General features: G+C 61.7%; 43 protein-coding genes. 25 read left to right on the top strand and 18 right to left on the bottom strand.

Annotated features, from left to right (window positions below; translation table 11 throughout):
- A partial coding sequence (locus ABW043_RS04425; protein ID WP_353920021.1) for a biliverdin-producing heme oxygenase occupies positions 1-482 on the top strand: 482 nt, incomplete at its 5' end.
- 38 nt (positions 483-520) lie between these two features.
- Here the strand turns inward: ABW043_RS04425 and ABW043_RS04420 are convergent.
- The 5 genes from ABW043_RS04420 to ABW043_RS04400 all read right to left on the bottom strand — a co-directional run bounded on the left by ABW043_RS04420 (position 521) and on the right by ABW043_RS04400 (position 6,491).
- Positions 521-1,021 (bottom strand): DUF2306 domain-containing protein, encoded by a 501-nt coding sequence (locus ABW043_RS04420; RefSeq protein WP_353920020.1) that lies wholly within the window; start codon positions 1,019-1,021, stop codon positions 521-523.
- Positions 1,022-1,069: 48 nt separating this feature from the next.
- Positions 1,070-1,732 carry a TMEM175 family protein gene (locus ABW043_RS04415; RefSeq protein WP_353920019.1) on the bottom strand — a complete coding sequence of 221 codons (663 nt, stop codon included), beginning with the start codon at positions 1,730-1,732 and terminating at the stop codon, positions 1,070-1,072.
- Between the two features lie 132 nt (positions 1,733-1,864).
- The gene (locus ABW043_RS04410) at positions 1,865-3,880 is read right to left on the bottom strand and encodes a hybrid sensor histidine kinase/response regulator (RefSeq protein ID WP_502908592.1); all 2,016 of its coding nucleotides are present in this window, start codon (positions 3,878-3,880) and stop codon (positions 1,865-1,867) included.
- A gap of 325 nt (positions 3,881-4,205) precedes the next feature.
- Positions 4,206-4,568, bottom strand: coding sequence for a response regulator (locus ABW043_RS04405; RefSeq protein ID WP_353920018.1), 363 nt, complete (start codon positions 4,566-4,568; stop codon positions 4,206-4,208).
- Between the two features lie 111 nt (positions 4,569-4,679).
- On the bottom strand, positions 4,680-6,491 hold the full coding sequence (locus ABW043_RS04400; RefSeq protein ID WP_353920017.1) for a sensor histidine kinase: 1,812 nt from the start codon (positions 6,489-6,491) through the stop codon (positions 4,680-4,682).
- Positions 6,492-6,539: 48 nt separating this feature from the next.
- On the opposite strand from ABW043_RS04400, the gene ABW043_RS04395 reads away from it, so the two are divergent.
- Positions 6,540-7,547, top strand: a complete 1,008-nt coding sequence (locus tag ABW043_RS04395; protein WP_353920016.1) for an aldo/keto reductase — start codon at positions 6,540-6,542, stop codon at positions 7,545-7,547.
- A gap of 38 nt (positions 7,548-7,585) precedes the next feature.
- On the opposite strand, the gene ABW043_RS04390 is transcribed toward ABW043_RS04395, so the two are convergent.
- Positions 7,586-8,491 carry a LysR substrate-binding domain-containing protein gene (locus ABW043_RS04390; RefSeq protein ID WP_353920015.1) on the bottom strand — a complete coding sequence of 302 codons (906 nt, stop codon included), beginning with the start codon at positions 8,489-8,491 and terminating at the stop codon, positions 7,586-7,588.
- 197 nt (positions 8,492-8,688) lie between these two features.
- Between ABW043_RS04390 and ABW043_RS04385 the strand changes: the two genes are divergently transcribed.
- A complete protein-coding gene (locus ABW043_RS04385) occupies positions 8,689-9,861 on the top strand; it encodes an MFS transporter (protein ID WP_353920024.1) in 1,173 nt (390 codons plus the stop codon).
- Positions 9,862-9,999: 138 nt separating this feature from the next.
- Here the strand turns inward: ABW043_RS04385 and ABW043_RS04380 are convergent, their stop codons facing one another.
- Positions 10,000-11,229, bottom strand: a complete 1,230-nt coding sequence (locus ABW043_RS04380) for a PQQ-dependent sugar dehydrogenase (protein WP_353920014.1) — start codon at positions 11,227-11,229, stop codon at positions 10,000-10,002.
- A gap of 185 nt (positions 11,230-11,414) precedes the next feature.
- Positions 11,415-11,582: a hypothetical protein gene (locus ABW043_RS04375; protein WP_353920013.1), complete on the bottom strand. Its 168-nt coding sequence runs from the start codon at positions 11,580-11,582 to the stop codon at positions 11,415-11,417.
- A gap of 116 nt (positions 11,583-11,698) precedes the next feature.
- Here ABW043_RS04375 and ABW043_RS04370 point away from each other — a divergent pair, with 116 nt between their 5' ends.
- Both ABW043_RS04370 and ABW043_RS04365 read left to right on the top strand, forming a co-directional pair.
- On the top strand, positions 11,699-12,616 hold the full coding sequence (locus tag ABW043_RS04370; RefSeq protein WP_353920012.1) for a phosphotriesterase family protein: 918 nt from the start codon (positions 11,699-11,701) through the stop codon (positions 12,614-12,616).
- A 430-nt stretch (positions 12,617-13,046) separates the two neighbouring features.
- Entirely contained in the window at positions 13,047-14,525 is a 1,479-nt protein-coding gene (locus tag ABW043_RS04365) for an HWE histidine kinase domain-containing protein (RefSeq protein ID WP_353920011.1), read from the top strand.
- A gap of 380 nt (positions 14,526-14,905) precedes the next feature.
- Here the strand turns inward: ABW043_RS04365 and ABW043_RS04360 are convergent, their stop codons facing one another.
- The 5 genes from ABW043_RS04360 to ABW043_RS04340 form a co-directional block, all read right to left on the bottom strand.
- Positions 14,906-15,376 (bottom strand): MarR family winged helix-turn-helix transcriptional regulator, encoded by a 471-nt coding sequence (locus ABW043_RS04360; protein WP_353920010.1) that lies wholly within the window; start codon positions 15,374-15,376, stop codon positions 14,906-14,908.
- Positions 15,377-15,506: 130 nt separating this feature from the next.
- On the bottom strand, positions 15,507-15,818 hold the full coding sequence (locus ABW043_RS04355) for a hypothetical protein (RefSeq protein WP_353920009.1): 312 nt from the start codon (positions 15,816-15,818) through the stop codon (positions 15,507-15,509).
- Positions 15,819-15,927: 109 nt separating this feature from the next.
- Complete coding sequence (locus ABW043_RS04350; RefSeq protein WP_353920008.1) at positions 15,928-16,719, bottom strand: alpha/beta fold hydrolase; 792 nt, start codon at positions 16,717-16,719, stop codon at positions 15,928-15,930.
- Between the two features lie 167 nt (positions 16,720-16,886).
- Positions 16,887-17,666, bottom strand: a complete 780-nt coding sequence (locus ABW043_RS04345; protein ID WP_353920007.1) for an SDR family oxidoreductase — start codon at positions 17,664-17,666, stop codon at positions 16,887-16,889.
- Entirely contained in the window at positions 17,663-17,995 is a 333-nt protein-coding gene (locus tag ABW043_RS04340; RefSeq protein WP_353920006.1) for a nuclear transport factor 2 family protein, read from the bottom strand. Before ABW043_RS04340 ends, ABW043_RS04345 begins: the two co-directional genes overlap by 4 nt.
- A gap of 141 nt (positions 17,996-18,136) precedes the next feature.
- Here ABW043_RS04340 and ABW043_RS04335 point away from each other — a divergent pair, with 141 nt between their 5' ends.
- Both ABW043_RS04335 and rsgA read left to right on the top strand, forming a co-directional pair.
- Positions 18,137-19,036: a LysR substrate-binding domain-containing protein gene (locus ABW043_RS04335; RefSeq protein ID WP_353920005.1), complete on the top strand. Its 900-nt coding sequence runs from the start codon at positions 18,137-18,139 to the stop codon at positions 19,034-19,036.
- A 361-nt stretch (positions 19,037-19,397) separates the two neighbouring features.
- Positions 19,398-20,375, top strand: a complete 978-nt coding sequence (gene rsgA / locus ABW043_RS04330) for a ribosome small subunit-dependent GTPase A (RefSeq protein ID WP_353920004.1) — start codon at positions 19,398-19,400, stop codon at positions 20,373-20,375.
- Positions 20,376-20,859: 484 nt separating this feature from the next.
- Here rsgA and ABW043_RS04325 read toward each other — a convergent pair whose 3' ends face one another.
- The gene (locus ABW043_RS04325) at positions 20,860-22,356 is read right to left on the bottom strand and encodes a CoA-acylating methylmalonate-semialdehyde dehydrogenase (protein ID WP_353920003.1); all 1,497 of its coding nucleotides are present in this window, start codon (positions 22,354-22,356) and stop codon (positions 20,860-20,862) included.
- A 92-nt stretch (positions 22,357-22,448) separates the two neighbouring features.
- Here ABW043_RS04325 and ABW043_RS04320 point away from each other — a divergent pair, with 92 nt between their 5' ends.
- The 10 genes from ABW043_RS04320 to ABW043_RS04275 all read left to right on the top strand — a co-directional run bounded on the left by ABW043_RS04320 (position 22,449) and on the right by ABW043_RS04275 (position 34,921).
- A complete protein-coding gene (locus tag ABW043_RS04320; RefSeq protein WP_353920002.1) occupies positions 22,449-23,330 on the top strand; it encodes a LysR family transcriptional regulator in 882 nt (293 codons plus the stop codon).
- A 257-nt stretch (positions 23,331-23,587) separates the two neighbouring features.
- Positions 23,588-24,604 carry a substrate-binding domain-containing protein gene (locus ABW043_RS04315; RefSeq protein WP_502908591.1) on the top strand — a complete coding sequence of 339 codons (1,017 nt, stop codon included), beginning with the start codon at positions 23,588-23,590 and terminating at the stop codon, positions 24,602-24,604.
- Between the two features lie 77 nt (positions 24,605-24,681).
- Entirely contained in the window at positions 24,682-26,208 is a 1,527-nt protein-coding gene (locus ABW043_RS04310; RefSeq protein ID WP_353920001.1) for a sugar ABC transporter ATP-binding protein, read from the top strand.
- Positions 26,209-26,282: 74 nt separating this feature from the next.
- Positions 26,283-27,206, top strand: coding sequence for an ABC transporter permease (locus ABW043_RS04305; protein ID WP_353920022.1), 924 nt, complete (start codon positions 26,283-26,285; stop codon positions 27,204-27,206).
- Positions 27,207-27,233: 27 nt separating this feature from the next.
- On the top strand, positions 27,234-28,211 hold the full coding sequence (locus ABW043_RS04300; protein WP_035081407.1) for a sugar-binding transcriptional regulator: 978 nt from the start codon (positions 27,234-27,236) through the stop codon (positions 28,209-28,211).
- The gene (locus ABW043_RS04295; protein ID WP_353920000.1) at positions 28,201-29,196 is read left to right on the top strand and encodes an aldo/keto reductase; all 996 of its coding nucleotides are present in this window, start codon (positions 28,201-28,203) and stop codon (positions 29,194-29,196) included. Before ABW043_RS04300 ends, ABW043_RS04295 begins: the two co-directional genes overlap by 11 nt.
- A gap of 57 nt (positions 29,197-29,253) precedes the next feature.
- Positions 29,254-30,984, top strand: coding sequence for a glycerol-3-phosphate dehydrogenase/oxidase (locus ABW043_RS04290; RefSeq protein WP_353919999.1), 1,731 nt, complete (start codon positions 29,254-29,256; stop codon positions 30,982-30,984).
- Complete coding sequence (locus tag ABW043_RS04285; RefSeq protein WP_353919998.1) at positions 30,975-31,814, top strand: class I fructose-bisphosphate aldolase; 840 nt, start codon at positions 30,975-30,977, stop codon at positions 31,812-31,814. Before ABW043_RS04290 ends, ABW043_RS04285 begins: the two co-directional genes overlap by 10 nt.
- A complete protein-coding gene (locus ABW043_RS04280) occupies positions 31,807-33,330 on the top strand; it encodes an FGGY-family carbohydrate kinase (protein ID WP_353919997.1) in 1,524 nt (507 codons plus the stop codon). Before ABW043_RS04285 ends, ABW043_RS04280 begins: the two co-directional genes overlap by 8 nt.
- A complete protein-coding gene (locus ABW043_RS04275) occupies positions 33,320-34,921 on the top strand; it encodes a GMC family oxidoreductase (protein ID WP_353919996.1) in 1,602 nt (533 codons plus the stop codon). Before ABW043_RS04280 ends, ABW043_RS04275 begins: the two co-directional genes overlap by 11 nt.
- Before the next feature lie 430 nt (positions 34,922-35,351).
- Here ABW043_RS04275 and ABW043_RS04270 read toward each other — a convergent pair whose 3' ends face one another.
- Genes ABW043_RS04270 through ABW043_RS04260 form a run of 3 tightly spaced genes read right to left on the bottom strand, consistent with a single transcriptional unit; the run spans position 35,352 to position 38,108 of the window.
- On the bottom strand, positions 35,352-35,945 hold the full coding sequence (locus ABW043_RS04270) for a GNAT family N-acetyltransferase (RefSeq protein WP_353919995.1): 594 nt from the start codon (positions 35,943-35,945) through the stop codon (positions 35,352-35,354).
- Entirely contained in the window at positions 35,945-36,904 is a 960-nt protein-coding gene (locus tag ABW043_RS04265) for a sugar phosphate isomerase/epimerase family protein (protein WP_353919994.1), read from the bottom strand. The genes ABW043_RS04270 and ABW043_RS04265 overlap by 1 nt, the downstream gene beginning before the upstream one ends.
- 10 nt (positions 36,905-36,914) lie before the next feature.
- Positions 36,915-38,108 (bottom strand): M24 family metallopeptidase, encoded by a 1,194-nt coding sequence (locus ABW043_RS04260; RefSeq protein ID WP_353919993.1) that lies wholly within the window; start codon positions 38,106-38,108, stop codon positions 36,915-36,917.
- Between the two features lie 92 nt (positions 38,109-38,200).
- On the opposite strand from ABW043_RS04260, the gene ABW043_RS04255 reads away from it, so the two are divergent.
- Genes ABW043_RS04255 through ABW043_RS04225 form a run of 7 tightly spaced genes read left to right on the top strand, consistent with a single transcriptional unit; the run spans position 38,201 to position 46,600 of the window.
- The gene (locus tag ABW043_RS04255; RefSeq protein WP_353919992.1) at positions 38,201-39,391 is read left to right on the top strand and encodes an ROK family transcriptional regulator; all 1,191 of its coding nucleotides are present in this window, start codon (positions 38,201-38,203) and stop codon (positions 39,389-39,391) included.
- 47 nt (positions 39,392-39,438) lie between these two features.
- Positions 39,439-41,142 carry an ABC transporter substrate-binding protein gene (locus tag ABW043_RS04250; RefSeq protein WP_353919991.1) on the top strand — a complete coding sequence of 568 codons (1,704 nt, stop codon included), beginning with the start codon at positions 39,439-39,441 and terminating at the stop codon, positions 41,140-41,142.
- A 56-nt stretch (positions 41,143-41,198) separates the two neighbouring features.
- A complete protein-coding gene (locus ABW043_RS04245) occupies positions 41,199-42,185 on the top strand; it encodes an ABC transporter permease (protein WP_353919990.1) in 987 nt (328 codons plus the stop codon).
- Positions 42,186-42,188: 3 nt separating this feature from the next.
- A complete protein-coding gene (locus ABW043_RS04240) occupies positions 42,189-43,112 on the top strand; it encodes an ABC transporter permease (RefSeq protein ID WP_353919989.1) in 924 nt (307 codons plus the stop codon).
- Positions 43,105-44,730, top strand: coding sequence for a dipeptide ABC transporter ATP-binding protein (locus tag ABW043_RS04235; protein WP_353919988.1), 1,626 nt, complete (start codon positions 43,105-43,107; stop codon positions 44,728-44,730). Before ABW043_RS04240 ends, ABW043_RS04235 begins: the two co-directional genes overlap by 8 nt.
- The gene (locus ABW043_RS04230) at positions 44,727-45,806 is read left to right on the top strand and encodes a sugar phosphate isomerase/epimerase family protein (RefSeq protein WP_353919987.1); all 1,080 of its coding nucleotides are present in this window, start codon (positions 44,727-44,729) and stop codon (positions 45,804-45,806) included. Before ABW043_RS04235 ends, ABW043_RS04230 begins: the two co-directional genes overlap by 4 nt.
- Before the next feature lie 8 nt (positions 45,807-45,814).
- The gene (locus ABW043_RS04225; protein ID WP_353919986.1) at positions 45,815-46,600 is read left to right on the top strand and encodes a PIG-L deacetylase family protein; all 786 of its coding nucleotides are present in this window, start codon (positions 45,815-45,817) and stop codon (positions 46,598-46,600) included.
- 145 nt (positions 46,601-46,745) lie between these two features.
- Here ABW043_RS04225 and ABW043_RS04220 read toward each other — a convergent pair whose 3' ends face one another.
- The gene (locus ABW043_RS04220) at positions 46,746-47,636 is read right to left on the bottom strand and encodes a LysR family transcriptional regulator (RefSeq protein ID WP_353919985.1); all 891 of its coding nucleotides are present in this window, start codon (positions 47,634-47,636) and stop codon (positions 46,746-46,748) included.
- Between the two features lie 103 nt (positions 47,637-47,739).
- On the opposite strand from ABW043_RS04220, the gene ABW043_RS04215 reads away from it, so the two are divergent.
- The coding region (locus tag ABW043_RS04215) for an aldo/keto reductase (RefSeq protein WP_353919984.1) at positions 47,740-48,347 on the top strand (608 nt) is incomplete at its 3' end.

Below are 48,347 nucleotides of genomic sequence, written 5' to 3'. Positions count from 1 at the left end.
CCAATCGGCAAAGCTATGGGCGTTTCGCCCTTGTTCAGTACCAGTTCCATACCGATGTTAGCCCGTGCTTCCAGCGTGCAGACTTGGGAAGGATGCTGCCCGACCTCGCCGCCCGCGACCGCCTCTCGCTGGTTGCGCAGGACCTCGCCGATCTTGGTATTGCCATTCCTGAGACAGTAGCGTCCCCGGCTATCACCGATTTGCCGACAGCATTGGGCTGGCTCTACACCGCAGAGGGCTCGAACTTGGGCGCCGCGATCCTTCTCAAGGAAGCAAAGAAGCTTGGCCTGGGTGAGACTTTTGGCGCCCGTCACCTTGCAGGGCATCCCGATGGGCGTGGTCTGCACTGGCGTGAGTTCACAGCGGCAATGAATGCGGCCCCCCTGAGCACCGACGAAAACGACCGGGTCGCGGAAGGTGCGGTCGCTGCTTTCGCCCACGTTCGAAGCCTGGTGGACCTTTATCTCTTCAGTGAACGTTGACCGGGCCGGCGTCGCTCTTTCGGTTCTGATGCGCACACCTAGCCAAATAGCCAGCCGCCGAGGATGCGTGACGGCAGCAGGGTGAAAAAGCCTGCCGTCAGCAAGGCGCCCGCCGTGAGGCCGCGGGCAAAGCCGCGATGCGTCCTGATGTCGCCGCGCCTGGCCGCCCATACCATCGTGGGGACACAGATGATGGTGAAAGCCGAAAGGCCGTGGATCAGACTGAAATTGCCATGATTAAGCTCGCGGATATCGAAGGATATCAAAGCGGTTCCAAACAAGAGCAGAGCCCAGATCCTGCCGATGACCCTGTGCACGAGATCGCCTTTTCGCCGCAGCAACTGAACCGGAGCCATGGCCAAGGCGAGCACAACGGTCGCCAGATGTGCCCAGACAACGGGGCTGAGCTGACCCCAGTGCTCAAAGCCGCGAAGCAGGGCAACGAGAACTGCAAGGATGAGAAGGGCTCCGGCCAGAGCGAGGACCTTGTCGGCTATGTCTGCGCTTGCGCCTTGGCCGAGGTGAGAGGTATTCGTCATTGGCTGCTTCCGGCGTAAGTGGAGCGTCAAAATAGAATTGATGGACTGCTAGCTTTGCGGCTGGCGGCCAAAGCGCCCGGCCAGGATGTTCGCGGGAATGAGAAGCAACCACGACAACTGCGCCAGCCGGGGATCAAACAGCGCAATGGGGATGGACAGGCAAAAGACCAGCGCCGGGGTGAGGATGGACAGCATCGCCTTTATCATGGCGTCGTGCTGCGTCTCTGCCAATCCCGCCCTCATGGCGTAGAAGGTCATTGCTCCAGATGTCAGCGAGATTGTCGCCACCGTTCCTGCATAAAGGATCGTGGCGAGCCGCTCTCCGCTCTGAGCAAGGACATCCGTTGCGAACGGCATGAACCCTATCTCGCAGAGGAACAACATGTTGAGCCAGACCAGGGCCTGCGAGTGGCGCGTGATATGCGTGAACTTTGACCTATGGCCCAGCCAGAAGACGCCGATAACCAGGAAGCTCAGCAGATAGGCCCGATATTGCGGGGAGAGGTCGAGCAGTGCTTGCCACAGCGTCGCGTCGGTCCATGGTACAGCGCTGTCCGGTAGCCGGATTTCAAAGGCCATCAGCGTGATAGTGATGGCGATAACGCCGTCGCTGAATGTTATCAGGCGATCGTTTTCGTTGCTCTTCACGCGGGGCTCCTTCTGGACAATGCGGCCATTGTCGAAGAAGTCATTAGGGCCCAACTCGCTCATGGGCATCCTCATTTATGGTGATCGCGAGGGGTTCCGCCCAAGATCAGTGTTAAGGCGATCAGAAACCCTCGCGCGGCTCATTCTGCCAAAGCACCCGTCGGCTCCTCCGTTTTGATAGGCGTGACCTTCCTGTCACTCCGGCTCAGCGATGAGCGCTTTCACCCGTCGTGCAAAGGCGTCCATCTGGAAAGGTTTGGTCATGACGTGCATGCCGGCATCTAGGTGCCCGTGGTTTAGCACCGCATTTTCCGCATATCCGGTGATGAACAGGACTTCGAGGTTCGGCCGCGCCTGCCGAGCGGCGTCTGCCAATTGACGCCCATTCATTCCGCCGGGTAGGCCGACGTCGGTGATCAGCAGGCTTATTTTTCTCTGCATGGAAAGCAGCTTCAGAGCCGAGGCGGCGTCGCCGGCTTCGACAACCTCATAACCCAATTCCTCGAGCTGCTCCGCGGCGAGCATGCGGATCAGCGGCTCGTCGTCCACGAGCAGGATGGTCTCGTTGCCATCGGCGCGCGGTGTCTCCTCGACAACTTCCGGGTGCTCGGCGTCGGCTTCTGCCTCGTCCATATGACGGGGCAGGTAGATGCAGATCATCGTCCCCTTGTTGAGCTCGGAGTAGATCCGGGCCGCGCCACCAGACTGGCCGGCAAAGCCATAGACCATGGATAGGCCCAGGCCCGTTCCCTGGCCGATCGGCTTGGTGGTGAAGAACGGATCGAACGCGCGGGCGATGATATCCGGAGCCATTCCCGTGCCGGTGTCGGAGACACAGAGGGACACATACTGTCCTGGCTCCAGCCCACGCATCCGCGCGGCCTTCTCGTCCATCCAGCGGTTCGATGTTTCAATGGTCAGGCGTCCGCCATCTGGCATGGCGTCGCGGGCATTAATGCAAAGGTTCAGTAGCGCGTTCTCGAGTTGTCCCACATCGACAAAGCTCGTCCAGAGCCCCGCAGCACCCACCGTCTCGACCTTTATCCCGGGGCCAACACTCCTCCCGATCAGATCGAGCATACCGTCCACGAGGCGGTTGATGTTGACCGGTTTGGGATCGAGAGTCTGACGGCGGGAAAAAGCGAGGAGACGCTGGGTGAGCCCCGCAGCTCGCCGCGTGGCTCCAACGGCACCAGCGATATAGCGATCGAGGTCTGCGAGGCGTCCTTGTGTCAGACGCGTCGACATGGCCTCAAGACTGCCGCTGATCCCGGCCAGAATATTGTTGAAGTCATGGGCCAACCCGCCGGTGAGCTGGCCTACCGCCTCCATCTTCTGGCTGTGGCGAAGCGCTTCCTCCGCCGCCATCAGCTCCGCGGTGCGATCCTGAACCTGGCTTTCCAGCGTGGCGTTAAGTTGCGCCAAGGCGATCTCCGCTTCGCGCCGGGCGGTGATATCCTGGAACAGCACCGCCACCAGCTTGCGCTCGGGAGGCTCGATGCGAATGGCAGCCAATTCCAGAAAGCGGCCCGTGGCCACGAGCTCCTGCTGGAACCGGATGGGTATGCCGGTGCGCAGCACGCCCCCATAACGTTCCACCCAGGCGTCAGCTTCCTCGCCAACCATCTCACGCAGCTTCTGCCCCACCACATTGGGAATGCCGGCGTGCCGTTCATAGGCGGCATTGGCTTGAATATGGATGTAGTCGCTGTCGGGGCCATGCGGCCCGTCGAAGAAGCGAATTATACAGAAGCCTTCATCGATGGCATCGAACAGCCCTTTGTAGAGATCCTCGCTTTCGCGCTGCGCCCGCTCGGCGAGCGTGCGCGCCGTAACGTCGGCACCTTCAACGAAGATGCCGGTGACGGCGCCATCCGGTCCGCGCAATGGCTGATAGACGAAGTCGAGATAATGCTCCCGAGGCGGCGATGACGGCGTCTGTTGCGCAAAAAATGGTGCGCCTTGGGCGGTATAGGGCTCGCCGGTGCGGTAGACCTGATCGAGAATCCTCACAAACCCTTGCGAGGCCGCGTCAGGCAATGCTTCGGCCACAGTGCGACCCACCACGTCACGGCCACCGATCAACCTGAGATAGCTGGGGTTGGCCGCCTCATATCGATGCTCGGGGCCGCGCAGAAGCGCCATGAAGGTCGGCGCTTGCTCAAACATCATGGTCAGGATTGGGGCTATTTCCCCGCCACTATTGTCCAAGTCTGCCCCCAGAGTTGCTCGGCCCGCGGCTGCTCGCGCGGGGTATCAGCAGCCAAAAACGCCCGACCTCGACCAGAGTTCCGAAAATATGCCGTCGGTGAAAGGAATTTGGCTGTCAGGGTTTATGCATGCCGGTGGGCGTCATTGCATGCGGGCATGGCTGGGCGATTGCCTCGCGATGAGAACACCCAAACAGAGCGCCTTCTTTCGGAAAAGAACCTAGAAACGCCCAACGCACCCAAAACGACTCGTCCAATTGCGGACGTTGTTGGCAGAAGGTGACGTGTCTTAACTGGCTGACGCCTGTACTTCGAGGCGGCGTTCCCTAGGACATCATCTCGGTTGCGGCCTGCGCCACTTCCGAAGCCCTGTAGGGTTTTGGAAAGAACCGACTTTCGCTCGGCAGGTCTTCCTCGCTGACGGTTCTATGGCCGGAGGTGACGATGATTTTTATCGGCGGCCACCGTTCCCGGACGGCCCGCGCCAGTTTCAAACCATCCATGCTTCCGGGCATGTCGATATCAGTGAAGATCACTCGGAGTTCCGGATTCTCTGAGAGGATGACAACGGCTTCGTCGGCATTGCTCGCCTCAAGAACCACGAAGCCAAGTTCTGCCAGCCTGTCGACGATATCCATCCTGACCAGAAATTCGTCTTCGACGACGAGGATTGAAATTGGCGGAGACATCGGACGTCCATGGTTTGGCCAGCGGTACTCCGCCGTCACTCTCAATGCACCAAATCAAATTTGGATGCGTGCCCGCCAAAACATATCTGACAATGTCAACCGAGGCGAAAGCTAGCTCAATCTCAACTTGGCTTCGAAAACGGCGCCGCCGTCGTTGCGGAAAACATGTTCTCCTTCCAGCTGAGACACGACACCCTTGATCAGTCGCATACCCATGCTGCCTGTCCGCCCGCCTTCCGGTAGGCCGACGCCATTGTCTCGAACGATGAGCGTCGCCATTCCATCTGCTGCTGGAGAGAGGGAGATGGAAATATGTCCCTTCACGCCCGCGCCAAACGCATACTTCAAGCAATTGGTGACAAGTTCACTCAAGAGCAGGGCGAGCGGCGTAGCCTCGTCCCGGCCGATCTGAACCGAGGCCAACTCGTAGCTGACCTCCGCGTCGGAGCCATAGGCGACCACCACCTCATCGACGATCGCAGGGATCAGATCCTTGGCATCAACGCTGACGTAGCGGTCGTGCTTGTAAATATGCTCGTGCATCGCAGCCATTGCCGAAAAGCGGGATCGAAGGTCGCGTTTCGCGGCATCCGGAATGTCTTGCATCCCCACCAGGGCCTGAATGGACTGCATGTTGTTTTTGATACGATGGTGGATTTCCTGAAAGAGCATGGTCATGTCTGCAGCCTGACGAGAGTCCCGCCGTAGCAGGACAACGATCCACCAGCATCCTAGGGCCAGACCGACGACGATCGGCGATACGATGATAAGAACGGTCAGAACGGCCGCTCGAAATGAATTCCAAACCGCTGTTGATGCGACGGAGGCCAGCGCGACAATCGACGTTCCCTCGACCTGGCTGTAACTCACGACCCGCGCGATACCATCGACGGGCGAACTGGCCGAAGTGTATGTTCCTTGCGCACTTGCCGGCAGGTACTCTGTAAAGAGGGGCATGGCGGACAGGTCGACAGCACCATCAGGGGCCGGAAAGCGCGCCATCAGCTGCCCATCGTCGCGAACCAGACCAATTGTGGAGCCGGCATCGAGATCGAGCGTGCCCGCGAGGTCAGCGAGTAGCTGATCAGAATACGAAACCATGATTGCACCGGCGAAGGCGCCATTCCGCTCGACGCGTTTGCTGAAGACGAAGATGTGGTCACCGGTCAGGCGGCTGACAATCATCGGAGAAGTATAGAAATCGGCACCATCACGCAGTGACGTAAAGTACTCCCGGTCTGCCACGGAGATCGCGCTTGCGCCGGGCACAGTCGCATAGATCGTGTTGGCCTCGGGATCGATGACATAGACCTCAACCACCGAAGGCAACCCGTCCAGCACCGCTTGAATGGACTCGCTGTTGCCCAGCATCTGCGGCCCCAGGGCCGTATCCACGCGTCGCAATGTCTGGTTGGCGACTTCGCTTATCCAATAGGCGTTGGTTGCGACGACCTGGGCGGCCGCTCGCGAGCGATCCTCCAGACTTTGCTGTGTCTGACGAACGCCAGCGGCGATGAAATAGGCAAAGATCGAAACGAAGAGGGCGAGAAAAACCAGCATCAAGCCGATCGCGGCATGAATTGCCGACACTGATGCCCAGCGCTCACCTAGAAACCGGCGCAGTTCTGCCTCCCAAGAGCGTCGCTTTGGCCCGCAACAACCGAGCTCAACCCCAGCACAACAAATCACGTACCGGTCTTCGGTGCCAGACTTTCCCAAAGTTCGTATCACCCGCGCTGCTCGGTCGACGAGAAGCATCCGGTAACGACGCACTTGGATGCCATGCGGCGAGAACGGCAGTGCATCGCGACCAACCGCTGTCGGCGGAGAAGGTGGTTGGGTGAAATGAATTCTCAGGTCTTCAGAACAGCAGCTATCTACCGGACCGGCATCCAGGAGGACATCTTCTGCCCCACGGAACACGGCGTGCATCCATCGCAGCGCCGGCGAACATAGTGTTGGAGAATGACTATGGCACTGAAGGATATCATCAAGGGTTCGGTGGGCTTCGGCTCGGCGCCGCTGGGAAATATGTTTCGGGAAATTCCCGAGGCCGAAGCCCGCGAAACCGTGGAAGCGGCATGGGATAGCGGCATTCGGTACTTCGACACCGCCCCATTCTACGGCGCAGGACTTGCCGAGTTGCGGTTGGGACAGGTGCTCAGCGACAAGCCGCGGTCGGACTATGTGATCAGCACCAAGGTCGGACGGCTCATTCTAGACGAGGTCGAAGACGTCAGCACGCGCGATCTCGGCGAGAAGGGCGAGGTCTTCAAGTTTGGCAGACCCAACAAAATCGTCAATGATTACTCGGCTGACGCAACGCTGCGCTCCATCGAGGACAGCCTCAAAAGGCTTGGGATCGACAGGATCGACATCGCCTTTGTGCATGACGTGGCTCAGGATTTCTACGGCGACGAGTGGCTTTCCGTCTTCGAAACCGCGCGCAAGGGAGCGTTTCGGGCCCTTGATCGCCTGCGCGATGAAGGTGTCATTGGTGCCTGGGGACTAGGCGTGAACCGTGTCGAGCCGATCGAACTGATACTTGGCCTTGATGAACCTCGGCCTGACGGATTCTTGCTTGCCGGTCGGTATTCGCTGCTCGATCATGATAAAGCGCTGGAGCGCGTCATGCCGGCCGTCGCGGCCGAGGGATTGGGTATCATCGTAGGCGGACCATACAGCTCGGGCGCCTTGGTTGGTGGACCGAACTTTGAATATGCGCCCATAACGCCGGCGATCCGGGACAAGGTGGCGTGGATCAAGGCCAGTGCCGAACAGCATGGAGTATCCATGAAAGCCGCCGGGTTGCAGTTTGCCTTGGCGCATCCGGCGGTGGTCGCGGTCATTCCCGGCGCCAGCAAGCCGGCGCGAATTGCCGAGGATCACGCGGCGTTGGGGGAAGCCATCCCATCCGCCTTCTGGCGCGATCTGCGCGAAGCTGGTCTCGTCAACGCCGAAGCGCCGCTGCCGTTCTAAGCATGAGTTAGGGTCTGGCGTCCGATCGATGCCGGACCCTATTTGCCCTGTAGAAAGGCCTGCAGTCTTGGAACAAAAAAGTCGAGGAAGACGCGGGTGCGGGCCGGCATATGCGTCGCGCCCTTGAAGACGGCATGGATTTCATCGTCTTCGGAGAGCGCTGAATCGGCCAGCACCTCGATGAGCTCGCCGCGTGCAATGTGGTCGCGGAGGTGATAATCGGCGACGCGGATGAGGCCGACGTCGAAGAGGGCCATGCGGCGCAAGGTATCGGCATTGTTGGCGATCAGCGTGCCGCTGACCATGCGCTCCACGATGCGACCGCTCTCGCGCATGGGCCATACCGGGTTGGAGCGCCGGAAATTGAAGCCGAGGCAATTGTGGTCGAGCAGTTCGGCTGGTGTCGTCGGTGTGCCGCCCTGTGCCAGATAGACGGGCGATCCAACGATGCGGCGCCGGGTGGTGCCGATTTTCCGGGCCATGAGATTGGAATCGGGAAGCGCGCCGACGCGAAAGGCGAGATCGGCTCGTTCGAGATAGAGATCGACCACGTCGTCGGAAAGGGTGAGGTCCACGATCACCTTGGGATAGGCCTGCCAGAAAGCTGGCAGAAGCGGTTCGATGCCGGCGCTGCCGAAGGACACCGAGGAGTTGACCCGCACGACGCCTTCAGGTTCGGCGCCGCCCTGGGCCAATTGCTGCTCGGCATCCTCGATCTGCCCCAGCAATTCGACGCTGCGGTCGTAATAGAACTGGCCTTCATTGGTGAGGGTGAGCTGGCGGGTGGAGCGCTCTACAAGACGAACGCCCAGCCGCGCCTCGATGCGCGCCACCAGTTTCGAAACGGTGGATGGCGTCATGTGCAGCAGGCGCGCCGCTTCGCTGAAACTGCCGGATTCGACCACGCGCACGAAGACCGACATTTCGCCCGCCCGATTGTCCATGCGTCACCCAGCTTTGCTGTTTCACCAAACTATAGCGCCGGGCTGGCCGTGAATTCAATTCCAAGATGATGAGAACCTCGTCTGGCTAATCAACTGGGCGCGTGCGGGGCAAGGTTGGGTCAACGAAAGACTGAACCCAACGAACGGAGACCATCATGCTTCACGTCGCTCCCCACCAGATCGAAATTGCCTCCGCAATGCCGGTGGAATCCCAGAATGTCAGCTCTGCCAGGAAAACCCTGAGCCTCCTGGCCCTGGCGCTTGGCACCTTTGCCATTGGCACTTCGGAATTTGCCAGCATGGGCATCATCCAGCTGTTCTCGGCTTCGCTGGGTGTTTCGGTTACAGAGGCGACTGGCGCCGTGACGGCGTATGCCTTCGGCGTCATCGTCGGGGCACCAGTGATCACGCTTGCTGCCGCCCGGGTAAACCGCCGGACATTGCTTCTGGCGCTGATGGCACTGTTCGTCGTCGGCAATATCCTGTCCGCACTGGCGAGCGGCCTGGGCTACTTCTCCATCGCCCGTTTCATCAGCGGTTTGCCGCAGGGCGCCTATTTTGGTGCCGGTGCGATGATTGCTTCGCACATTCTGGGGGCCAGCAATGCCGGCAAGGCCTTCGCCGTGGTCATGGCAGGGCTCACCGTCTCGACAATCTTCGGCTCCCCGATCGCCACTTTCCTAGGCCAGACCTTTGGCTGGCGCGAAACCTATCTTGCAATCTCCGCCATCGGTCTCGCGGCCCTTGCCGCCATCTTTGCCATGGTGCCACGCAGCAAGGCGTTGGATGGTGTTTCTGTTCTGCAGGAATTGAGTGCGCTGCGTAGAGGGGCTGTCTGGGCTGTGCTCGCCTCTGCGGCGATCGGCGTCGGTAGCATCTTTGCAGTCTACGCTTTCATTGGCCCCTTCGTGACCGATCTGGCCCAGCTCGACCCCTCGCTGATTGCCGTCGCCCTGGCACTCTTCGGCATCGGCATGACAGTTGGCAACTCCATTGGCGGCCGCATCGCCGACAAGGATCCAGTCCGCGGCGTGGTGATCGGCTTCGGTAGCGCTCTTGGCGTGCTCGCTGTCCTGGCTCTCGGTGCAGCATCGCCCGTGATCTTGTTCCCCGGGCTCTTCGGCGTCGGCGCCACCATGATGATTGCCATTCCGTCCATTCAGGTTCGGATGACGCGTTTTGCCCCGGAAGCCCCGAGCCTAGTTGGCGCAATGACGCTGGCGGCCCTCAACCTCGCCAATGCCGTTGGTGCTGAAGGCGGCGCCGCAGCCATCGAACTGGGTTTCGGCCTTTCCTCCGCAATCTGGGCCGGATTTGCCCTCACGGCGATCGGGCTGGCAATGTTCCTGATCTCCACCATGCGCCGCTAACGCGTGACGAACAGACTACATTTGTCGCGTAGAAGTCGAATGGCCGGACGCACTGACCTGCTAATAGCCACCATTTTTCAAGTTTATACCGACCAAGTAATTTGGCGAGGCGCATTCCGCCTCGCCAGATCGTCTTGTTCACGAACTGGCCTTGCTCAGACGCAGGATGGAGGAAGTCCCGGCATCGGGATTCTCGGTCACCGCATAGACGGCGCCGTCAGGCCCAACCTTCACATCGCGCACCCGCGCTTCGAGCGGGACGCGTTCTTCTTGAACGACCTGGTCACCGTCGAGATGGACAATGACGACCCCTTCCGAGACGAGGCCGCCGATAAGAAAGGCGTCCTGCCACTCCGGGAATTCACTGCCCTCGTAGAAGGCCATTCCCGACGGGGCGATCACAGGGTCCCAATAGTAAACCGGCTGGGTCGTGCCCTCGAGGGCGGTTATTCCATCGCCGATCGGCTCGCCGCTATAGTCGAGCCCATAGGTAACCTCTGGCCAGCCATAATTAACGCCGGCTTCCGGTCGGTTGAGTTCGTCCCCGCCCATCGGGCCGTGTTCAACGGTCCAGAGCCTACCTTCGCCATCAAGCGCTGCTGCCTGCATGTTGCGATGGCCGAGGCTCCAGATCTCGGGCAAGGCATTTTCGGTCGCGGTGAAGGGGTTGTCCGACAGTGGGGCGCCATCAACGTCGATCCGGAATACCTTTCCGAGGCCGCTCGACACATCCTGGGCCTGGTTGCGGGTCTCGACATCCGATCGTTCACCCACGGTGACAAAGAGGGCGCCGTCTGGCGCAAAGACCAAGCGGGAGCCAAAGTGCTTGTCCCCGTTGTAGGCCGGCATCTGCTGGAAGATCACCTTGACGCCATCGAGCGTGCCGCCATTGGCGTCGTCGGGCGAGAGCACGGCAGAGGCAACGCTTGTGCCATTGCCGCCGTCACGCGGTTCGGAGAACGAGAAGAAAATGCGGCCCGAGCTCTCGAAATCGGGCGCCAGGGCCAAATCGAGCAATCCGCCCTGACCACGAGCATCCACTTCGGGCAGGCCCGCAATCGGCCCGCCGACCTCACCGTCGGGCGTGACGATATGGATGTCACCGGCTTTGGTCGACACCAACATGCGGCCATCTGGCAGGAATTCGAGCGACCAGAGCTGGGGCAGATCTTCCGCTATGGCCGCCGTTTCAACCTGCGGCGCTTCCGGGGGTTGCGGAGCGCGGGTCTGGCCCTCAAAGGCCGGCCGCTGATCTGGCGCATTAGGCGCCTGGGTTTCAACGGAGCCGCTCTCTTGGCCTATCGCCAAGGCGGGCAGCAAAGCGGCACAGAGCGCAGTGCTCGCGAGTAGGGATTGTATGGGGCGCATCGGGGGCTCCTCTGACGGCTGATGCGCGAACGCATGACGCCAAGTGTGCGCTCGTCGGGTGTCGGGCAGGATTGCCTCTCAGTAGAAGGCCTGGTTCGGCCTTGCGTTGCATGGAGGAGCATCACATGCCGGTGTGCCGGAGGCGGGTCGGCGAGGCGGCCTGTCGCCAGGTATGTGAACGAAGCCTAGGGCCTCAATGCTTGGGCGAGAAATGCCGCCACCGCATCTTGCGCCAAGGCGAAAGCCGCCGGGTCAGACTTTACATGTGGGTCGGTCGTCACGCAGGCATCGCCATAGGTGAACGTCTTGCCCGTATCGCGATTGAGCAGCACGCCTTCCGCCTCGATGCGCATGCAGCCGAAAGAGGACTGGGCGTACTCTTGCTTTTAGCCTCAATGACTGCCGGTATTGCGTGGGGTGACATGAGTTCGACGGAAATTTCCGTCGGCTCAACATGCGGGGGATAGGAATGCGACGGCTCTATACGACACTCGGCGAACTTGGTGCCGACCAACTGGGCATGATCCTGCCGCACGAGCATGTGTTTGTCGATTTGAGGACACCTGACCAGCCGGGCTACGCCGAAGCATCCGTAAACGACGTTCTCGCGCTGATGGTGCCCCAGATCGAGGCCATCAAGGCACTTGGCGTAACGGCGCTCGTTGAATGTTCGACCGGCGGTGTTGGTCGGCGTGCCGATTTCGATCTCGCCGTAAGCAAAGCAACCAATTTCCCCATTGTTGTCCCGACTGGGAATTACCGGGAGCCCTGGATACCCGCCTGGGTGGCAGAGGCGAGTGAAGAAGCGCTGTATGAGTGGATGCTTGCGGAACTGCAGAGCGGTATGGAGAAAACTGGCGTTAAAGCCGGATGGATAAAGCTTAGCGCTGGCGATGATGGCATGACCCTTCTTGAAGAGCGCATTTTGCGCGCTGCCACGCGAGCCTCCATGGTGACTGATGCCTTGATCGGCAGCCATACAATCCGTGGGCGTGTGGTGATGGACCAGTTGGACGTCATCGAATCCGAGGGTGGGTCAGCCAGCCGCTTCCTCTCCATTCATACCCAGGCGGAACCCGATTTTGCCTTGCACAAGGCTGTCGTCGAGCGCGGTGCCTGGATAGAATATGACAATGTCGGAGCCGTGCCGGTCGAACAGAGTGCTCAACTCATCATGGATGCGCTCGAGGCAGGGCTGGGGGATAAACTGCTTATAAGCCATGATCGGGGATGGTTTGACCCCGCCCTTCCGAAGGGAGGGATCCCGAAGCCCTACACGGTCGTCAGTACCGAGCTCCTGCCCATGCTCAAAACGGCCGGCGTCAGCGAAGACACCATCGTTTCACTTACCCATAGAAATCCGTTCGTGGCCTTTTCGAGACCCTGACCAGCGAACTCAGTGCTGATTCAGGGGTACTCGCCGCTATCCTGGCGATGCTTAGGATATGGTGTGCTAGCGTGATGGAACTTTGGGAACGGTCAAAATCGTTGTTCGCATGGTCGGCATCAGCCTGCAAATACTGGTTGAGTACAGTGACCCGCTTCGCGGTCGAGCAGGAAAAACCGCCTTTTGCCAGAAACCTCGGACAGTTTGGTAAACGCTGTAGTGTTCGAGAAGGTGGCAGGCAGGATGTTTCGTACCAAAACCTTGGCGGGTATTTGCTCCTGTTTTCCAACTAGCTAGGCCAGCGGTCGCTGTAGGGCTTGTGCTTGTACCGAATGGTTTTGTGATGTGACGCCGCAGAAATATGAAACTAGTTTTGCCTCACAAGAGTATCGGTGCTGGGGATTCCCTGCTGCAACCTGAGGGGATCTCGTTGACGAACAACAATGAAGCGCGGCGGATCGACTCCGAAATCCACCGTGAGGGCGGTGGCGGCACTGACCCGTTCGCTGCTGCGGTTCGTGCCACCCGTATGCCAATGCTGATCACGGACCCGACACTACCCGACAATCCCATTGTGTTCGTCAACGACTCCTTTGCAAGGCTTACCGGTTATTCTCGAGAGGAAACCTTGGGACGTAACTGCCGCTTCTTGCAGGGTCCAGGAACCAATCGCGACGACGTCAAGCGCATGCGCGACGCCATCAACCGGCGTGTGCCGATTGAGCTCGATCTCCTGAACTACCGAAAGGACGGTACCACCTTCTGGAACCGGCTGCTCATGTCGCCCGTGTTCAACGATGGTGAGCTGTCTTTTTTCTTCGCTTCCCAGTTCGACATCACCCCTGAACGTGAACGCCTCGGCCTTGTGGCTCAGGACCGCGATGCTTTGGAAGCCGAGGTGTCCCGTCGGGTAAGCGACCTCACCGCGAGCGAAGATCGACTGAAGTTCACCTTGTCTGCGGGGCGGTTGGGGGCGTGGACGCTGGATCTATCGGAACAAAGACTGGTCGCGTCCGGACTATGCAAGGCCAACTTCGGAAGACAGCCGACCGACACATTCACCTATAGCGACCTTCAGGCATCTATTCTCCTAGAGGATATGGAATACTGGAGAAACGCTGTGCAATCAGCTCTGGCCGGCGATGGCGACCTCGATGTTTCATATCGCATCAAGACGCCATCAGGTCAGCTTCGATGGATCGAAGTGAGAGCACAGACGCGCTTTGCTGCTGATGGAACGCCTATCTCTATGGCTGGGGTCTCGCAGGACATTTCGGATCGCAAAGAGGCTGAGAGCCATCGCGACTTGCTCACCAAAGAAATGGCCCATCGCGTAAAGAACACGCTAGCCACCGTGCAGTCGATCGTCGCTCAGTCCCTTCGGCAGGGAGACGCTGACCGATCCCTTATTACGTCGATCTCACAACGACTCCAGGCCCTTGCGGGGGCACATGACGTATTGACCAGCCGCGGCTGGGAAGAAGCGCGTCTTGTCGACATCATATCAACAGCCACAGCGCCATTCGACAATAACGTCACGAACCGTATCCACTTCGGTGGCGATGATGTGGTGCTGTCATCACGCGCGGCTACTGCAATTGCTTTGGCCATGCATGAGCTTTCGACCAATGCTGTGAAGTACGGAGCCTTGTCCAACGACACCGGCGTGGTCACCATCAACTGGAGCGTCGAGGATGGCCAGCTAGAACTGGTCTGGAAGGAAGCGGGAGGTCCGACTGTCAAGGAACCCACCCGCCGTGGCTTCGGCTCAAGCATGATCGAGCGAGCACTTGCCGCCAGTGTTCACGGCACGGCCGAGATAACCTATCTTGCCGGTGGCGTGGTTTTTGTGATCCGCACCGCTGTCGACCGACTGATCGAAGAGCCTACTGTTGGGGCGAGGTTTTAGCAGCTGGGTACTTCCCGCGGCCTCAGTTCGATGGTCTGCTACTCAGCAGAAATCGCAGCTGCCATCAAACGCATGGGGGTTGCTAGCCGCCAACAACCGTTGCAACCACTGGACCGGCCGAGATACTCAGCTTTGAGCTCATCATTGGTCCTTAACGGTAAGGGCTGTCGTGTCGGTCACGGCATGGCTGCGACCTAAATTGGTCAGGCTGGTATTGATCCCAGCCTAACCATGCATATCGGCCATCATTCCAGCTGTGAGTGCCGCCCACGCCAAATCCGCCCCATAGTTGTCCTACCCGCCGAGCAAATCAACGCCGGCCATGTCGGTTGTATCGGCTAATCTAGAGGCAGACCGTCGGCTACCCACCCCGCCGCGCACTATAGTGGCGCTGGCCAGCCGCCGATATGATCGTAAATACGGTCGCGGAGCTGTCTCACGTCTTCGTTGAGCTTGGCCAGGGCGGCGGCGGTCTCACCAGTGCTCTCGAGCAGCGCGTCTGCGAGGCAGCCTCCCCTCATCTGCAAGGCTCTTCCTTCCGCCGTCAGAGCAACGATGACCTGTCTTTCATTGTCGGGGTTGCGGGTCCGGCGGACAAGTTGGGCGCCTTCGAGGCGTTTTAGCACAGGGGTCAACGTGCTGGACTCGAGCGCCAGCTTTTCGGCGATGGTGCCGACCGACTGGTTATCCTCGTCCCACAGCACGTTCATCACCAGGAATTGCGGATAGGTCAGCCCCAGCTCGTCGAGGAGCGGCTTGTAGAGGCGCTGAATGGCGATCCCGGCCGTATAGATGGCGTAGCAGGGCTGATGAGCCAGCGCGACAGGTGGATTAGCAGTCTTATCGCTCACAGCTCATCTCCGAAGTTCCGGCGCCCCAGGGCGTGTTATCGGATATATATCGCGATAAATAACCTGCTTTCAAGTCACGCGCGGTAGTGAGGCGAGGATGTTGCGGTATCCTCGCCGAATGCGGTCTATTTCACGAGTTCGGGGTGACGGTGATGGGCAGTTCACCGCCGATCTGCACAGCTTTGCTCTGCTTGTCGAAGACGCAGAGAATGGAAGCCTGCTGCCCGTCACCGACTTCGCCGCTGACAATGGCAAGACCATAGGCTTCGCTGCCAAAGGGGTCGACGATGGCCGTGGCCTTTTCGAGCATGCCTTCGGTGGCACCGAGGCAGCCTTGCTCAACCTCCTGGGCGAACTCGGCCCAGGCATCGCCGGATGCTGCCATGGCGGGCAAGGTGGGCAGAAGGGCGAGGGAGATGGCGACGGCGATGGGCTTGAGCATGGGTGTTCTCCTTTAAGCCTGTCGTTCGAGCAGTTTACATTGGCAGCTTCAAGGCCACTCGTATCGATGGGATGGGCGCTGTCGGATCGCCCATCCCCTTTTGCGCCGTTCACTGCACTGCCGCGACGGTCACGCTCTGGGCTGCGGTATTGATGGTATCAGCGACAATTTCAGGCCGGGTCATGAACACGGCGTGGCTGGCCGCGACCTCGGTGATCTCGGCACCGATCCGGTTAGCCATATGGCGAAGCATGGCCAAGTCGAAGGCGTGATCTTCGGTGGCGATAACGGCCCAGCTGGGCTTGGTCCGCCAGGCGGCATTTTCCAGCGCGGTTGAGAAGACCGACATGTTGATGGGCACCTGGGTATCGCGCATGAAGGCGGCATCCGCGTCCGTCGTGTCGTGGGCGAAGCCAGCCTTGAACTTGTCGCCATTGATGAAGCCAAAACCGTCCGGGCCGACATCGATGATGAAGTCAGGGGTGGGGGCGAAGCCTTCATACTGCTGGGCGGTGGTCTCGCCGGCGTCGGGCGACAGGGCGGAGACATAGACAAGGCCTGCGACATTAGGGTGGATGCCGGCCTCGGTGATGACCGTGCCGCCCCAGGAGTGGCCAACCAGGATGGTCGGACCGGACTGCAGGTCGAGCACGCGGCGGGTGGCTGCCACATCGTCGGCCAGCGACGTCAACGGGTTCTGCACGATCGTGACCTTATAGCCGCGCGAGGTCAGGTTGTCGTAAACGCCACGCCATCCCGAGCCATCGGCAAAGGCTCCGTGCACCAGCACAACGTTGCGAATGGCCTGATCGGCGGGGATGTGGTCTTCGGCCCGGGCAGAGGCGGTTGCCGGAATGGCTGCGGCGGTAGCGGCGAGTAGGGTCTTGGTGAGCGAGTTCATTCTGTGTCCCTTCGTGTTTGTGCGATAACAATTATCGCGATATATAATGTTTGGCATAGGCGTTTTGCGCTGTCCAGCATTTTGTTTATCGCGATATATGTTTTGCGGCTGTGGTGGTGAGGGAGACAGTACGGCGCGTGCCGAAAATGGGCGCGCCGCGTCTGCCTTCAAGCGGTAGGAACCGTGCCGCCGTCGATCACATGCTCTGTCCCTGTAATGGAGGCCGCTCGATCCGAGGCGAGAAAAGCTATGAGATCGGCGACTTCTTTTGGTTCGGCCGGACGCCCCACCGGAATGCCGCCAAGCGAGTTCATGATCACCTGCACCGCGTCGTCGTAGCCAATTCCGGCTTGCTCGGCGATGCGCAGGGCAAGGCCATTGACCCCTGGGGCGGCAATCCAGCCAGGAGAAACCCGCACCACCCGCACACCCTTCGGAGAAACCTCTTTAGAGATGCTCTTGCTGTAGGTGTTGAGAGCCGCCTTTGCCGATGCATAGCCGGTCGTGGCCTCGTGGAGGGGCAGGCGGTTCTGGATCGAGGTGACGTGGATGACGACACCCTTTCCCTGCGCGATCATGCCGGGGAGCAGGGCACGATCGAGCCTGACTGCCGGGAAGAAGTTGAGATCGAACTCCTTGTCCCATTCGGCATCGTTGAGCGCCGCAAAGCCGCCCGAGGGAGCCGAAGAGCCACCCAGTACATTCACGAGAACATCGAGTCCGCCGAGCTCCTGGTGGACTGCGTCGACAACAGTCTGCACACCCTCTTTGGTGGTCAGATCGGCTTCCACGAATGATGCGCCCGTGAAGTCAGCCGGCCTCTTGCGCGCTGTTGTCAGCACACGCGCCCCAAGTTCCCGGAAGAGCGCCACTGTCGCAGCGCCAGCACCCGAGGTACCGCCGGTGATCAGGAACCGGCGTCCTTCGAGAGTGAGAAACGGGGTCATACCGTGATCTCCAGGGCGGCGATCTTGTCTCCCTTGAGGACGAAGAAATAGCGCAGATCAACAGGGCTTCCGGGGAAGTCGCCGGACACATGCCCGGTCACCTGGGTTTTCCCGTTTTCCGTGGTGACGAAAAAGGGCTCAGCCAGTGTGGACGCGTACTTCTGGTCAGTCTCGACCTTCCACTCGCGAATGGATTCTCGACCCACACGGGTTTCGCCTGCATCCTTGACGATGGCGTCATCGGTGAACGCCGCCGCGACAGCATCTGGGCTGCGCGCATTGTCGGCGTCGAAATAGGCTTGAATGGCCTGAGGAAGTTTGACGGTCATTTTCAGTTCTCCAGTCATTGATCGTGGCCTTGCTGGGCCTCGTTTCCGCTCCTCTGTGAGCGGGCAAGGGCTAATCTATGCCTGGACCAATGCTGCGATAACTGGGACAAACAGGAACGAGGCATTGCGAGAACAGGGACAATGACGCGCGATATTCTTTCCGAACTGGACGCCGTTCTGAGCATCGCTCGGCAAGGCTCGTTTCGCGCCGCGGCGCTTGACCTGGGCATGTCCACCACGGCGCTGAGCAATGCCATTGCCAAGCTCGAGCAGCGCCTGGGCATTCGCCTCTTCAATCGAACCACAAGGAGCGTGTCGCTCACCGATGCAGGAAGGACATTTGTCGAACGCGTCGGGCCGGCGATGACTGATATCCACGACGCCATGCTGGCGGCGCAATCGCTTCAGGAGACGCCAACCGGCACGCTTCGCATCAATGCCTTCGCCTCGGCTGCCCGAGAGGTGATGGCGCCGCTCATCCTCTCGTTCTTGCGGCGCTATCCGCAGGTGCACATCGATCTCGTCACTGAAGGCAAGCTTGTCGACATCGTGGCTGGTGGTTTTGACATGGGGCTCCGGCCGGTCGACCTCGTGCCGACCGACATGATAGCCGTCTCACTCGGCCTCCATCGTCAGCATGCTGTCGTGGCCTCGCCGGATTTCCTGAGCATCCATGGCAAGCCAAACGTGCCAACCGACCTCTACCGGTTCCGCTGCCTCCGTTCGCGTCTTCCCAACAATGCGCTGTTCCGATGGCGCTTCGAAAAGGACGGCGTGCCTTTTCAGATCGACGTGCAAGGATCTCTGACGCTCGACGAACCGGGCCTCGTTCGCATTGCCGCACAGCAGGGCGCCGGGCTCGGATACGTTATGGAAGCGGATGTGCGCGAGGACATCGCCGCGGGGAGACTCGTGCAAGTGCTGGAGGATTGGACGCCACCACTTGCACCCCTCGCCCTCTACTATCCGGGTCGGAAGAACCCACCTGCAGCGTTCAGCGCCTTCATCCAGGCTGCCCGCGAGTTTTCAAATCGGAGTTAGAAAGACCCCGATTTGCCAAGCGTCCCACGCATGTTGTCCGGGCGAGCAAGGGCCGCCAGTTCGGGCAATCTCCCAGATAGGCTGTAAGCGGAACTTGCGTTCTCTCGCGATTGGGCACAGGAACAGCTTTTGGGATCTGAGGCACAGTGGCAAAAAAACCAAACTACCGCTTTGAACGCCAAGAGCGGGAGCGCATCAAGAAGCAAAAGAACGACGAGCGCGCTCTCGCAAAGCTCGGCCCAGCGTCTGCCGATGACATAGATAGTGGCGCGAACAGCCTACCGGCCAAGGAGGAAGACTAGGTGATGCGTAACAGCCTGGCCCCTTGGGCAACATGTCCCTCAATCTACGGATCGTGGTGATGACGGTTCCGAATGACCATGTCTTTGAGCGCTTGCGCCCTCTGGGCTGGCAGAGCTTTTTCGAGGACCAATTGAGCGAGGATGAGATTGCGCTCTCGCCCCTTCGTATCGATGCGGTCCACCGGAGCCGTCTGACAGCGCTTTCGGAGCAGGGGCAGTTCCAGATCGCGCTGCCGCCTCGCTCCGATACGGCCGAATATGCGGTGGGCGACTGGATATTGACGCATCCGGCCACGGGCATGCTGTCCCGAAGGCTCGACAGGAAAACCCTGCTCCAGCGCCCTGGCGATGGGCAAAGGCCGACACAGCTTGTCGCTGCCAATGTAGATACCCTGTTCATCGTCGGCTCGTGCAATTCGGACTTCAATCTGGCCCGCCTGGAACGCTATCTGGCGTTTGCCAACGATGCCGGTACCGAGCCGGTCATTGTTTTGACCAAGGCCGACATGGCCGAAGACGCGGCCGATTTTCAGCGACAGGCAGCGGCCCTGCAACGCGGGCTTGCTACGGTGGTGATCAACGCGCGCGAGCAAGGCGCCATTGCTGCATTAAAACCCTGGTGCGGCGCAGGAGCGACCGTGGCGCTGGTGGGCTCATCGGGCGTTGGCAAGTCGACACTCGTAAATACCTTGGTTGGCAACGGCTGGCGGCAGCCGCAACAGACGGGCGGCGTTCGCGAAAGCGACTCGAAGGGCCGGCATACGACCACTTCGCGATCCCTTCACGCAATGACGGGTGGCGGCTGGGTAATCGATACGCCGGGCGTGAGAAGCCTGCATCTCAAGGATGTCGGCGAGGGCCTCGACATCCTGTTCGCCGAAATCACCGAACTTGCCCCCCAGTGCAAATTCCGCAATTGCACGCACGACCATGAACCGGGTTGCGCTGTTCGCGCTGCTGTAGCCGCAGGCACCCTGGATCCCGCCCGCCTTGATCGCTGGCGCAAGCTACAGTCCGAGAGCAGGGGCGCCGGGTAGTGGGGAGGGCTCCACCAACTATCTGCCCCGGTGCCAACGTTCTGCCGCTTGATCCGAACGGCAGCTTTCAGGAAGTATCGGGACTAGTTTGAGCAACTAAGATGGCGCACGTCCTCGGTCGCGGCCGCGAAGCTTGCTGTCGATTGCGAGGTCGAAAAGCGGGCGGCCTCCCATTCTACCTTATCGGTCCAAAAAGAAACGAAGCGCCCAGATCTAACCGCAGGCGTCTGCCGAGGCCATTCGTCGCAACTTTGCGTTACCCCAAAACCCCGCATTCAATGCCAACTTCTATTGGCATATTGCACCGTCACTCGCACTTTTCAGAAACTTGACCAGCCCATGCGGAGTGGTCAGGCCGAGGCACAAGTCCACGGACTGACATAAGTCGGTCGCCTCGGCAGGCCGCCTCGCGTTTTGTGAAGGCGGCCTCGATGTTGTTTGGATCTGCAGCCATGGCTTGGCTAAGTGCGCCGTCGGGCATGGCCTAGGCCATGGTCGGCATCTGCAATTCTGCGCCGTCTTTGATGCCGCTCGGCCAGCGCGCCGTGACGGTCTTGGTCCGGGTCCAGAACTTTATCGAGTCCATGCCGTGCTGGTTGAGATCGCCGAAGGCGCTGGCTTTCCAGCCGCCGAAGCTGTGGTACGCGAGCGGCACGGGTACGGGCACGTTGACGCCCACCATGCCAACGTTGACCCTCGCAGCGAAATCGCGGGCTGCGTCGCCGTCGCGGGTGAAAATGGCCGTGCCGTTGCCATAGGGGTTGTCCATGACCAGTTGCAGGGCCTGATCGTAGCTATCGCTGCGCACGACGCTGAGCACCGGGCCAAAAATCTCTTCCTTGTAGATGTCCATGTCGGGCGTGACGCGGTCGAACAGCGTTGGCCCGACGAAGTAGCCGTTTTCATAACCCTGCAGAGCAAAGTCGCGCCCATCGAGCACAAGCTCGGCGCCCTGGCTCACGCCGCTCGAAATAAGGCTTCTTATGCGCTCCTGGCTGGCCTTGGTGATCACCGGCCCCATTTCCGAGGCCTTGTCGCTCGCTGGTCCCACCCTGAGCTTTTCGACCCGCGGCTTCAGCGCCGCAACAATCCGGTCGGCCGTTTCCGCGCCCACCGGCACGGCCACCGAAATAGCCATGCAGCGCTCGCCAGCCGAGCCATAACCCGCGCCGATCAGCGCATCTGCCGCCTTTTCCATATCGGCATCGGGCATGATGACCATGTGGTTCTTGGCCCCGCCAAAAGCCTGAACGCGCTTACCCTGCGCCGCCGCCGTGCCGTAGACATAGCGGGCAATCGGGGTCGAACCGACAAAGCTGATCGCCTCGATTTTCTCATGGGCAAGAATGCCGTCGACGACGTCCTTGCCCCCATGCACGACATTGAGAATGCCCTTGGGCAAACCGGCCTCAAGCGCTAGTTGCGCCAGCCGCACCGGCACCGAAGGGGCACGCTCTGAGGGTTTTAGGATGAAGGCATTGCCCGCTGCGATGGCCGGCGAGAGCATCCAGAGCGGGATCATCGCCGGAAAATTGAATGGCGTAATCCCTGCACCAATGCCCACTGGCTGGCGCATCGAATACATGTCTATCCCTGGCCCGGCGCCATCGGTGAATTCGCCCTTGAGGAGATGCGGCGCGCCCGCAACGAATTCGGCGACTTCAAGCCCGCGCTGAATGTCACCCTTGGCGTCGTCGACGGTCTTGCCATGCTCGCTCGAGAGCAGCTCGGCCAGCTCGTCCATGTGCTGGTTGATCAGGCCGACAAAGTTGAAAAACATCCGTGCCCGCCGCTGCGGGTTGGTCGCTGCCCATTTCGGTTGGGCATCTGCTGCCGAGGCCACGGCGGCCTCCAGGTCTGCAGCGCTCGCGAGCGCCAACTGCGCCTGCACTTCGCCGGTCGCGGGGTTGAAAACGTCCTGGAAGCCAGCGGCTTTGCCCTCTGTTTCAACGCCGTCGATGAAATGACCAATCCTGCGCATGCTGACCTCCTTGGTTTCCCGCAGCATTCGCAATATGATCGACGCACATCAACGCCATAAAATTCGCATCCGTTGTGCAGGAAATGTAGTCGATGAACTGGGACGACGTGCGCATCTTTCTTTCGGTCGTGCGTCACGGCCAGATCCTGGCCGCCTCCAGAACCCTGGGCCTCAACCACGCCACGGTCGCCCGGCGTCTCACTGCCCTTGAGACAGACCTGGGCAGCGTGCTCCTCCGTCGCCATACCCAAGGCGCGGAACTGACGCCCTATGGCGAAAAGTTTCTCGTCCATGCCGAAGCCATGGAAAGCGCGGGCCTTGCAGCGCGCGGTCTCACCGGCGCCGATAGCGCTGCCGAGGGAACGGTGCGCATCGGTGCCCCGGACGGCTTTGGCGTCGCCTTCCTCGCTCCGCGCCTTCATGAACTGGCCGAACGACACCCCCAGTTGCGCATCGAACTCGTGCCCGTGCCGCGCGCTTTCTCGCTTTCTCGCCGCGAGGCCGACATTGCCGTGACCATGGAGCGGCCGCGGGAAGGGCGGCTGATAGCGCGCAAGCTGACGGACTATGCCCTCGGCCTCTATGCCGCTCCCAGCTACCTCGAGCAATATGGCGGCCCGGCGTCCCTCGATGACCTCAAGCGCCATCGTCTTGTGGGCTATGTGGAAGACCTGCTCTTTTCCGCTTCACTCGACTACACCGCCGAGTTTCACAAGGAATGGCGCTCAACCATCGCCGTCTCCTCCGCCATGGGCCAGACGGAGGCGGTTCGCTCTGGGGCCGGCATTGGCATCCTCCACACCTTCATGGCTCGCCGCGCGCCAGACCTTGTCCCGATCCTGCCGCAACACAGCCTTACCCGGTCCTATTGGACCGTGTGGCACGAAGACCTGCGCGGCTCCCGCCGCGTCGCCATCGTCTCGGAGTTTCTGGCAGAACTCGTCGCCCGCGATCGCGCGATTTTCGCTGCCTGACAAACCGCCGGCATCACAGAGCCATGGAATTGCCTCCGCCAAAGGGCATCGGGCAGGGCGGTTCATTCCGCCTTTCCCCCCACGTCTTCACCGCGCCGGCGCGCACGATACTGAAATAAATTTCAGTTAAAGAAAAATAACGCAAGTCGCTTGACGGCGACCAAAATCGTCCGCTATCGATGGGGTGTTGGAAGAAATATCAACGCATGGGAAAAATTGCTGACGGGAGGTTGGCGATGATCCTGAGAGGAGATCGAATGCGTATGAACAAGATCGCGCTGAGCGCGGCTTTGCTGGTCGGCGTGAGCCTTGGCGGGGCAGGGACGGGCTATGCCCAGGCTGGTTTTCAGTGTGAACCGGGCGAAACCTACGTCATGAACGTGATGGTTTCGGCCCACCCCTATTGGGTGCCGGTCTACCAGGGCTTCAAGCAGGCCGCCGAGGCCATGGGCTGCGAAACGGTGTTTTCGGGCACGCCGGACTATGACATCGCCAAGCAGATCGCCTCGTTCGAGCAGGACCTGATCAAGAAGCCGGCGGGTATCCTGCTGCATCCGATGCAGGCCGATCCGTTCATCGAGCCAATCAACCGCGCCATCGAAGGCGGCGTCGAAGTCGTGACCTTCGCTGCTGACTCGCCGAACTCAAATCGTACGGCCTATGTCACCTCGGACAATGTCGCCGAAGCCAAGTTCGCCGCCGAGGAAATCGTCAAGCAGGTCGGCGATGCCGGCCAATATGCCGTGCTCGAAAACCCGGGCCAAAGCAATCACGACCTGCGCGTGACCGCCTTTATTTCCTACATGGAAGAGAACTATCCGAACATGGAACTGGTCGGCCGTCAGGCCACCAACCAGGATAGCAACGCGGCCTATCGCGCCACCGCTTCCATCCTCCAGGCCAATCCCGAACTCGACGCAATGTGGATCCCCGAAGCGGGTTCTGCTGAAGGCGCCGTCGCCGCGGTTCTCGAAGCCAAGGCCGACGTGCTGATCATGCATGCCGACGTCACCCCGACGACGCTCGAACACATTAAGGCCGGCAATATCCACATGGCCCTCAACCCCAACCAGGGCATTCAGGGTTTTGTCGGCTTCGTCGCCACCTTCATGGCGGCCCATTCGGACATGTTCGACCCGTTCAACGACTACAAGGTCTCCGGCTACAACCCCATACAGATCCCCTTCGTGGACAATGGCTTTGCCGTGATCACCAAGGAAAACGCCGACTCCTTCGATCTCGGCGTCTACATGGAAGGCCGCGATCCCAACTGATCCTCGTTTCCAAACGAGCCGCTTGCGCCGAACCCCATGGTTCGGCGCGGGCACCAGGTGCAACGCGAGTGACGACCATGTCCGATGTCATTCTTCAGGTGAGCCATCTCAGCAAGGCCTTTGGTGCAATCCAGGCTCTGCGCGATGTGCAGTTCGAGCTGCGGCGCGGAGAAATCCATGCGCTTGCCGGTGAGAACGGCGCCGGTAAATCGACGCTGATGAACATCATCGATGGCATTCTGCAGCCCGACAGTGGCGAGATCATTCTTGACGGTCGCCCGGTGCGCATAGCGTCGCCCGCTGCCGCCCAGCGCCTCGGCATCGGTCTTGTGCATCAGGAGATCGCGCTTTGTCCTGACATCACCGTCGCCGAAAACATCTTCATGGCCGCGACCAATGCCAGCCGATCGCTTCTGGTCGACTATGCCGGGCTCAATCACCGCGCCGCCGACATCCTGTCCGGCCTTGGCGACATTGACCCTTCGGCGCTGGTCCGTAGCCTGTCGATTTCCCAGCAGCAGCTGGTCGAAATTGCCAAGGCGCTGACGCTTGATTGTCGGGTGCTGATCCTTGACGAGCCAACGGCCGCCCTGACGGAAAAGGAAGCCACGGTTCTCTTCGCCATCATGCATCGCCTCGCGGCAGAGGGCATCGCCATCATCTATATCTCGCACCGCATGGCCGAGATATTTGGCCATTGCGACCGCGTCTCGGTGTTTCGAGACGGGCAGTATGTGGTCACCCACAATGTGGCCGAAACCACGCCCACCGACATCGTCAACGCCATGGTCGGCCGCGTGGTGGACAACCGGTATCCCGCAAAATTCCAGGGCGACGGCGCTGCCGCGCCCGCCATTCTCGAAGTCGAAAATCTGTCGAGCCCAGGTCTCTTTTCGGACGTGAATTTTACCCTTCGCCGCGGCGAAATTCTCGGTCTCGGCGGCCTGATCGGTGCCGGCCGCAGCGAAATCGTCAAAGGCATCTGCCGTATCGACGAGACCGCTACCGGCACGGTGCGCCTGCAGGGCGAACCGCTCACGGCAAAGCGCTACCAGCAGAGTATCAAAGAGGGCCTGGTCTATCTTTCCGAGGATCGCAAGGGCGATGGCCTGTTCCTCGATATGTCCATCGCCGCCAATGTCTCGGCCCTGCGCCTTGGCCTTGTCAGCAAGGGCGGCATCATCGATCAGCGCCGCGAAAACCAGCAGGCTACTGACCTCGGCCGGCGCCTCAATCTCAAATGCGGCCATGTCAGCCAGCCGGTTTCCGCCCTGTCCGGTGGCAATCAGCAGAAGATCGCCATCGCCAAGATGCTCTCGGTCAATCCGAAAGTGATCTTTCTCGATGAGCCGACACGCGGCGTCGATGTCGGCGCCAAGCTCGAAATTCATCGCATCCTGCGCGACCTCGCCAATGCCGGCGTCGGCATCGTGGTCATCTCGTCCGAACTGCCCGAATTGATTGGCGTCTGCGATCGCGTTCTCGTGGTGCGCGAAGGCCGCATCAATGGCGTGGTCTCGGGCGATGCCATGACCGAACAGAACATCATGTATCTGGCCTCAATAGACGCCGAACAGGCGCGGGCCGGGGGAGCAAGACCATGACCACTCAGATTGTCGAAGCACAGACGGGCAAGTCGCCGGGCAATACCGGTTCCGGCTGGAAACGCCTTGCCGGTATGCGCGAAATCGGGCTGATCCTGATCATTCTGGCGCTCTTCGCTGCCATGTCGTTCGCCTCGCCCTATTTCCTCACCTGGGAAAACATGCGGGCCATGGCCATGGCCTTCGCCGTGGAAGGCATCGTGGTGGTCGGCATGACCATCCTGCTGATCTCCGGCGGCATCGACCTCTCGGTTGGCTCGGTCACGGCTCTCGCCATGGTCATTGCAGGCCTCTTGTTCCTCAACGGCGTCGATCCCTGGACCGCCTCGCTGATCGCAATTCTCGCCTGCACGGCCATCGGCGCGCTCATGGGCTTCTTTGTCACCAGGGTCGGCTTGCACCACTTCATCGTGTCGCTCGCCGCGATGGTGATCGCCCGTGGCGCTTGTCTCCTCGGCACCGGCGGCCGTCCGCTCGGCCTCTTCACGCTACCGCCCGAGTTCAAGTTCATCGGTCAGGGCTCGATCGGCGTCATTCCCGTCGTCATCGTGATCTTCGTGGTTGTTGTCGTCGCCTTCGACTTCATGCTGCGCCGCACCACCATGTTTCGGAAGGTTTTCTACACCGGCAGCAATGAGAAGGCGGCCGCCTATTCCGGCATCCGCACCAAGAAGGTGATCTTCCTGACGACGACGCTCTGCTCGGCCCTCTGCGGCTTTGCCGGGGTCATCTATATGGCCCGCTTCGGTTCGGCCCAGCCCACCTTCGGCGTCGGCATGGAACTCAACGTCATCGCCGCGGCGGTGATCGGCGGGGCAAGCCTCTCCGGTGGTTCGGGCACCATTTTCGGCGCCATCCTCGGAACGATCCTCCTTTCGGTGGTTTCGAGCTCGCTCGCCTTGCTCGACGTATCGGTCTACTGGCAGGACATTATCCGAGGATCGATCCTGCTCGCTGCCGTGACCATCGACCACTATCTCAGCAAGCGGCGCAGGTGATCCATGTTCAGGCGACTGGGTGACGAGATGACCGAAAACAGCGACTTCGAAGCAACGCGCCAGATCTACACCGTGCTCGTGATGCATTTCCTCGAGGGTCACAAGCAGTCCGACATTGCCGAGGCGCTGAACCTGTCGACCTCCAAGGTCAACCGGCTGATCGCCCAGGGGCGCAAGCAGGGCATGGTGCGGATCGAAATCGAGTCGCCCTTCCAGCGGCTCGTTGAAATCGAGCGCCTGCTGGTCCAGGCCGCCGGCCTCGGCAGCGCCGTGGTCACCCCAACGGTCTCGGGCAATCTCGATACGACCCTGAAACAGGTCGGCCGCGCCGCCGCCAATCAATTGCTGGAATCGCTGCGCGACGGCGACGTCATCGCCATCACCGGCGGCAAGGCGGTGAGCGCCGTGGTAGACAATCTCGACCCCGAACGAACCTTTGATGTCACCGTCGTGCCGCTCACCGGCGGCGTGCAGGGCAAATACTATACCGACGTCAATCACCTCGCCTCTCGCCTGGCCGAACGGCTGGGTGGCAGCACCCATCTCGTTCACGCCCCGCTTTTTGCCGAGAGCATCGAGCAGCGCGACATGCTGATGGAACTGGGCTCGGTCAAGGAAGCCTTCCAGCTTGCCCGCAAGGCGGCCATTGCATTGGTCGGTATCGGCTCCATCCAGACGCCGGGGTCGAGCTACTACGACCTTCACCCCGACTCCACCGCCGACCGCGAACGCCTGACCAAGAGCGGCGTCGTCGCCGAATTCCTCGCCCATCTCATCGGCGAAAACGGTGAAGTCGCCGACTACGCCCTCAATTCGCGCCTCGTCGCCCTGTCGCCCGGCGATCTCGCGGGATGCCCCAAGGTCATCGGTGTCGCCGCCGGCGCCGAAAAGGTGCTGCCAATCCGCGCGGCCCTGCGCGGCCACTATCTCAATTCGCTCGTGCTCGACGAGGAAACCGCGGCCGGCGTGCTCGACAAGATGGAAAGTAAGCAGAATGTCGCCTGATGCGAACAAGCGAGAGATCGGCGCCTCCGGCATAAAGGCTTCGGCCATCGGCCTTGGCACCTGGGCCATTGGCGGCTGGATGTGGGGCGGTACGGAAGAATCCGAATCCATCGCCGCCATCCAGGCCTCCATTGACGCCGGCATAACCCTGATCGACACGGCTCCTGCCTATGGCCAGGGACTTGCCGAAGAACTGGTCGGCCGCGCCATCAAGGGCCGCCGTGATAAGGTTGTGCTCGCCACCAAATGCGGCCTCGTCTGGCACACCACCAAAGGCCACCATTTCTTCGATTATGATGGCAAGCCCGTGCACCGCTACCTCGGTCGCGACGCCATTTTCTACGAGGTGGAACAGAGCCTCCGCCGCCTCGGCACCGATCACATCGATCACTACATCACCCATTGGCAGGACCCGACGACCCCAATCGCCGAAACCATGGACGCCCTCGTCGAGCTCAAGCAGCAGGGCAAGATCGGCTCCATCGGCGCCAGCAATGTCTCGGAAGCCGACCTCAAGGCCTACATCGCCACTGGTGCGCTCGATGCGATCCAGGAGGAGTATTCCATGGCCCGCCGCGGCATCGAGAGCACGCTGCTGCCGCTCTGCCGCGAGAATGGCGTATCGGTCCTCAGCTATTCCTCGCTGTCGCGGGGCCTGCTCACCGGCAAGGTCGGTGCCGATCGCGAGTTTTCAGGCGATGACCAGCGCCGCACCGATCCACATTTTTCGCTAGATAATCGCGAAAAGGTTGCTCGGCTGATGGCCGATATCGCCCCCATCGCCGAGGCCCATTCTGCGACACCGTCGCAAGTCGTCATTGCCTGGACCATCAGGCAACCGGGCATCACCTTCGCCCTTTGCGGCGCGCGCAATGTCAGCCAGGCGCGCGAAAATGCCAGGGCCGCCGAAATTGAACTGAGCCCGGACGAAATCAGCACCATCAGCGAGGCCGTCGCCCGGCAACTCGTCCAGCTCGCCGCCTGATCGAACCCGAAGAACCGAACTTTTCAACGCTGTCGCAAGACAGCGAGGGGTACTCTATTGTCTCAACAACGACGCGACAGTTTCGAACAGATCGGTGCCGATGGCGCCTTCGACGTCATCGTCGTTGGTGGTGGCATCAACGGTATCGGCGTTTATCGCGAGCTGGCCCTGCAAGGCCTGCGCGTGCTCCTTGTCGAGCGCAACGACTTTGCCTCCGGCTGCAGCGCCGCCCCCTCGCGCATGATCCATGGCGGTCTCCGCTATCTCGAAAACGGCGAATTTTCTCTCGTCCGCGAATCCCTCCGCGAACGCGATGCCTTGCTCGCCAACGCCCCCCATATGGTGCGGCCATTGCCGACCACGGTGCCGATCACCTCGCTCTTTTCCGGCCTTCTCAACGGCGCGGCAAGCTTCCTCGGCTTTTCCGGCCGACCGGCCCCGCGCGGCGCCGTGCCGATTAAGATCGGCCTCTGGCTCTATGATTGGACCACGCGCAACCGCCGCGTCCTGCCGCCGCATAGTTTTCGTACCGCCGCTGAAACATTCAAGACCTGGCCCAAGCTCACGCCGCGCCTCACCTATTCCGCCACCTACTACGACGCCTGGATCAGTTACCCCGAGCGCCTTGCCCTCGAACTCGTGCTCGATACCAAGCGCCTCGCGCCGGAAAGCCTCGCGCTCAACTATGCCGAACTGGTGCCCGAAGACAGCGGCTATGCTCTTCTCGACAAGCTGACCGGCCGCCGTTTCCCCGTCTCTGCCCGCGCCATGGTCAACGCCACCGGCGCCTGGCTCGACGAGTCACTCGTTGCTCTCGGCGCCGCTGAAAAGAACCACGAGAACTTCATCTCCGGCACCAAGGGCTCGCATATCGTGCTCGACAATACCGCGCTCTTCGAAGCGCTGGGCGGGCACATGATCTTCTTCGAAAACGAGGATGGCCGCGTCTGCATCGTCTTCCCCTATCTCGGCCGCGTACTCGCTGGCGCCACCGACATCCGCGTCGACAGCGCCGAGCGCGTCGCCTGCACTGACGAAGAACGCGACTACATCATCGGCGCCCTCCGCGGCGTCTTCCCCGCGCTGACCATTACATCCGAACAGGTCGTGTTCAGCTTCAGCGGCATCCGTCCGCTGCCGCGCAGCGACCAGCAATTCACCGGCCGCATTTCCCGCGGTCACTTCGTCCACCGCATCGACGGCGACGTGCCGCAATTCTGCATGGTCGGCGGCAAGTGGACCACGTTCCGAGCCTTCGCCGAACAGACGGCCGATGCGGTCCTCGAAGCCCTCAGCCAGGAGCGCCTAACCGACACTCTGGCCCTTCCCATCGGCGGCGGCGAAAACTTCCCCAAGGACGCGACCGATCTCGTCCAGCGCCTGACATCGCGCCACGGCATCACGACCGATCGCGCAACTCGACTCGTAGACCTCTACGGCTCCCGCGCCGAAAACGTCCTCGCCTTCTGCCGCACCCGCACCGACGACGAACCGCTCGACCCCGGCACCACGCTGACCTCAGCCGAGATCGTCTTCCTCACGCGGCACGAACACGTCGCCGACCTCGCCGATCTCGTGCTTCGCCGTCTGCCTCTCGCCATCACCGGAGCAATCTCGGCCAGCCGCATTGCTGCCATCGCTGCTGTCGCCGCCGCCGAACTCGGCTGGAGCACGGCCGAAACCGCCGCGCGGATCGCCCAGCTCACCAACGAACTCGAAACCTATCACGGCGTCACCGCAGAAATGCTGGCGCTGCGGACCGACGAAAGGAACCAGCCATGCGCGTGAGCAGCAAGGCCCGAATGAACCGACTCTTCGCCAATGGCGGGTGCCTCGATGTCGCCATCGATCACGGCGTCTGCAACGAACCAAGCTTCCTCTCCGGCCTCGAAGACATGGCCGGTGTCGTCGACGCGCTGGTCGATGCCAAGCCCGACGCCATCCAGATGGCCTATGGCCAGGCCGACCTGCTGCAATCGCGCCCGGGCAAGGACAAGCCCGCCCTCGTCATGCGCATCGACATGGGTAATCCCTACAATGCCCAGCGCCACAAGGTCATGTGGTCCATGCTGCAGAACCACGACGAGCCCATCATCGGTGCGCTGGAAATGGATGCCGCCTGTGTGGTGGTCAATCTCTTCATGCTGCCCGACGAGCCCGAGCTCTTCCGGCAATGCGTCGCCAATATCAGTCGCGTGCGCGCCGATTGCCTCAAATATGGCATGCCGCTGATGATCGAACCGCTGGTCATGCTTCCCAATGATGTGAAGGGCGGCTATCAGGTCGATGGCGACGCCGAAAAGATCGTCACCCTCGTGCGCCTCGCCGCCGAAATGGGCGCCGATATCATCAAGGCCGACCCCACCGACAATCCCGACGATTTTCACCGCGTGGTCGAAGCTGCTCGCGTGCCGGTTCTGGTGCGCGGCGGGGGCAAAGAAGACCTCAAGGCCGTGCTCGCCAAATCAGCCCGCTTGATGGGGCAGGGCGCCAAGGGCATGGTCTATGGGCGTAATATCTATCAGCATGCCAATCCGCGCGCGGTCGTATCCGCCCTGATGGCGATCATTCATCAGGGCGCCAGCGGCGAGCAAGCCTGGGACGTGTACAATGGCTAATCCGCAACGCTACCTCCTCGGCCTCGACGCCGGAAATACCGTCATCAAGGCCGTGCTCTTCGATCTCGCCGGCCGCCAGATCGCCGCCCACGGGCTTGATGGCGCCACCCATAAGCCCGCCGCCGGCATGGTGGAGCGCTCCGTCGGCGAACTCTGGAACAATGCCCAGATCGCTATCGCCCGCTGTATCGAGACCGCGGGCATCGACCCCACCGAGATCGCCGCCATCGGCACGGCAGGCCACGGCAACGGCCTCTATCTCCTCGATCGCGCCAACCAGCCGCTTCTGGGCATCCAGTCCCTCGATAGCCGCGCCGCTGCGCTTGCCGCAGCCACAGACGAGGCCGTCGGCGCCGCGCTCCACGCCATCTGCCTGCAGCGGCCCTGGCCCTCACAGACCCCGATGCTTCTTGCCTGGCTCAAGCAGAACCGCCCCGAAATCTACGCTCAGGCCGGCACCTTGCTCTATGCCAAGGACGTGCTCACGTGGCACCTGACTGGCACGCTTGCCACCGACATTTCCGACATGTCCGGCGCCGGCCTCCTGCGCCTGCCCGAGGCCGAATATGACGACGAGCTGCTGCGACTCTACGGCCTCGAAGACGCCCGCCATCTCCTCCCCGCGCTGCACCAACCCAGCGCCATCGTCGGCACGGTAACCACTCACGCCGCCGCCGCGACCGGCCTTGCCGCCGGAACGCCCGTCGTCGCCGGCCTCTTCGATGTCGTCGCCTCCGCCATGGGTTCAGGCGCCGCTCTTCCTGGCTCCGCCTCGGTCGTCGCCGGCAGTTGGTCGATCAACCAGGTCTTTTCCGAAACCCCGGTGCAAGACGACCGCGTCTTCATGGTCGCCGCCTATGGCCCCTCGCGCTACGCCAATATGGAAAACAGCGCCACCTCGGCCGCGAATCTCGAATGGTATGTCCGCACCCTCATCGAGCGCGGCCACCATCACGATGATCCCTTCGGCGTCGTCAACGCGCTTGTCGGCGAGACGACGCCTTCGTCCGATGATCCGTTGTTCCAGCCCTTCATCTATGGCGGCCGGCTTGGCGCACACTATCGCGGCGGCTTCTTCGGTCTCGCCGGCTGGCATGGCGAAGGCCATATGCTGCGCGCGCTTTTCGAGGGTGTCATGTTTGAACACCGCCGCCACATCGGTGTCCTCGCCGATGCCGGGGTCGGCCTGTCGCAGGCCGTGCTCTCGGGCGGCGGCGCCCGCTCGCCCCATTGGCCGCAAATGTTCGCCGATGGCCTCGGTGTTCCCGTCACCGTCGCCGAAGCTCGTGAAACCGGCGCGCTCGGCGCTGCTATGATGGCCGCCATCGGCGTCGGCATCTACCCCGACGAAATTGCCGCCGCCGCTGAAATGACCCGGCCGGTAAAAACCTATCAGCCGCAGTCCCGCATGCGCCGCCATTATGATCGGCGCTACGATGCTTGGACCGCCCTCAATGCGGCTAGCCAGACCGCGTGGCGAGCCCTTGCGGCCGCGGAGCCCCCGCATGCGGATTGACGGCCAATATGACTACATCATCGTCGGAGCGGGTACGGCGGGCTGCGTGCTCGCCAACCGCCTGACGGAAGATCCGCGCAACCGCGTGCTCCTCCTCGAAGCCGGCGGCAGCGACAACTACCACTGGGTCAACATCCCGGTGGGCTATCTCTACTGCATCGGTAATCCGCGCACCGACTGGATGATGAAGACCGCCTCCGAGCCAGGCCTCAATGGCCGGGCCCTGGTCTATCCGCGCGGCAAGGTTCTCGGCGGCTGCACCTCGGTCAACGGCATGATCTACATGCGTGGCCAGGCGGCCGATTATGATCGCTGGCGCCAGGCCGGCAATATCGGCTGGGGCTGGAATGACGTCTTGCCCTATTTCCGCAAGTCCGAAGACCACCACGGCGGCGAGAGCGATCTCCATGGCTCAGGCGGCGAATGGAAAGTGTCACGCCAGCGCCTGCGCTGGGACATTCTCGAAGCCGTGCAAAAGGGCGCCGAAGAATTCGGCATCCTGCCACGCGGCGATTTCAACGACGGCAATAATGAGGGCTCCGGCCTGTTCGAGGTCAACCAGGCCGGCGGCCGTCGCTGGAACAGTGCACGCGGCTTTCTGCGTCCGGCTTTGAAACGCCCCAATCTCCGCCTCATTACCAAGGCCGAGACGCAATCGCTCATCCTCGAAGGTCGCCGCATTGTCGGCGTCCGGTTCCGGCAGGGCGGTCAACTCCACGAGGCAAGGGCAGGACGCGAAGTCCTCCTCGCCGCCGGCGCCATCAATTCCCCAAAGCTGCTCGAACTCTCCGGCATCGGCCGCTCGGAAATCCTGCAGTCCCACGGCATTCCCGTGCAACACGCCATGACCGGCGTTGGCGAAAACCTGCAAGACCATCTGCAGATCCGCACGGTCTATCGCGTCACCGGCGCCCGCACCCTCAACACCCTGTTCCACAGTCCCCTGGGCAAAGCGCAGATCGGCCTCCAATACGCCCTGATGCGCAGCGGCCCCATGTCCATGGCGCCCAGTCAGTTCGGCATGTTCACCAAGTCGGAAGCGTCGCTCGAAACACCCGATCTCGAATATCACGTCCAGCCGCTCTCAACGAACCGCCTGGGCGAACCTCTGCATGACTTTCCCGCCATCACGGTCTCGGTCTGCAATCTGCGCCCGCACAGCACCGGCAGCGTGCATATCACGAGCACTGACCCGCAGATTCAGCCGGATATCCGCCCGAACTACCTCTCTGCCGACCACGACCGCCAGATCGCCGTCCGCTCCGTGCAACAGGCCCGTCGCATCATGACTGCCAAAGCGCTCCAGCGTTATCGCCCCGAAGAAATTCTGCCCGGCCCAAAGGTGGACAGCGAAGCTGACCTCCTCCACAGCATCGGCGACATCGCCACCACCATCTTCCACCCCGTCGGCACCTGCCGCATGGGCGTCGACGCAGAAGCCGTGGTCACCCCCGACCTGCGCCTCAACGGCTGCGAGGGCCTGCGCATCATCGACGCCTCAATCATGCCCCACATCGTCTCCGGCAACACCGCCAGCCCCGTCATCATGATCGCGGAGAAAGCGGCGGCGCTGTTGAAGGCGCAACGATAGCCTGACGCCCAGAAGTTTGCGGGTTGGTTGTCAGGTTATGGACTTCTGCAAGATCGCGAGCTGTTGCCGCTGCCGAGACGCGCGACGCTAGCCGCCCCCTGGCGATCTGGCGCTAGATCAATTCCAGATTGTGCTTCTGCTTTTTGACCTCTTACGAAAGAGGGTCCGCGCTGGCGCCCAACCGCTTAAGGATTTCTTCGCGCGAACCCAGCTGCCGCAACTTTGACTTGCAGGTCGTTGCTGTTGAAAGCGACGAAGGGCTTGGGCCCTGCAGAGCAGAGCGTTATCAGTGTTTCGCCAAGAAGAATGAAGGCGACCCGGGAAATGACAGCTCCGCGGATCGCCGGAAACCTGCCTTCACTTCAGACTCCACCGTGGGGCAGATCTGTGCCGATAGCGGTGGCAGAGCTTTTGGTAGTAGCGGGTCGTCTTACAGCTGCTTGCCCATCCAGATGGCCTCATCGCGGCCGATCTCTTTGAGACCGATGTGCTTGTAAAAGCCGTAGGCGCGATCATTGGTCAGGCTAAGGCCGAGATGCATCGCCTTGGCCCCTGCCTTTTTCAGCGAGTCGAGTTCGGTCTCTATCATCCTGCGGCCCCAGCCGCCTGATTGGGCTGGCGGCAAGAGGTTGATGTGCAGATGCGCGGGATAGCGATCGGAGAGTGAGGCGTTGCCGTGCTTTGGCTGGCGAATGCGGTCGAGGACGTTCTTGTCCTGCTTGGCTGTCGCCTCCCGTCCCGTATATTTCTTCGCAAGCATCGGCCACCAATCGGCATCGAGCCGTTGTTCGAATGCCCTTGTGTCCGCTGTTCCAACGACATAGCCGATGACGGCGCCGTCATTCTCCAGAACAAAGGCGTGCTCGGGGGCGAAGTCGAGATAGGGCACCGACCACACGAGCCCCGGATAATCCGGGTCCGAATAAAGGGCCGAAGCATCGGCTCCGCCATCCGCCGTAAGAAGACAGATCGAAAAGAGTGCCGCCCTGTCTTCCGGGCGTGCCTGGCGTATCTGTGGCGCCATCAAAAATCCTTGTCCATTGAGTGTTCGGGGCGCGCGCTCGCTGCCCCGCAAATGCGTATCGCTTCCGCAAGACGATCCCCGGTTTTCAACCCGTCTGCAACCTCAGGTTCGCGCTTGCCAACCGCTTTACCAACAAGCCCCGCATATTCGCAGAGGTCGATATAGGGCTGGGATTTGAGCCAGTCGGTGTCAAAGACCGGCATGGCGAATTGCCCATTGTGCAGTTCCACAAGGCGCTTGGCCTCGGGCACGATCGCGAAGATCTTCGCCCAATCGAGAATTCCCTCGCCGGCCGGTACCAGATGGCGGCGGATGGAACTTGGCTGCTCCGGCTTCAATATCGCATCGTCGACGTGCACCTGGGCAATATGGGGCGCGAGACGCCTTGCTGCCTCGATGGGATCTTCAATGCGCACCAGCGTGTTCACCGGGTCGTAGGACACTCCGAGCCTGTCCGCGCCGACGCGCTCGACAAGAGCCAGGCATTCGTAGGACGTGATTTCTTCATGCGTTTTGACAAGCACCCGCATGCCGAGATCGGCAAGGTTCGGGCGAAGTCCGACAAGCAGAATACCAACGGCATCAAGCTGCGCCGTCCAGTTGCCAGCCCTGTCATCCAGCGTTCCAATGGTGAAGAACATGTCGGCCATGCCGAGGACGGCCCCAGTCTCGAGCAGTCTTGCGACGCCTCGCGCGAGATCACCCTGGCCGAGGTCAAGCTCCCGCGCATGGCGGTCGAGCCGGAGCGGATTTAGCCAGTCAAGACTGGCGCCAATGGCGATGCCGAGGCGGTCGGCCTCGGCCTTGAGCTCGCGCAAGGTGCCCTTGTCCAGCGTCGGGCTCAGTTCGAAAAGGCTGTAGAACGTGACCTCCGAAGCCCCTAGAGCCGCGGCTTTCCCTAAAACCTCGAATGGCTCGTTGCCGGCGTCCGGGATGCTGCCGCGCATCAATGCGTACATGGAAAATCCTTCAGGTGATCGGAAAGACGCCGCGCGGAAACCGGGTGAGCCATTCGGCCCCGGTTTCGGTGACCAAAGCCACGTCCCCGGCGCAGACATGACCAAGGTTCGGCAGCGAAAAATTGGGGTGGATTTCAAACACCATGCCCGGCTGGAAAACCGGACCAGCGGCGTCGCGGCTACGGTCGCGCTGCGGCGAAAGGGCGGCGGCGAGGCCGGGCTCGGAATAGTCGAGCCCAAGGCCATGACAGGACTGGAAGCGGAAAGGGTCGGTCTCACGCGAGTATGGACAGATGGCGTCGATCCGGCTTTCGATCAGATCGCCTAATTCATGCACCGGCCGTCCGGGCCGCATCAGCGCCAAGGCATCGTCCTGGATCGCCTCGATCCGGGCGACTGCGTCCTTCAGCGCCGGGCTCGCGGGCCCGATGCTGCCGATACGCAGCCCCTGAGCAAAATAGCCCTCATAGGAGACCATGGTGCCCAGCTGCACCCGATCGCCGGGTTCCAGCGCCTCGGGTAGCTCGAACATTTCGAAGTAGGTCGCCGGCGGGCTCGGACCAGTGGAAAGCCAGAGCCGCGAGACATCGGCACCATGTAAGCGCCCCTCATGCTCGACCTCGGCCATCAGGCGCGCCGGCGTCGCTCCGGGCTCCGCCGCATAGGCAAAGGCGCGTTTGATCATGGCATCTGAAATGGCGCTGGCGCGGCGATGTAGTTCGACCTCGATCGGCGCGCGCATCAACCGGAGCGCCTGCAATTGGGTATCCACGGTCGTGGTCCGAGGCAAGGCTGCCAAGAGTTGTGCAACAAAGCGCGGCGGCAATTCATCGGCCCCGGCGGTGCCGACTCGTTGGCGCCCTCCGAGCAATTCCAAGGCGGTCGCCATGATCCCGTCCGGCCCCGCGCCACGAACGTCAAAGCTCGTGCCGACACGCGTCGAAAAGAGCCGAACCTCATTTTTTCCGGGCGCGATGACGGTCGCTTGGTCTGCCGTCAATACCAGCAATGATGGTGCCCACATCGGGCTGAACCCGGCAAACCAGCCGAGATTTCCGCTTGTTCTCGTCCCGGCAGCGAGACCCCTGGGCGCCGAAAAAGCGAGGATCGCCTCCAGCCCAAGCTGCTTCATCAAGGCGCGCCCTTGTTCAATTCTCTGCGCATAATAGGCGCCATCGAAAGGGGAGGGGGCTCTGTTTTTCATCGGTTGCGTCGACCCTGTGACAGTCTCTTGACAAGCGGTTTCAGATGAGACCTTAATCACTGTAAGGAAAGTTACCAGACGGTCAAGTGGTGATGGAAATTCTATCCGGCAGTCCCAGGCTGCTCCGCAATCTCAACGAAAAGGCGGTGCTTCAGCGCCTCCTCAATGAGGGCGCCCTGACACGCATGGAGCTCGAGGCCTTCACCGGTCTTTCCAAGCCCGCGATGTCCGACCTACTGCGTCGGCTCGAAGCGGTGAACCTCATTCGCCGCGATGGCGAGAAGGCCGGCACATACGGCCCCAAGGCCGGTCTTTGGGGTCTCGACCCGGCAGCCTCCTTCGTCGCCGGCATTGATGTCGGTACGCATGGAATAGACGCAGCGATTGCCGACATTGCCGGCAATATTATCGGCACCTTCAGGCATGAGGGGCAGCCGGGCGAGCGCTACGATGCTCACGAGCGGCTCACCGCAGTGCTTCAGGCGGTGACCCGAGAAGCTGGCATCGACATCAAGCAGATCGACCAACTCGTCGTCGGTCTTCCCGGCATCGTCGATATGACCGCGGGCAACCTGCGCAAGGGGCAGCAGATCCCCAATTGGGAAGGCTACCATATCCCCGATGCGCTGCAGGAAGTGCTCGGTCATCGCCATGTGCTGATCGAGAACGACGTCAATCTCGTCGCCATCGAAGAAATGACCTTTGGTGCGGCCGCCTCCATCCAGTCCTTCATCCTCCTCTGGGTCGGCGATGGTGTCGGCGCCGGCGCCGTCATCGGCGGGCGGCTCATCCACGGCTCGACGGGTACAGCCGGCGAATTGGGCGGGGCCATGGTGCCGGATCGTTTCGCCTCGCCGGGCGAAGAAGTCCGGATGGCGCTCGTTGAAGACCTGCTCAACGTGTCTGCCATCGACGCGCTCGTCGCCAAATATGGCCTTGTCGGCGACGACAGCATCGACGCTATCGCCAAGGCGGCTCGCGGTGGGGGGCAGGATGCGTTCTTTGGCGAGCTCGGTTATCGCGTTGCTGCAGCGCTCACCGGCGCCATCGGCATTCTCGATCCCGAAATGGTGGTGCTGGGCGGCGACGTTGGCCGCGCCGGCGGCAGGCCGCTCTGCGACAGCGTCAGGAGCGTGTTGAAGCGCCTGCCCATCGTCATTCCACAAATTGTTCCCACCGCCGTGAGCAGCAATGCCGTGCGGGCGGGCGCCGTAGAACTCGCGCTCGGGCATGCCCGGGAGCGCGTGTTCACGGGAGGCAGCGCTGCACGCGGCCTCCCGTGAGGAGATTGGACCACCCTTTGATGAAGCAGCCTTCCCCGGAGATGTTTATGCACAGACATACAAGTTCGAAGAAGACCCCATGGACATTGTCCAGAGGTTTGCGCGCTCTGGCCCTTGCGGGTCTTGCCGGAACTGCAGCGTTAACCGCCCCGCTTCCGGCCTTTGCCGAAGTCCCTCTCGACCAGCTTGTCCGCATCGTGGCCGAGGGCGGCAACAGCTTTACCCGTACATTCAATCCGTTCTCGCCGACCGCCCGCTGGGTCAGCACGCGCACGATGTATGAACCGACCATGATCCAGAACTACGCGACGGGTCAGCTCGATCCGTGGCTGGCCACGGGCTACGAATGGTCCGCCGATGCGCTGACCCTGACGCTCACCCTGCGTGACGATGTAAAATGGTCCGATGGCGAGGCTTTCACGGCTGACGACGTCGCCTTCACCTTCAACCTGATGAAGGACAATCCGGGCCTGATCGGCCCCGCTGCCGGTGCCTTCGGCCAGTATCTCAGCGCCGTCGAAGCCGTTGATGACACGACGGTGAAATTCACCTTCTCGACCACCTACACGCCGGGCCTCTACGCCATCGTCGACCAGTTCATCGTGCCCGAGCACGTCTGGAAGGACATCGCCGACCCCGTCACCTTTGAGAATTCCGAACCGGTCGGCACCGGTCCCTTCACCACCATCGATGCATTCGGCACCGACCGCTACCAGGTGACGCAGAACCCGAACTACTGGCAGCCGCTCAATATCGAAGGCGTCTTCGTCCAGGGTTTTAACGGCAATGACCAGGTCAGCGCCGCGGTGCTTTCCGGCAATATCGATTGGGGTGGGCTGGTGCCCGACCCGGACACCACCTTCGTGGCGCTCGATCCCGAACATTTCGGCTATTGGTGGCCACGCACATCCGTCGTGATGCTGCTTGCCAATACCACCGAGGGTGCTCTCGGCGACACCACCGTGCGTAAAGCCATGAGCCTGGCGCTCGATCGCCAGCGCATGATCAATACCGGCGTCTGGGGCAAGTCGGTGCCCGGCAATGCCACCGGCCTGCCCGAAGGTCCTTTCAAGGACTGGATCGATCCGGCCGTCGTCGAAGCCGGCTCTTCCTGGGTCAATATTGATCCCGATGCCGCCAACAAGCTGCTCGACGATGCCGGTTACACCCGCGGTGGCGATGGCATCCGCGTCGACAAGGACGGCCAGCCCATGGCCTATGACATCATCGTTCCCTCAGGCTGGAACGATTGGGTCTCGGCCAGCCAGATCGTCGCGGAAAACCTTGCCGACATCGGCATGGATGTAACCCTGCGCACGACCACGGCCGATAGCTGGACCAATTCCACCTTTACCGGCCAGTTCGATCTCTCGCTCGGCACCGCCCAGCGCACCGCGACGCCGTTCGAATTCTATCGCAACAACATGGCGACCTCATCGGTCCAGCCGGTGGGCACTGCCTCGCCTAATAACCAGCAGCGCTACGGCGATCCGGCAGTGGACGAGCTTCTCGCCAAGTTCGCCGCCTCGACCGATGCCACCGAGCAGAAGGCAATCATCGCCCAGCTCGAAGGCATGTTCAACGAAGCCGCGCCCGCCATCCCGCTCTACGAGCAGCCGGATTGGGGCCTCTACAACACCAACCGGTTCACCGGCTTCCCCAATGCCGAGAACGCTTACGCGCCCCTGAGCCTGCAGATGACCAATGGTCCGCTGCTGGTCTGGCCCAAGCTCGAACGTCGCGCTGAATAGCTCCCAATCGGCGCCGGGGCTCCCGCTCGCGGGAGCCCCACTTTGGAGGCCCAGTTATGCTCTACATTGCAAAGCGGCTGATGTTCTACGTGCTGGCAGCCTTCGTCGCCATCACCGTGAACTTCTTCCTGCCACGCCTGACGCCCGGCGATCCGGCTTCGACCATCGTCGCCACCTATTCAACGACCTTGAACGAAGAATCCCTTGCCGCGCTCCGCCAGGCCTATGGCCTCACCGACGATCCGCTGTTCCAGCAATATCTCACCTATCTGGGCAATATCCTGCGCGGCGATTTCGGCCGTTCGCTCTCCAATTTCCCGGCTCAGGTCAGCGACATCATCGCGGCCGGCATCGGATGGTCCGTGCTGCTGGGCCTCACCTCGGTGCTCCTGAGCTTTGTCATCGGCTCAGCGCTCGGCGCCCTCGCGGCTTGGCGCCGCGGCGGCATCTTTGACCGGTTTGCGCCGCCCATCCTGCTCTTTCTCGGCTCGTTTCCGTACTTTTTCCTCGCGCTACTGCTCTTCTATTTCTTCTGCTTCAAGCTGAAGTGGTTCCCGATGGGCAATGCCTATTCGAGCGTCAACCCGCCGCCCTTCACCCTCTCGGGCGTCAGCGATGTGCTCTACCACCTGATCGCACCGGCCTTCACTGTGGTGCTGGTCTCGCTCGGGCCATGGACGCTCAACATGCGCAACGCCATGATCGGCGTCCTCAGCGAAGACTATCTCACCCTCGCCGAAGCCAAGGGGCTAAAGCCGCACCGCGTGCTGTTCTCCCATGCCGTCCGCACCGCACTTCTGCCCAATATCACGGCGCTCGGTGCAGCCATCGGCGGCGTCTTCTCCGGCCAATTGCTCACCGAGATTGTCTTCACCTATCCCGGTCTCGGCTATTCGCTCATGCGCGCCGTCAGCGCCGTCGATTATCCGCTGATGCAGGCGCTCTTCCTCATCATCACGCTTTCGGTGCTCGCGGCGAATTTCTTCGTCGACACGCTCTACGTGCTGCTCGACCCGCGTGTCCGCGCCGGACAGGGAGCCTGAGCCATGTCCTTCTACGAAACCTTTGGCAAAATCCGGCGTCAGGCCCTTGGCTCTATTCCGGTTCTCGTCGGCGTCGTCATCCTCGTCATCCTCGTGGGCAGCACGGCGCTCGCCCGCTGGATCGCGCCCTATCATCCCACCCGGGCCACCGGCGGCATCAACGAATTCCCCTCCTGGGCCCATCCCTTCGGCACGACCGGGCAGGGGCAGGATGTGTTGAGCCAGTTCCTCTATGGCGGCCAGAACACGCTCTGGATCGCCTTCACCATCGCGGTCCTGACGACGCTGCTCGCCCTCATCGTGGCGCTCACCTCGGCCTATTTCCGCGGCTGGGTCGATGACGTTCTGACCCTCGTCACCAATGTCTTCCTCGTCATTCCCTCGCTGCCCCTGATCGTCGTTCTCGCCGCCTTCCTGACGCCGGGCCCGGCAACCATGATCATGGTGCTCACTATCACCGGCTGGGCTTTTGGCGCGCGCCTCTTCCGCTCGCAGGCATTGAGCCTGCGCGAACGGGAATTCATCGCTGCCGCCGAAGATGTGGGCGAACGCCGCTGGCGCATCGTCGCCATTGAACTCCTCCCCAATATGGGTTCGGTCGTTGCCGCCTATTTCGTCAATCAGGTGATCTTTGCCATCACCGCCCAGGCCTCGCTTGAGTTCTTGGGCCTTGGCGATGGCGGCCAGGTCACCTGGGGCTCCATGCTCTTCTGGGCGCAAAATACCTCCGCCCTGATCCGCGGCGCCTGGTGGACCTTCGTGGTCCCCGGCATGGCGATTGCGCTCACCGCTTTCTCCCTCGCCCTCATCAACAATGCCGTCGACGAATTGGGCAACCCGCGTCTCCGCGCCGATCGCCTCTTGCGAAAGGCCGGCTTCAGCAAACCGAGCGCCTCGCTCATGACCCCGGTGAAGCGCGATGCCTGATCTCGTTCCCGCTCTCGAAATCACCAATCTCTCCGTTGGCTATGCCACCGAAGACGGCATCCGCACGGCCGTGGACAAGGTTTCCTTCAGCATCGCGCCGGGTGAATTCATGGGCCTTGCCGGAGAATCGGGCTGCGGCAAGTCCACCATCGCCCAGTCCATCCTGCGCCTCTTGCGTGCCCCCGGCGTCATCACCGGTGGAGAAATCCGCGTCGCAGGCCACGACATGCTGACCTCAGACAGCCAGCGAGTGCGCGAACTGCGCTGGCACACGGCCTCCATCGTCCTGCAAAATGCCCTGACCTCCCTCAATCCGGTCAAGCGCGTCAGTGCTCAGCTCAAGGAAGTGCTTGAGCGGGGCGGCGGCACAAAGACGCCCACCGAGCTGCTGCAAATGGTTGATATCGACCCCAGCCGGCTCAGTGCATTTCCACATGAACTTTCCGGTGGCCAGCGGCAACGCGTGGTCATCGCCATGGCGCTCGCCCTCTCGCCGCAACTCGTCATCCTCGACGAGCCGACCACGGCCCTCGACGTGATCGTGCAGCAGGAAATCTTCGTTACCGTGAAGGCGCTGCAAAAGCGAATGGGCTTCGCGGTTCTGCTCATCACCCACGATCTGCCGCTCCTCTTCGATGTGGCCGATCGCATTGCGGTGATGAAAGATGGAAAGATCGTCGAGACGGCGAGCACCGCAACCTTCCGCAAGCATCAGGAGCACCCCTATTCCAAGGCGCTGCTCTCAGCGACGCCCAAGGTCGATTTCACGACATCGGAGCCCATCGCCGAGCGCAAACTCGTTCAGCCGGTGCTCGAAACGCACCATCTCGTCAAAAGCTATGGCCGTAATCCCTTCACCGGCAGCGCCGTCCTGCGAGCCGTCGATGACATGTCGTTCCGCCTCGCCCCGCGCGAAATCGTTGCCCTGGTCGGCGCGTCGGGCAGCGGCAAATCCACCTTCGGTCGTATCGTCACCGGCCTCATCCGCCCGACCTCGGGCGATATCCTTGTCGATGGCCACACCCCTGTACCCGTCTCGCGCCGTCGCCCCGGCACGCCACGTGCCGCGCAGATGGTGTTCCAGGATGTCTATGGCTCGCTCAATCCCCTCCACACCATTGGCCACCACCTCCGCCGCGCCGTAATCTCGGCGCCGGGCACAGACAAGCGCGATGTGGAGGCCCGCGTTGCCGCGCTTCTCACCGAAGTCGGGCTCACCCCGACCGAAAGCTATCTCGACCGCCGTCCGCACGAACTGTCGGGCGGTCAGCGCCAGCGTGTCGGTCTCGCCCGCGCGCTCGCCGCCTCGCCAAAACTGCTGGTGGCCGACGAGCCGGTTTCCATGCTCGACGTCTCGATCCGGCGCGACATCCTCAACCTCATCGCGCGGCTGCGCGACGAACAGGGCGTCGCGGTGCTCTACATTACCCATGACGTGGTCAGCGCCGGCTATATCGCCGACCGTATCGCCGTGATGCATCGCGGCAAGCTGGTCGAAGAAGGGCCAGCCAAGGCCGTCCTCAAGAACCCCCAACACGACTATACGCGCCGCCTTATCGCCGCTGTTCCCGGCGGGCTGGGGCTGCCGAATGACCAACCCGAAGTGGCCCTCCCATGACGACAGTCATCCCCGAAATTCGCGTCGGCATAGATGGCCGAAAGTTTCCGCGCGCCGCCGACCTCGGACCCATCGCGCTCCTTGAGCGTTGCGCCGCGCTCGGCCATGCCGGCGTCTTCTTTCGCACGGTGCTGGACGTCTCCCCGACGCTCGATGCTGGCTTCCTCGCCGCCGTAAAACAGCGCGCCGATGAACTCGGCCTCTACCTCGAAATGGGTCTGGGGAAGATCAACCCCTACAACACACCGGAAGCTCCCGAAGTCCGCGACATCGGCCAGGGCGACTATGTGCTCGGCATGACCCGTATGATCGAGGCGACCACGGCCATTGGCTGCACCGCGCTCTGGGGCGATACGGCCAATTACCAGCGTCATAGCTGGGGTCTCCACGCCATCGACCGCTATCGCACCGATGTCGATTGGCCCGACCAGCTCGAAGCCACGCGAAAGTTCCTACTCAAACTCAAGCCGGTCCTGAAAGACCGCGGCGCCGTCATCGCCGTCGAAACCCATGAAGAGATCACCACTTCCGAAATCGTCCGCCTGATCGAGCAGGTCGGCGATGACACCTTGGGCGTCACCCTCGATCTCGCCAATGTCGTGGTGCGCGGCGAAGATCCCGTGGCCGCCACCCGCCGCCTCGCCCCCTTCGTGCGCAAAACCCATATGCGCGACATCGTGCTTTTCGCGCGACCGCATGGCCTCGAGCGCCAGACCCGCGCCTGCGGCGATGGCGTCATCGATTGGGTAAAGGTACTCGGCGCCATCTTCGAAGCGGGTAGCCGGCCCAATTTCACCATTGAGAACGTCTGGGGCTCGGACAAGAACCAGATCCCGCTTTTCGACCCCGACTGGCAGGCCCGCCAGCCGGATGCCGTGCTCGGGGAAATCCTCGAGCTGATCCGCCTCTCCCGCGTCTTCGAGGACGGCGTCCGCGCCGGCACGATGATCGCGCCGGACGACTACTTCTCTCCCAACCCTTCACTCGACGAACTCGAGGGTTTCGTGTCGCGCAGCGGCGCCACCCTCAAGGCGGCGGCCGATGTGCTGCGCGCCGCCTCTACTGCAAAGGAGTAATACCGACCATGTCTTATCCGCTCAAAGTGCTCGTCATCGAAGCTCATCCCGACGAAGCGGAAATGTATACCGGCGGTACCATGCGGCGCCTTGCCGATCGTGGCGTGGCCGTCAAATTCATGTCGCTGACCAACGGCGATGCCGGTCACTATCAGATGGACCGCGATCCGCTAAAACGCCGCCGCGCTCGCGAAGCCTATGCTGCCGCGCGTCACCTCGGTGTGCTCGACTATGAAATCCTCGATATCCACGATGGCGAACTGATGCCGGACCTAGCTTTGCGCACGGCGGTCATCTCCTCCATCCGCCGCTGGCAGGCCGATGTGGTCATCACCTTCCACGACGATTGCCCGGGGCACCTCGACAACCGCAATGCCGGCAAGGTCGTGCGCGAAGCCTCCGGCTTCTGCACCAATGGCAATATCTGCCCCGAAGTGCCGCCGCTGGCCGAAGCCCCGATCTGCCTGAAAATGATCGACTACGGCGCTCTCGACGTCCACAAGCACGACGTGGTCTTCGACGTCGCCTCGTCCATCGACGCCAAGCTCAAAGCCTGCGCAGCCCACGCCACCCAGTTCTACGAATTCGCTCCCTTCGAACGCGGCTTCCTCAACGAAGCCCCAAAGATCGGTGACTGGGCCGCCGAGCGCGCCTTCATCCTCAAATACTGGCCCGAATTCATGTACGCCCTGCCAGGCATGAGCGGCGGCCACGAATTCGCTGAAAGTTTCCAGCTCGCCGACTATGGCCGCACTGTCACTGCCGATGAGGTGAAAAAGCTCTTCGCGCTGTGACATCAGCCGATCTCCAGGTGTGCAGTGTTCGCGCGGTAGCAGCCAGATAATCGATGCGACCGGGCTGTCCCTCGCCCGGTCGCTGCCGCTCTCCGCCCAGCTCTACAACACGGAACGACATGCCCGGGGCGCAAAACAGACGGTGTCAGCGCAGCTTGTCGACCAGGAAATCCACAAAGACGCGAACGCGGGCCGGGATGTTGGCTCCGCCGACAAAAACGGCGTGGATATGCTCGACATCGCCCGGATTGTAGTCCTCAAGGACCGGGACCAGCCGTCCGGTCTCTATCTCGTTGACGACGCTGAAGCGGCCCACCCGAGCGATCCCAACCCCTTGAGCAGCGAGTTCACCAAGGGTCTCGCCGCTGTTCGCCTCGATCGTGCCCTTCACCGACAGTTCGAAATCTTCTCGGTTGCGGCGGAACGGCCAGATCGGCTCGGCCCTGCGGAAATTGAAGTTGAGGCAGTTGTGACGGTGGAGATCTTCGGGCACGCGCGGAGTACCGGCGCGCGCCAGGTAGTCCGGCGAGGCAACGATCACGCGGCCGGTCTCGCCCAGCTTGCGCGCCATGAGCCCGCTGTCGGCGAGCGGACCGAAGCGGATCGCTACATCTGCTTCGCCACCCGCCACGTCGACCAGCGTGTCCGACAAAGCGATGTCGACCAGGATATGCGGATAAAGCCGCACGAATTCGCCGAGCAGCGGCACGACGCATAGCCGGCCGTGTGATTGCGCCGCATTGACTCGAAACCGCCCGCGTGGCGCCCCCTGGTCGGCGATCTGCTGCTCGGCGTCGTTCAGGTCGGCGAGGATGCGTCGCGCAGCCTGGAGATAGCTGCGACCTTCCGCTGTCAGGGTGAGCGTGCGGGTCGAGCGCAGCAGCAGCCGCACACCGAGCCGTGTTTCGATCCGGTCGATCGTGCGGCTGACTGCAGAGGGGGTGAGGCCGAACTGGCGGCCAGCCGCGGAGAAGCTGCCGAGATCGACCACCGCCGTGAATATCTCCAGCGCGCGTGCGCGATCTACTCCGTCCATCGCTTTTGCTTGCAAGGCAAAAATCCTTCGCTCCATTGCACGCTATTCCAGCGTGGTTCTTGCGTCCATTTATGCATCTGCATCGTAACCGAAAGGGTGAACCATGGAATACAGGCAATTGGGCGCGTCGGGTCTGCGGGTGCCCGCGCTTAGCTTTGGCACTGGCACCTTCGGCGGCAAGGGGCCGCTGTTCAGCGCCTGGGGACAAAGCGACGCTGCCGAGGCTCGGCGGCTGATCGACATTTGCCTCGAAGCAGGCGTCACCTTGTTCGACACCGCCGATGTCTATTCGAACGGTGCGTCCGAGGAGGTACTGGGTGAGGCCATCAAGGGCCGGCGCGATGCGGTGCTGATTTCGACCAAGACCGGTCTGCCGATGGGCGATGGCCCGCAGGACTGGGGCGCGTCACGCACGCGGCTGATCCGTGTGGTCGAGGACGCGCTGCGACGGCTGGGCACCGATTATATCGACCTGCTCCAGCTTCACGCTTTCGATGCTTTCACCCCGGTCGAGGAGTTGATGGGCACGCTCGATATGCTGATCGCGGCAGGCAAGCTGCGCTATGCCGGCGTTTCCAACTATCCCGGCTGGCAACTCATGAAAGCGCAGGCGGTCGCAGATCGGCAGGGCTTGTCGCGCCTTGTCGCGCATCAGGTCTATTACTCGCTGATCGGCCGGGCCTATGAAGCGGAGCTGATGCCGCTCGCCGT

Origin of the sequence: Devosia sp. (assembly GCF_040509215.1) — a bacterium.
GTDB lineage: Bacteria > Pseudomonadota > Alphaproteobacteria > Rhizobiales > Devosiaceae > Devosia.
The sequence above is the reverse complement of the archived record's forward strand: the minus strand, read 5'-3'. Positions and strand labels throughout refer to the sequence as shown.

What these genes read in the sequence shown, in the direction of transcription:
- ABW043_RS04420 (WP_353920020.1), bottom strand. Translation starts at nt 1,021, where the DNA reads ATGACGAATACCTCTCACCTCGGCCAAGGCGCAAGCGCAGACATAGCC.
- ABW043_RS04415 (WP_353920019.1), bottom strand. Translation starts at nt 1,732, where the DNA reads ATGAGCGAGTTGGGCCCTAATGACTTCTTCGACAATGGCCGCATTGTC.
- ABW043_RS04405 (WP_353920018.1), bottom strand. Translation starts at nt 4,568, where the DNA reads ATGTCTCCGCCAATTTCAATCCTCGTCGTCGAAGACGAATTTCTGGTC.
- ABW043_RS04395 (WP_353920016.1), top strand. Translation starts at nt 6,540, where the DNA reads ATGGCACTGAAGGATATCATCAAGGGTTCGGTGGGCTTCGGCTCGGCG.
- ABW043_RS04390 (WP_353920015.1), bottom strand. Translation starts at nt 8,491, where the DNA reads ATGGACAATCGGGCGGGCGAAATGTCGGTCTTCGTGCGCGTGGTCGAA.
- ABW043_RS04385 (WP_353920024.1), top strand. Translation starts at nt 8,689, where the DNA reads ATGCCGGTGGAATCCCAGAATGTCAGCTCTGCCAGGAAAACCCTGAGC.
- ABW043_RS04380 (WP_353920014.1), bottom strand. Translation starts at nt 11,229, where the DNA reads ATGCGCCCCATACAATCCCTACTCGCGAGCACTGCGCTCTGTGCCGCT.
- ABW043_RS04375 (WP_353920013.1), bottom strand. Translation starts at nt 11,582, where the DNA reads ATGCGCATCGAGGCGGAAGGCGTGCTGCTCAATCGCGATACGGGCAAG.
- ABW043_RS04370 (WP_353920012.1), top strand. Translation starts at nt 11,699, where the DNA reads ATGCGACGGCTCTATACGACACTCGGCGAACTTGGTGCCGACCAACTG.
- ABW043_RS04355 (WP_353920009.1), bottom strand. Translation starts at nt 15,818, where the DNA reads ATGCTCAAGCCCATCGCCGTCGCCATCTCCCTCGCCCTTCTGCCCACC.
- ABW043_RS04350 (WP_353920008.1), bottom strand. Translation starts at nt 16,719, where the DNA reads ATGAACTCGCTCACCAAGACCCTACTCGCCGCTACCGCCGCAGCCATT.
- ABW043_RS04345 (WP_353920007.1), bottom strand. Translation starts at nt 17,666, where the DNA reads ATGACCCCGTTTCTCACTCTCGAAGGACGCCGGTTCCTGATCACCGGC.
- ABW043_RS04340 (WP_353920006.1), bottom strand. Translation starts at nt 17,995, where the DNA reads ATGACCGTCAAACTTCCTCAGGCCATTCAAGCCTATTTCGACGCCGAC.
- ABW043_RS04335 (WP_353920005.1), top strand. Translation starts at nt 18,137, where the DNA reads ATGACGCGCGATATTCTTTCCGAACTGGACGCCGTTCTGAGCATCGCT.
- rsgA (WP_353920004.1), top strand. Translation starts at nt 19,398, where the DNA reads ATGACGGTTCCGAATGACCATGTCTTTGAGCGCTTGCGCCCTCTGGGC.
- ABW043_RS04325 (WP_353920003.1), bottom strand. Translation starts at nt 22,356, where the DNA reads ATGCGCAGGATTGGTCATTTCATCGACGGCGTTGAAACAGAGGGCAAA.
- ABW043_RS04320 (WP_353920002.1), top strand. Translation starts at nt 22,449, where the DNA reads ATGAACTGGGACGACGTGCGCATCTTTCTTTCGGTCGTGCGTCACGGC.
- ABW043_RS04315 (WP_502908591.1), top strand. Translation starts at nt 23,588, where the DNA reads ATGCGTATGAACAAGATCGCGCTGAGCGCGGCTTTGCTGGTCGGCGTG.
- ABW043_RS04310 (WP_353920001.1), top strand. Translation starts at nt 24,682, where the DNA reads ATGTCCGATGTCATTCTTCAGGTGAGCCATCTCAGCAAGGCCTTTGGT.
- ABW043_RS04305 (WP_353920022.1), top strand. Translation starts at nt 26,283, where the DNA reads ATGCGCGAAATCGGGCTGATCCTGATCATTCTGGCGCTCTTCGCTGCC.
- ABW043_RS04300 (WP_035081407.1), top strand. Translation starts at nt 27,234, where the DNA reads ATGACCGAAAACAGCGACTTCGAAGCAACGCGCCAGATCTACACCGTG.
- ABW043_RS04295 (WP_353920000.1), top strand. Translation starts at nt 28,201, where the DNA reads ATGTCGCCTGATGCGAACAAGCGAGAGATCGGCGCCTCCGGCATAAAG.
- ABW043_RS04285 (WP_353919998.1), top strand. Translation starts at nt 30,975, where the DNA reads ATGCGCGTGAGCAGCAAGGCCCGAATGAACCGACTCTTCGCCAATGGC.
- ABW043_RS04280 (WP_353919997.1), top strand. Translation starts at nt 31,807, where the DNA reads ATGGCTAATCCGCAACGCTACCTCCTCGGCCTCGACGCCGGAAATACC.
- ABW043_RS04275 (WP_353919996.1), top strand. Translation starts at nt 33,320, where the DNA reads ATGCGGATTGACGGCCAATATGACTACATCATCGTCGGAGCGGGTACG.
- ABW043_RS04270 (WP_353919995.1), bottom strand. Translation starts at nt 35,945, where the DNA reads ATGGCGCCACAGATACGCCAGGCACGCCCGGAAGACAGGGCGGCACTC.
- ABW043_RS04265 (WP_353919994.1), bottom strand. Translation starts at nt 36,904, where the DNA reads ATGTACGCATTGATGCGCGGCAGCATCCCGGACGCCGGCAACGAGCCA.
- ABW043_RS04260 (WP_353919993.1), bottom strand. Translation starts at nt 38,108, where the DNA reads ATGAAAAACAGAGCCCCCTCCCCTTTCGATGGCGCCTATTATGCGCAG.
- ABW043_RS04255 (WP_353919992.1), top strand. Translation starts at nt 38,201, where the DNA reads ATGGAAATTCTATCCGGCAGTCCCAGGCTGCTCCGCAATCTCAACGAA.
- ABW043_RS04250 (WP_353919991.1), top strand. Translation starts at nt 39,439, where the DNA reads ATGCACAGACATACAAGTTCGAAGAAGACCCCATGGACATTGTCCAGA.
- ABW043_RS04245 (WP_353919990.1), top strand. Translation starts at nt 41,199, where the DNA reads ATGCTCTACATTGCAAAGCGGCTGATGTTCTACGTGCTGGCAGCCTTC.
- ABW043_RS04240 (WP_353919989.1), top strand. Translation starts at nt 42,189, where the DNA reads ATGTCCTTCTACGAAACCTTTGGCAAAATCCGGCGTCAGGCCCTTGGC.
- ABW043_RS04235 (WP_353919988.1), top strand. Translation starts at nt 43,105, where the DNA reads ATGCCTGATCTCGTTCCCGCTCTCGAAATCACCAATCTCTCCGTTGGC.
- ABW043_RS04230 (WP_353919987.1), top strand. Translation starts at nt 44,727, where the DNA reads ATGACGACAGTCATCCCCGAAATTCGCGTCGGCATAGATGGCCGAAAG.
- ABW043_RS04225 (WP_353919986.1), top strand. Translation starts at nt 45,815, where the DNA reads ATGTCTTATCCGCTCAAAGTGCTCGTCATCGAAGCTCATCCCGACGAA.
- ABW043_RS04220 (WP_353919985.1), bottom strand. Translation starts at nt 47,636, where the DNA reads ATGGACGGAGTAGATCGCGCACGCGCGCTGGAGATATTCACGGCGGTG.